The organism is Staphylococcus sp. HMSC65H10, assembly GCF_001839185.1.
Lineage (GTDB): Bacteria > Bacillota > Bacilli > Staphylococcales > Staphylococcaceae > Staphylococcus > Staphylococcus simulans.
In genome coordinates, this window is sequence record NZ_KV840420.1 from 1 (window position 1) to 51,406 (window position 51,406).

Annotated in this window: 42 protein-coding genes, 2 tRNA genes, 1 pseudogene, 1 riboswitch and 1 other annotated feature; of the genes and pseudogenes, 19 read left to right on the plus strand and 26 right to left on the minus strand. The window is 37.6% G+C overall.

The features are described 5' to 3' along the window. A pseudogene (locus HMPREF3270_RS11440) lies at positions 1–438 on the plus strand (IS6 family transposase); the annotation flags it as partial. Between the two features lie 252 nt (positions 439–690). Here HMPREF3270_RS11440 and HMPREF3270_RS11445 read toward each other — a convergent pair. The 9 genes from HMPREF3270_RS11445 to HMPREF3270_RS11485 all read right to left on the minus strand — a co-directional run bounded on the left by HMPREF3270_RS11445 (position 691) and on the right by HMPREF3270_RS11485 (position 8,534). Continuing rightward, entirely contained in the window at positions 691–1,347 is a 657-nt protein-coding gene (locus HMPREF3270_RS11445; protein WP_057504631.1) for a hypothetical protein, read from the minus strand. 43 nt (positions 1,348–1,390) lie between these two features. After that, entirely contained in the window at positions 1,391–1,870 is a 480-nt protein-coding gene (gene rlmH / locus HMPREF3270_RS11450; protein WP_070848784.1) for a 23S rRNA (pseudouridine(1915)-N(3))-methyltransferase RlmH, read from the minus strand. A 393-nt stretch (positions 1,871–2,263) separates the two neighbouring features. Then, complete coding sequence (locus tag HMPREF3270_RS11455) at positions 2,264–3,064, minus strand: MBL fold metallo-hydrolase (protein ID WP_031262349.1); 801 nt, start codon at positions 3,062–3,064, stop codon at positions 2,264–2,266. A 295-nt stretch (positions 3,065–3,359) separates the two neighbouring features. Beyond that, positions 3,360–4,148, minus strand: coding sequence for a two-component system regulatory protein YycI (locus HMPREF3270_RS11460; protein WP_070848786.1), 789 nt, complete (start codon positions 4,146–4,148; stop codon positions 3,360–3,362). Continuing rightward, on the minus strand, positions 4,145–5,479 hold the full coding sequence (locus tag HMPREF3270_RS11465; protein ID WP_023014865.1) for a YycH family regulatory protein: 1,335 nt from the start codon (positions 5,477–5,479) through the stop codon (positions 4,145–4,147). The genes HMPREF3270_RS11460 and HMPREF3270_RS11465 overlap by 4 nt, the downstream gene beginning before the upstream one ends. After that, the gene (walK, locus tag HMPREF3270_RS11470) at positions 5,469–7,298 is read right to left on the minus strand and encodes a cell wall metabolism sensor histidine kinase WalK (RefSeq protein ID WP_070848788.1); all 1,830 of its coding nucleotides are present in this window, start codon (positions 7,296–7,298) and stop codon (positions 5,469–5,471) included. The genes HMPREF3270_RS11465 and walK overlap by 11 nt, the downstream gene beginning before the upstream one ends. 11 nt (positions 7,299–7,309) lie before the next feature. Next, on the minus strand, positions 7,310–8,008 hold the full coding sequence (yycF, locus tag HMPREF3270_RS11475) for a response regulator YycF (RefSeq protein WP_002480279.1): 699 nt from the start codon (positions 8,006–8,008) through the stop codon (positions 7,310–7,312). A gap of 373 nt (positions 8,009–8,381) precedes the next feature. Beyond that, positions 8,382–8,454 (minus strand) — tRNA-Asp (locus tag HMPREF3270_RS11480). A gap of 5 nt (positions 8,455–8,459) precedes the next feature. Beyond that, positions 8,460–8,534 (minus strand) — tRNA-Glu (locus HMPREF3270_RS11485). 107 nt (positions 8,535–8,641) lie between these two features. On the opposite strand from HMPREF3270_RS11485, the gene HMPREF3270_RS11490 reads away from it, so the two are divergent. Next, the gene (locus HMPREF3270_RS11490) at positions 8,642–9,535 is read left to right on the plus strand and encodes a YitT family protein (RefSeq protein WP_070848789.1); all 894 of its coding nucleotides are present in this window, start codon (positions 8,642–8,644) and stop codon (positions 9,533–9,535) included. Positions 9,536–9,646: 111 nt separating this feature from the next. Here the strand turns inward: HMPREF3270_RS11490 and HMPREF3270_RS11495 are convergent, their stop codons facing one another. The 5 genes from HMPREF3270_RS11495 to HMPREF3270_RS11515 form a co-directional block, all read right to left on the minus strand. Next, the gene (locus HMPREF3270_RS11495; protein WP_002480281.1) at positions 9,647–10,933 is read right to left on the minus strand and encodes an adenylosuccinate synthase; all 1,287 of its coding nucleotides are present in this window, start codon (positions 10,931–10,933) and stop codon (positions 9,647–9,649) included. Between the two features lie 382 nt (positions 10,934–11,315). After that, entirely contained in the window at positions 11,316–12,713 is a 1,398-nt protein-coding gene (gene dnaB, locus HMPREF3270_RS11500) for a replicative DNA helicase (protein WP_070848792.1), read from the minus strand. A gap of 31 nt (positions 12,714–12,744) precedes the next feature. After that, a complete protein-coding gene (gene rplI, locus HMPREF3270_RS11505; RefSeq protein WP_070848794.1) occupies positions 12,745–13,194 on the minus strand; it encodes a 50S ribosomal protein L9 in 450 nt (149 codons plus the stop codon). Beyond that, positions 13,191–15,158: a DHH family phosphoesterase gene (locus HMPREF3270_RS11510; RefSeq protein ID WP_070848796.1), complete on the minus strand. Its 1,968-nt coding sequence runs from the start codon at positions 15,156–15,158 to the stop codon at positions 13,191–13,193. The genes rplI and HMPREF3270_RS11510 overlap by 4 nt, the downstream gene beginning before the upstream one ends. Positions 15,159–15,172: 14 nt before the next feature. Beyond that, the gene (locus tag HMPREF3270_RS11515; RefSeq protein ID WP_172954256.1) at positions 15,173–16,099 is read right to left on the minus strand and encodes a DUF2232 domain-containing protein; all 927 of its coding nucleotides are present in this window, start codon (positions 16,097–16,099) and stop codon (positions 15,173–15,175) included. Between the two features lie 216 nt (positions 16,100–16,315). On the opposite strand from HMPREF3270_RS11515, the gene HMPREF3270_RS11520 reads away from it, so the two are divergent. Further along, on the plus strand, positions 16,316–16,507 hold the full coding sequence (locus HMPREF3270_RS11520) for a hypothetical protein (RefSeq protein ID WP_070848798.1): 192 nt from the start codon (positions 16,316–16,318) through the stop codon (positions 16,505–16,507). Positions 16,508–16,644: 137 nt separating this feature from the next. After that, positions 16,645–16,875, plus strand: a complete 231-nt coding sequence (locus HMPREF3270_RS11525) for a hypothetical protein (RefSeq protein ID WP_002480287.1) — start codon at positions 16,645–16,647, stop codon at positions 16,873–16,875. Between the two features lie 278 nt (positions 16,876–17,153). Here HMPREF3270_RS11525 and serS read toward each other — a convergent pair whose 3' ends face one another. Both serS and hutH read right to left on the minus strand, forming a co-directional pair. Then, positions 17,154–18,440: a serine--tRNA ligase gene (serS, locus tag HMPREF3270_RS11530; RefSeq protein WP_070848800.1), complete on the minus strand. Its 1,287-nt coding sequence runs from the start codon at positions 18,438–18,440 to the stop codon at positions 17,154–17,156. A 394-nt stretch (positions 18,441–18,834) separates the two neighbouring features. Continuing rightward, positions 18,835–20,349, minus strand: coding sequence for a histidine ammonia-lyase (hutH, locus tag HMPREF3270_RS11535; protein ID WP_070848802.1), 1,515 nt, complete (start codon positions 20,347–20,349; stop codon positions 18,835–18,837). 435 nt (positions 20,350–20,784) lie between these two features. Between hutH and HMPREF3270_RS11540 the strand changes: the two genes are divergently transcribed. Continuing rightward, on the plus strand, positions 20,785–21,609 hold the full coding sequence (locus tag HMPREF3270_RS11540) for an NAD(P)H-hydrate dehydratase (protein ID WP_061054971.1): 825 nt from the start codon (positions 20,785–20,787) through the stop codon (positions 21,607–21,609). An 85-nt stretch (positions 21,610–21,694) separates the two neighbouring features. On the opposite strand, the gene gyrA is transcribed toward HMPREF3270_RS11540, so the two are convergent. From gyrA to dnaA, 6 genes are all read right to left on the minus strand, one after another. Next, complete coding sequence (gyrA, locus tag HMPREF3270_RS11545; RefSeq protein ID WP_070848804.1) at positions 21,695–24,379, minus strand: DNA gyrase subunit A; 2,685 nt, start codon at positions 24,377–24,379, stop codon at positions 21,695–21,697. Positions 24,380–24,440: 61 nt separating this feature from the next. Continuing rightward, entirely contained in the window at positions 24,441–26,369 is a 1,929-nt protein-coding gene (gene gyrB, locus HMPREF3270_RS11550; protein ID WP_031262353.1) for a DNA topoisomerase (ATP-hydrolyzing) subunit B, read from the minus strand. Positions 26,370–26,381: 12 nt separating this feature from the next. Then, complete coding sequence (gene recF, locus HMPREF3270_RS11555; protein ID WP_070848806.1) at positions 26,382–27,494, minus strand: DNA replication/repair protein RecF; 1,113 nt, start codon at positions 27,492–27,494, stop codon at positions 26,382–26,384. After that, positions 27,491–27,700, minus strand: coding sequence for a S4 domain-containing protein YaaA (gene yaaA / locus HMPREF3270_RS11560; protein WP_199790672.1), 210 nt, complete (start codon positions 27,698–27,700; stop codon positions 27,491–27,493). Before yaaA ends, recF begins: the two co-directional genes overlap by 4 nt. Before the next feature lie 368 nt (positions 27,701–28,068). After that, on the minus strand, positions 28,069–29,205 hold the full coding sequence (dnaN, locus tag HMPREF3270_RS11565) for a DNA polymerase III subunit beta (protein ID WP_070848808.1): 1,137 nt from the start codon (positions 29,203–29,205) through the stop codon (positions 28,069–28,071). Between the two features lie 257 nt (positions 29,206–29,462). After that, positions 29,463–30,827, minus strand: a complete 1,365-nt coding sequence (gene dnaA, locus HMPREF3270_RS11570; protein ID WP_002480296.1) for a chromosomal replication initiator protein DnaA — start codon at positions 30,825–30,827, stop codon at positions 29,463–29,465. Positions 30,828–31,471: 644 nt separating this feature from the next. Here dnaA and rpmH point away from each other — a divergent pair. From rpmH to HMPREF3270_RS11620, 10 genes are all read left to right on the plus strand, one after another. Further along, on the plus strand, positions 31,472–31,609 hold the full coding sequence (gene rpmH, locus HMPREF3270_RS11575; RefSeq protein ID WP_000240855.1) for a 50S ribosomal protein L34: 138 nt from the start codon (positions 31,472–31,474) through the stop codon (positions 31,607–31,609). A gap of 142 nt (positions 31,610–31,751) precedes the next feature. Then, on the plus strand, positions 31,752–32,105 hold the full coding sequence (gene rnpA, locus HMPREF3270_RS11580) for a ribonuclease P protein component (RefSeq protein ID WP_023014874.1): 354 nt from the start codon (positions 31,752–31,754) through the stop codon (positions 32,103–32,105). Between the two features lie 133 nt (positions 32,106–32,238). After that, entirely contained in the window at positions 32,239–33,618 is a 1,380-nt protein-coding gene (gene mnmE, locus HMPREF3270_RS11585; protein WP_031262356.1) for a tRNA uridine-5-carboxymethylaminomethyl(34) synthesis GTPase MnmE, read from the plus strand. 15 nt (positions 33,619–33,633) lie between these two features. Beyond that, entirely contained in the window at positions 33,634–35,508 is a 1,875-nt protein-coding gene (mnmG, locus tag HMPREF3270_RS11590; RefSeq protein WP_002480299.1) for a tRNA uridine-5-carboxymethylaminomethyl(34) synthesis enzyme MnmG, read from the plus strand. Then, positions 35,509–36,231 (plus strand): 16S rRNA (guanine(527)-N(7))-methyltransferase RsmG, encoded by a 723-nt coding sequence (gene rsmG / locus HMPREF3270_RS11595; protein WP_070848810.1) that lies wholly within the window; start codon positions 35,509–35,511, stop codon positions 36,229–36,231. Between the two features lie 46 nt (positions 36,232–36,277). Then, entirely contained in the window at positions 36,278–37,120 is an 843-nt protein-coding gene (gene noc / locus HMPREF3270_RS11600; RefSeq protein WP_023014877.1) for a nucleoid occlusion protein, read from the plus strand. A gap of 355 nt (positions 37,121–37,475) precedes the next feature. Continuing rightward, positions 37,476–38,216 carry a hypothetical protein gene (locus HMPREF3270_RS11605; RefSeq protein WP_070848814.1) on the plus strand — a complete coding sequence of 247 codons (741 nt, stop codon included), beginning with the start codon at positions 37,476–37,478 and terminating at the stop codon, positions 38,214–38,216. Between the two features lie 218 nt (positions 38,217–38,434). Continuing rightward, positions 38,435–38,656, plus strand: coding sequence for a hypothetical protein (locus HMPREF3270_RS14275; RefSeq protein WP_070848816.1), 222 nt, complete (start codon positions 38,435–38,437; stop codon positions 38,654–38,656). Positions 38,657–38,712: 56 nt separating this feature from the next. Continuing rightward, positions 38,713–39,342, plus strand: coding sequence for a hypothetical protein (locus HMPREF3270_RS11615; protein WP_070848819.1), 630 nt, complete (start codon positions 38,713–38,715; stop codon positions 39,340–39,342). A gap of 97 nt (positions 39,343–39,439) precedes the next feature. Further along, positions 39,440–39,551, plus strand: a riboswitch (SAM riboswitch). An 82-nt stretch (positions 39,552–39,633) separates the two neighbouring features. Then, positions 39,634–40,794, plus strand: a complete 1,161-nt coding sequence (locus tag HMPREF3270_RS11620; RefSeq protein WP_070848821.1) for an aminotransferase class I/II-fold pyridoxal phosphate-dependent enzyme — start codon at positions 39,634–39,636, stop codon at positions 40,792–40,794. A 595-nt stretch (positions 40,795–41,389) separates the two neighbouring features. On the opposite strand, the gene HMPREF3270_RS11625 is transcribed toward HMPREF3270_RS11620, so the two are convergent. The 4 genes from HMPREF3270_RS11625 to HMPREF3270_RS11640 all read right to left on the minus strand — a co-directional run bounded on the left by HMPREF3270_RS11625 (position 41,390) and on the right by HMPREF3270_RS11640 (position 47,449). Next, a complete protein-coding gene (locus HMPREF3270_RS11625) occupies positions 41,390–42,139 on the minus strand; it encodes a cyclase family protein (RefSeq protein WP_031262359.1) in 750 nt (249 codons plus the stop codon). A gap of 102 nt (positions 42,140–42,241) precedes the next feature. After that, positions 42,242–44,485: a 5-methyltetrahydropteroyltriglutamate--homocysteine S-methyltransferase gene (gene metE, locus HMPREF3270_RS11630; protein WP_023014882.1), complete on the minus strand. Its 2,244-nt coding sequence runs from the start codon at positions 44,483–44,485 to the stop codon at positions 42,242–42,244. After that, positions 44,482–46,323, minus strand: a complete 1,842-nt coding sequence (locus tag HMPREF3270_RS11635) for a bifunctional homocysteine S-methyltransferase/methylenetetrahydrofolate reductase (RefSeq protein ID WP_031262361.1) — start codon at positions 46,321–46,323, stop codon at positions 44,482–44,484. The genes metE and HMPREF3270_RS11635 overlap by 4 nt, the downstream gene beginning before the upstream one ends. After that, positions 46,277–47,449 (minus strand): trans-sulfuration enzyme family protein, encoded by a 1,173-nt coding sequence (locus tag HMPREF3270_RS11640; RefSeq protein WP_002480308.1) that lies wholly within the window; start codon positions 47,447–47,449, stop codon positions 46,277–46,279. Before HMPREF3270_RS11640 ends, HMPREF3270_RS11635 begins: the two co-directional genes overlap by 47 nt. 118 nt (positions 47,450–47,567) lie before the next feature. Further along, positions 47,568–47,913, minus strand: a binding site (T-box leader). Positions 47,914–48,246: 333 nt separating this feature from the next. On the opposite strand from HMPREF3270_RS11640, the gene HMPREF3270_RS11645 reads away from it, so the two are divergent. The 4 genes from HMPREF3270_RS11645 (at position 48,247) to ychF (ending at position 51,348) form a co-directional block, all read left to right on the plus strand. Then, complete coding sequence (locus HMPREF3270_RS11645; RefSeq protein ID WP_002480309.1) at positions 48,247–49,059, plus strand: ParB/RepB/Spo0J family partition protein; 813 nt, start codon at positions 48,247–48,249, stop codon at positions 49,057–49,059. 83 nt (positions 49,060–49,142) lie between these two features. After that, positions 49,143–50,009, plus strand: a complete 867-nt coding sequence (locus HMPREF3270_RS11650; protein WP_031262363.1) for a mechanosensitive ion channel family protein — start codon at positions 49,143–49,145, stop codon at positions 50,007–50,009. Positions 50,010–50,038: 29 nt separating this feature from the next. Then, positions 50,039–50,251 carry a DUF951 domain-containing protein gene (locus tag HMPREF3270_RS11655; protein WP_002480311.1) on the plus strand — a complete coding sequence of 71 codons (213 nt, stop codon included), beginning with the start codon at positions 50,039–50,041 and terminating at the stop codon, positions 50,249–50,251. After that, positions 50,251–51,348, plus strand: coding sequence for a redox-regulated ATPase YchF (ychF, locus tag HMPREF3270_RS11660; RefSeq protein ID WP_002480312.1), 1,098 nt, complete (start codon positions 50,251–50,253; stop codon positions 51,346–51,348). Before HMPREF3270_RS11655 ends, ychF begins: the two co-directional genes overlap by 1 nt. Positions 51,349–51,406 lie beyond the last annotated feature (58 nt).

Below are 51,406 nucleotides of genomic sequence, written 5' to 3' on the forward strand. Positions count from 1 at the left end.
TGATGAGACGTACATCAAAATAAAAGGAAAATGGCGCTATTTATATCGTGCCATTGATACAGAGGGACATACATGCGTAAGCAACGAGATAATCATTCAGCATATGCGTTTATCAAACGTCTCATTAAACAATTTGGTAAACCTCAAAAGATAGTTACAGATCAGGCACCTTCAACGAAGGTCGCAATGGCTAAAGTAATTAAAGCGTTTAAACTGAATCCCGACTGTCATTGTACATCGAAATATCTGAATAACCTCATTGAGCAAGATCACCGTCATATTAAAGTAAGAAAGACAAGATATCAAAGTATCAATACGGCAAAGAATACTCTAAAAGGTATTGAGTGTATTTACGGTCTATATAAAAAGAACCGCAGGTCTCTCCAGATCTACGGATTTTCGCCATGCCATGAAATTAGCATCATGCTAACAAGTTAACACAAAGTATTATTTTAAAATTGAGATTAGACATTTATTTTTCAACTTTGCAACAGAACCGGATGGATTATATTTGTCATTGTAGCAAAATTCCTTTTATGTAATATTACTATTTACCATCTAATTTACACACCAAAATATTAGTAATTTAAGGCTACCTAACTTGCATATTTAATATTATATATATTTGTCTGGACGCTAAGCTTTGGTTTCACCTTCACATACTTTTCTCAAAGAAGTTATAGTGTTTTTTCAATATCTGCCTTTTATTTTATTTAAAAAGTGTTTGCACTTTCTTTTAATAATACTTATTTTACTTTCTCTACCAAGTTTAAATTGTTTTCTAAATTGATCTTCAAATGAATCTAAATATCGTTCATAATATAGCACTTTTCTTTTATATTCATGAGTGATAATATTTTCAAAATTTAAGTTTTCTTCATTATCCACATAAAAATCAACCATATTATTCAAATAACTTAAATCGCTTTCATATTCATGGACACATTCTATAGTTTTGGCTACAAAATCATAATCAAAAAATACCTGGTTAGTGCTAAAAATATTATTAAAATCATGTTTTAACTCTTCCATCAGTCTGATATGTTGTTTTAGACTTAAAAGTTTTCTATAATTTATATTTTGCAAATAAAGATCTTGATATTCTTGATTTAAATCTTTTAATAAATCTTGATTAACTCTCTCAAAAGTTCCTTCTTGTGTAAATGGAGTTCTGTACGCTCCTATCATTTTCTTAACTGAAATAAAACATTCTGTATAAATTGGATAAAGTGTTTCTAAATTTAACTTTGTATTAGCAATTCTGGTATCAACGTATAACCTTATCCATTCTTTAGAGCCATATAAAACTACTCCAGTTATCAATGCTGTCCATATATTATTTTCCATTAATTCACCTCATATTATATTTTTTACAACCTATTTTTTAGTTTTATTTATGATACGCCTCCCCACGCATAATCTTGAATGCTCTGTATACTTGTTCAAGTAAGATGACACGCATCATTTGGTGAGGGAAAGTCATTTTGCTGAAGGATAAGGCGTAGTTGCTTCTATCTAAGACATCTTGATGCAGGCCTTTTGACCCTCCGATGATGAAAGTGAAGTCACTTTGACCTTGAACCATACGTTGTTGAAGATTTTTGGCTAATCCCTCTGATGTTAACATGTTGCCTTTGATTTCTAATGTAATGACTGTGGATTGTGGTTTTACTTTCGCTAGTAGTCGTTGTCCTTCTTTTTGTTTCACTTGTTCTATTTCTTTATCGCTCATATTTTCTGGTGCTTTTTCATCAGGAACTTCGATGATTTCTATCTTTGTATAAGCACCTAAACGTTTTTGGTATTCTGCAATGGCTTGTTTCCAGTATTTTTCTTTTAATTTGCCTACGGCAAGTACAGTTATCTTCATCACATTCTCCTTATATCTGAATAGTTATTCTAGTTATCCACAGGTTATCCACCTATTCACAGCTTACTGTCTTAATAAGTAGCTTATGTATATAAATTCACTGCTATTCTTGTGTATTTTACCCACATTTCTGTGGTTAACTTGTAGATATGTGGATAACTCTGTTAATAATGTGGGTATTTCTCTGTGGATTGTGCACAAGTGTGGGTAACTTATCCTCATTTTGTGAATAACTACCCTACGTGCACACTACCTTAGAAATTATACATTTTCTCCCTAAGTTTTATCTACACTTTTTCCGTTTTTTGTGATGACTTTTGCGTGTTTTTTTACTTTTCTTCATAAAAAAACAGCCAATGAAGTGATTCGCTCCATTGACTGTCTCAAACTTATTTATATTGTATAAATCGGTGTAGGTTCTGCTTTATCTGTATCGCATAGTAGAACTTCTTTATTTGTATCAATATCATGATGATTTAAGACTTGTCCTACACTCATACGCGCTAAGTCTTTCATATTGTTATCTTGTGATAAGTGAGAAAGATAAATACGTTTCGTGTTGCCTGTAATGACATCACACATTGCCATTGCCGCATCTTCATTTGAGACGTGTCCCATGTCTCCTAAGATACGTTGTTTGGTTTTCCAAGGGTAACGACACATGCGCAACATGTCTACATCGTGGTTACTTTCAAACATGAAGGCATCACTGCCTCTGATCATACCTTTCATACGATCTGAAACATAGCCTGTGTCTGTAATCATCGTAAATTTCTTATAGTTATTATGGAAAATATAGAATTGCGGATCAATCGCATCATGCGACACATTGAATGATTCAATATCAAATCCAGCTAATGAGTGTGTTTCATATGGATTGAAAATGAATTTTTGATCCATTGGAATCTTGCTGTCTTTCTTTTCTATCGCTTGCCAAGTTTTTTCGTTGGCATAAATCGGTAATTTATATTTACGCGCAAGAACACCTAATCCTTTAATATGGTCAATGTGTTCATGCGTGACTAAAATCCCATTTAAATCTTGAATATTTTTATCAATCTTACTGAAGAGTTCTTCCATCTTCTTGCCAGTTAATCCAGCATCAACGAGCAGGCTTCCTTTATCACTTTCTACATAAGTGGCATTGCCTGTACTACCACTCGCAAGTACGCTCATACGTATCAAGCGATTCACCCTTTCTAAGTTTCTAACTGTTTCTATTTATTTTGGACATCCGAATACATTTTAATTATTATCTCAAATTATGAGCTGTTTGTTAAAGATACGGCTTGGTCATACTGCCGTTTGAGTGGCCGAACAGTGCCGTCCCTCATCTTTTTTAATTTTTACTTATCTATTGTACACCTAATTGATACAGCTGCCCACCATATCAGATGAAATAGTTCCACACATTGAACATCCTATGTATAAGAGGAGTACCATCAGATTGATCTCATGATACTCCTCATTGCTTATTTTATATTGTTAGTTATCTCACTATAATCTTCGGATTTTTTGAAGTCGCTTCAACATAGTACGTTTTCGTTTTCGTACTGCCAGCGTGGTTAACTTTAATCTCCCAACTTGCTTGGAGAACTTGAACATTGGTTTCTCTCACTACTGAATAGTATCCTAAACGAATATTAGTGACTGCGTCATTACGTTTTAAATAACGGTTGAAGTATAAAGCTTCAATCGCATTACGCGCACTGATGACATGTTGTGCTTCGTTATTTTCACCTTTTGAAGTACTGAGCTCATGGAGCGCTGTTTGGCGATAACTGCTCGCTTCTTCGTCATCATTAATTTTAAACTTCAACATCGCTTTATCATTGTTCATAATCGGTAAACCATTAAAGGTTTGTTCGAACGTTTCTTCGTTATCATCTGTACTAAATAATTGGTAATCTTCACCTTTATAAATATTTTTCTTCATGTACATTTTAAGGCTGGTTACTTGATCATTGCTAACGCTAATCGGTGGGCTGATGTTACCTTGTACGATTTTACCATCATCTTCTGTTTTAACTTCGTCTTTTGATTTCGCGTAATTCGTGAAATCTTTAGAACGACCTGTGACTAGTTGAACTTTCAATCCTCTGACATCTGGTAATTCTTTAGGAATACTGATTTCTTCTTGTCTGAAGTTGACTTCATTATTCCCTTCAGCATCATTAATGTAAGATTTATTGATTTTATTCACATACATCACAGCTAACATAATATTGATGATGAGGAACACGAAAATGAAGAGTGTCTTTGCGTACTTCCAATTCATGACTTAAGCCCTCCATTCTCGTAAGCATACCATTCACCATCATACTGCACATACCACTGTGGTACATACTCACTATTACGCTGAACTTCCATGTCATCTTCTTCTCGATCTTTCATCGTATAACCAATCGTGATATTCGTTATTTTCTTAAAGTCGATGGATGGATTATTCGCTAAGTTAGAACGTACTGTTTCTGCGCCAGGGAGTTTTTCCTTTTCTTCACCGCTATCAATGGTGATATTGCTTTTTAATAAAGAGCGTCCATAACTGAAAATACCTTTCTCACCCCAAGCCACTTGGATGGTACTTAAGTTATTTTCGTTAAATACAGGTACACCATTTAAAAACATTTGATAAGTTAACTCACCAGACTCATCATCCGTATCAAAGAGGCGGAAATCATCTGTAAAACCACCATGTGCGTTAATAAAGTCGAATGTACTAGGAATCGTTTCTAACATATTCTTAGATTTTGATTCATCTTCAGATAAGTTCATATAACGATAGAGTTCATTTTTAGAATCATATGTTGCGACACCTGTATTATTGTTGTAAGTCGTATTACCGCTTTTCGTACTACGCACCACTACAGAATCATTAAAGAGTATAGAATTCATCGTTTCCACACTAATGTGATTAAAAATCGTACGGTACGTTTTTAAATGTTGCGGCTTTTCAGGCGCAAAGATATGCGTTGCCGCATCAATTGTATTTCTATTCGTAATAATATCTGCGAATGGTATTAAATTCGGTTTGATTTTACCTACTAAGTCATTAACCTTGTTGCTTGGAATAGATGTTGTCATACGCATCACACGGTGATGGTCACTGCTGATGGCGTAAATGACTGCTGTATCCTTTTGTTCTGCATCAATCAACAAACGATTGAACTCATACTTATTTGAGACCTTCGCATCCATATTCAAGACTTGACCCAAATACATAGATAAAGGCATATCATACGCAAAGTCTAACACCAAGAAGTTATCGCTGAGTTCCGGAATAAATAGGTTATGCGCATGATAGACTTCATGAGCATCTTCAACCTCTTGATTCTTTAATACCTTCACAATATTACGGTTAATCGTACGGGTTTCTAAAGCACCTGTGAACTTATCATCATTCGAATATACCACTTGATACGGCGAAATAACACTCGCCATAGGTTCTGAATTCGCTTTGCCGATGGTATTCTGATTTGTTTTCTTATTATCTTGGCTTTCAAGATTCGCAAGGTCTGGTGAGAAATTCCACATTAAATACGTGAGCACAATACTCATCAACACTAAGAGTGTGAGGATAACGGATTTCGCTGCTTCTTTATGCCTCATCCCAATCACCATCTTCTATAACTTCACACGATAATGTGATGAAGATTGAGGTACCTTGTCCCTCGACACTATTTGCCCAAATACGTCCGTTATGTGCTTCCACAATTTCTTTCGAAATCGCAAGACCTAAACCTGTACCGCCCATCTTACGTGTACGTGCTTTATCGACACGGAAGAAACGATCAAAGATTTTATCCACTTTATTAATCGGAATACCAATACCATTATCTTTAATACGAATCGTCATGCGGTTATACAATGGATTCGGTTTCACGTGAAACTCAACACGCTTGCTGCCGCGTGAGTATTTCATCGCATTCGTAATGACGTTATCAAACACTTGCGTCATCTTATCTGGATCAATTTCCGCAAAGATTGTTTCATCAGGAATGTCACGCACAAACGTTACATCTTTTGAAGCCATCTCATGACGGTTGATGATTTTATTAATGAACATATTAAAGTCCACAATTTCTTTAGTGATTTGTTCTGTATCATTATCCATACGTGATAAATTCAATAAGTCATTAACCAAGCGAATCATACGTACCGTTTCTTCTCTTGTTACAGATAAGAACTGCGGCGCAATTTCAGGATCTTGCCAAGCGCCTTCTTCTAGAGCTTCTAAATAACTGTTCATCGAAGTTAATGGCGTACGCAACTCATGTGAAACATTCGCAACGAATTCACGACGTTCTTGTTCTACTTGTTGTTGTTCTGTTACATCATGTAACACCGCAATGTAACCTGTCACAAAGCCTGTGTCTTGTACAATTGTACTGAAGCTGACACGCGCAATAATACCTTCCGCTTCATTAATATCTAACAAGAAGCTATTATTATTTTCCTGCATCTCATCTAACGCGAATTCATCTTCTAAATCTAAGACACCCAGCATGTTGTAACCCATAACATCTTCTTTAGACATACCTAACATCTTCAACGCCATATCGTTCACAATACGCACACGTCCACGTCTGTCCGTCGCAATGACCCCATCACTCATATGTGTGATAACTGAGTCCAAACGACGTTTCTCACTTTCCGTATTCGCTTGTGCTTCTTGGACACGTTTTGACAAGTTGTTGAAGGCTAATGCCAGTTCACCGATTTCATCATTACCATAGATTTTTACACGTTGCGTATAATTACCTTTTGACATTTCAACCGTTTGGTTACGCATATCCGTAATCGGTTTAGTAATCGTACGCGCAATGAAGAATCCGAGTAATCCTGTGATAAATAAAGAAATTGCAGTACCTACAATGAAGATTTGGTTAAAGTTGTTTAATTGATCATAAACACTGTCGATATCCGCTTCAATATAAATATCACCGATGACACCTTTAGACGACTTCACAGGCAAGTTATAAATCCATACACGCTGTTTACCTTTACCATAGTCTTTCAACATCGTATGGTCATTCGCTTGTCCTAATGAAAGTGCCTTTTGAATAGAGGTATCATTGGCTTTTTGATTAATGATACTGTTAGAAGATTGTTTCGTCGACGCGACTATAATTTGATCTTTATCAATATAGTTGATTTGTTCAATTTCTTGGCGGTTCGCATATTCATTAAGTAATTCTTGAATCTCTTTTTGCGTATTGACTGATTTGTCTTCTTCATTGACCTTCTCCACGTTGATCTCTATTTGTTTCGCGTACTGCGAAATATTATTTTTAAATGTCTGTGTTAATTCACGTTCTAAGTTATTGGTAAAATATAAACCAATAATCTGCATCCCAATAATAATTAACAAGACATAAACAATCACGAGCTTCGTGTGAAGGGACTGAAATTGTTTAAGCCATTTCATATCCTATGGCCTCAGTCGTGCTGCTGCAAGAAGTATCCGACACCGCGGCGTGTCACGATATATTCTGGATGTGACGGATCATCTTCGATTTTTTCTCTTAAACGACGAATTGTAACATCGACCGTACGTACGTCACCGAAATAATCATAGCCCCATACCGTTTGCAGTAAGTGTTCACGTGTCATAACTTGTCCCATATGGTTCGCTAAATAATGGAACAATTCAAATTCACGATGTGTCAATTCAATATCTTTGCCGCGTTTCTTAATAGAATACGCATCTGGGTAGATGACAATATCTTTAATTTTAATTTCGTTCGGTGCATTATTTGCTTCTTGCGGTTGTGTATATTGACGACGTAAGTTCGCTTTCACACGTGCAATCAATTCACGTGTGCTGAAAGGTTTCGTCACATAGTCATCCGCACCTAGTTCTAAACCAAGCACCTTATCAATTTCTGAGTCTTTTGCCGTCAACATAATAATCGGCATTTCATATTTCTTACGTACTTCACGGCAGACTTCCATACCATCTCTGCCTGGAAGCATAATATCTAAGAGTACGATGTCTGGTTCTTCTTCATAAATTAAGTCAATCGCATCATTTCCGTCATATGCACAAAAGACTTCATAACCCTCTTTTTTCAAGTTAAATTCTAGAATATCAGCAATAGGTTTTTCATCGTCTACTACAACTACTTTTCTCGCCATAATCCTAAACCTCATTTCTAATCATAATCGTACATGAATAATTTTATTTAGACATAAGTATCTACTATATAATTTACCATTTCTAGCACGCCAATTCTATTTTTCATACCAAATTAATTCTATTATTGACTATCTATTTTTTCGGGTAAAAGACATTATGTGAAGGTATTGTAAATTTTATGTGGATTGCAGAAATGGGGATGTCTAAAAGAGAGGATTCATGCATGTTTATGCTATTGTAACATTTCATTACATTTTATACCTTGATTTTGTTTTTTAATAGCACGTTATCTAATTTTAAAACTAACTATCTTAAACATAAAACAAGAAAAAGACAAAATAAAAATGCCCACCCTATTGGATGAGCATTGTACGGTCTCGACGGGAATCGAACCCGCGATCTCCTGCGTGACAGGCAGGCGTGTTAACCGCTACACTACGAGACCTAAAATGGTGACTCCTACGGGACTCGAACCCGTGTTACCGCCGTGAAAGGGCGGTGTCTTAACCGCTTGACCAAGGAGCCGTTTTTCAAGCACAAGATAGATTATAGCACAGCTCTTTAAAAAAACACAAGCAATTTTTAAAGTTTTTTTGTATAATTTTTACATAACCCATTTTAGGAGGCAAATTATGAATCAATCCACGCACTCTGGGGGTCATACAAAGAAAGAGAAAAAACTGTCTCTCACACAAATTATTATACGTATCCTTTTCTTAACGATAGGTTCAATGCTTACGGCAGTAGGACTTGAACTCTTCTTAGTTCCAAATAAATTGTTAGATGGCGGGATCGTCGGTGTTTCGATTATCTTATCTCATCTAACAGGTTTATCACTCGGTGTGTTTATCTTTATTCTTAACTTACCGTTTTTCTTCTTAGGTTATAAACAGATCGGTAAAACATTTGCGGTATCTACGCTTTATGCGATTACTGTCTTATCTATCGGAACTATGTTGCTCCATGATATCCCTGCAGTCGTTAGAGAACCTTTACTTATCACCATATTCGGAGGTGCCATTGTCGGTATCGGTGTCAGTTTAGTCATCCGTGCCGGCGGTAGTATGGATGGAACAGAAATTATGTCCATTCTCGTGCATAACCGTTTGCCATTTTCAGTCGGTGAAATCGTGATGATCTTCAACTTCTTTATTTTCGCAGTCGCTGGTTTTGTATTCACATGGGAAAGTGCCATGTATAGTGTTGTCGCTTATTTCATCGCTTTTAAAATGATTGATTTAATTTTAATCGGTTTAGATGAATCAAAAGCGGTCTGGATTATCAGTGATGAGTATAAAGAAATTGGAGAAGCGATTAACGACCGTTTAGGGCGTGGTGTGACGTACTTACACGCAGAGGGTGCCTATACAGGCGATCCGCGTAAAGTCGTCTTCACAGTCATCACACGTGTTGAGGAAGCGAAATTAAAAGAAGTCGTTATTCAAATCGATCCGAACGCCTTCTTATCCTTCGGTAATGTTTCTGAAGTACGTGGCGGACACCATCGTAAGAAAAAAATTCATTAAACTTCATCATAAGCTTTATGAATACAAAAAATGCAATGCAGGTTCATACCCGCATTGCATTTTTCTATATCATTGATTTGAAGTTGCTGTAATTACACTTGTTATTTTAAATTATGACCATAAAGGTTTTAACATATTTGTTTGTGTACGGTCTGGACCTACAGAGAAGATTGAGATACCTACGTTACATAACTCAGAAATACGTTCTAAGTAACGACGTGCGTTATCTGGTAATTCTTCTAATGATTGTACGCCTGTAATATCTTCAGACCAACCTGGTAATTCTTCGTAAATTGGTTTACAACGGTTCAACGCGTTTAAGTTTGCTGGGTATTCAGTGATTTCTTCACCATCTAACTCATACGCAACACAGATTTTAACTGTATCTAAACCAGTTAAAACGTCGATTGAGTTGATAGATAAGTCAGTAATACCACTTACACGACGTGAATGACGTAATACCACTGAGTCGAACCAGCCGACACGACGTGGACGTCCTGTAGTTGTACCATATTCACGACCTACTTCACGGATATGATGACCATCTTCATCGAATAATTCAGTAGGGAATGGACCATCACCTACACGTGACGTATACGCTTTACATACACCGATAACTTTAGATACTGATGTTGGTCCGATACCGCCGCCGACAGTAACGTTACCAGCAATCGGGTTACTTGATGTAACGAATGGGTATGTACCATGGTCGATGTCTAACATAACCCCTTGTGCACCTTCGAATAATACACGTTCATTAGCTACAAGTGCATCATCTAATAATTTAGGTGTGTCTGTAACATATTCTTTTAAGCGTTGACCAGCTGCATAGTATTCTTCGAAGATATCTTCGAAAGCTGGTGCTTCTTCATTAAACATACCTTTAAAGTATGCTGCTTTGTGTTCAAGATTTGCTTTTAATAAGCGTTCGAATGTTTCTTTGTCTAATAAATCTGCCATACGGATACCGATTCTTTGTGCTTTATCAACGTATGCTGGGCCGATACCTTTCTTAGTCGTACCGATTTTGTTATCACCACGAAGACGTTCTTCATACTCATCTTGTAATAAGTGGTAAGGCAAAATAACCTGTGCACGATTTGAAATACGCAAATTATTTGTTGGAATGCCGCGTTCATTTAATGCGTCCAACTCTTTTAATAATGCAACCGGATCAACTACAACACCGTTACCGATAACAGATAGTTTATCTTGATAGAAAATGCCTGATGGCACTAAGTGTAATTTATAAGTTTCTCCGCCGAATTTGATTGTATGTCCTGCGTTATTTCCGCCTGAAAAACGTGCAATAACGTCCGCTTGTTCTGCTAAAAAGTCTGTGATTTTACCTTTACCTTCGTCTCCCCATTGTGTCCCAACAACTACGATTGATGACATAAGAGCACCTCCAAGTTATTCTCAATTAACTATTCAATATTCTATCAATTGTAAGCGTGTAATGCAAATAGAAAACGAACATTAAATATTACAGATTTTTGGCAGTTCAGTGAACACTCAAACTTCTGAAAAAGTAATACAAACCCTTTAATACCAATGTTTTATACCGTTTATTACACTTTATATTACACATACTTATTGACAAAATAACCCTTTTAAACCGACTTAAAACCGTACATTCAAACCTAATACTAGTTTATTGTACGTAAAAATATTTTTAAATTCGTTTCTATCTCGCCTTATTTTTTCTAATTTCCCATTAAAAAAAGACCAAAACGCGCGTTTGGTCTTTTAAATTCATCTATGCTTTCATTTTTAATTTTTACATCATATCTGCATGTGCATAATCAATGTCCGTGAATTTGTTGTATTGCTTCATGAAGTGCAATTTAACAGTTCCTGTCGGGCCGTTACGCTGCTTCGCAATAATGACTTCAATTTCACCATTATCATCATTTGTGACAGGTTCCATGCCGCCATCGTCATCTTCTTCACCGTCTTCACGATTATAGTAATCATCACGATATAAGAAAGCAACGATATCCGCATCTTGCTCGATAGAACCTGATTCACGGATGTCACTCATCATTGGGCGTTTATCTTGTCGTTGTTCAACACCACGAGATAACTGACTCAGTGCAATAACCGGACATTCTAATTCACGTGCAATCGCTTTTAACGTTCTTGAGATTTCAGATACTTCTTGTTGACGGTTATCAGACATACGAGAACCGCTTCCCATAATCAACTGCAAGTAGTCGATCACAATCATATCTAAACCATGCTCTTGCTTGAGTCGACGACACTTAGAACGTAAATCTGTAATTCTGATACCCGGTGTATCATCAATAAAGATTTTCGTTTTAGATAACTTACCGACTGCCACTGTGAAACGATTCCAGTCTTCATCTGTCATCGTCCCAGTACGTAAACGGTTCGAGTCTACATTTCCTGAACTACAAATCATACGTGTTGCTAATTGGTCTGCACCCATCTCTAGCGAGAAGATACCGACCGTATAATTACTTTCATGGGTCGCAACTTTTTGCGCAATATTCAATGCGAAGGCAGTCTTACCTACCGAAGGACGTGCAGCTAAAATAATTAAATCATTTCGGTTAAAGCCTGCAGTCATCTGGTCTAAATCACGATAGCCTGTCGGGATACCTGGCGTTTGACCACTATTTTGGTCTAACTCTTCAGCATTCTCATAGACTTGTCCTAAGACGTCTCTGATATCTTTAAACCCTTCAGATTCTCTCGTAGATGCGAGTTCTAAAATCTTACGCTCTGCATCACTTAAAATATCATCTAAATCAAGTTCTGAATCATAACCGTCTTTCGCGATTCTATCTGCGACACGAATCAAATTACGTTTCGCAGCTAATTTATAAACAATCTCGCGATAGTACTCAATATTTCTTGTCGTCGGCACATTGCTTGCGAGCTCCGCAAGATATTGCGGGCCGCCCGCTTCACTCAATGTCCCTTCAGATGTCAGCTGGTCCATTAAGGTTACGACATCTATTTCACTATTTTCCTCAAAGAGGTGCATCATCGCACGGAAGATGTGTTGGTGAGCGCCTCTATAAAAGGACTCAGGAAGTAAGACTCCCTGAGTTTCCCCCATGAGCTGTGGATCAATAATAATGGCACCTAAGACAGATTGCTCAGCTTCGTTGTTATGCGGCATCTGGTTTTGTTCATACATTCCATCCATTTTTTGATTACACCTCTAATTATTTCATTGCTTATTTTTGTTCAACAGTGTGAACACGGATTGTACCATCGACTTTTTTGTCTAATTTTACTGGCACATTTGTATAACCTAAGGCATGGATACCGTTAGGTAAGTCCATTTTACGTTTATCAATTTTGATATTATGTTGTTTTTGTAAGGCTTGTGCAATTTGTTTTGTGCTGACAGAACCGAATAATTTGCCGCCTTCACCTGATTTAGCTGTGACTTCTACTTCGATGTCTTCAAGACGTTTTGCTAATGCTTTCGCATCTTCGATTTCTTGTTCTCTTTCTTCTTCAGCACGTTTGTTTTTAAGTTCTAATTGTTTCAAGTTACCTGGTGTTGCTTCTACTGCAACATTTTTCTTGAATAAGAAGTTTTGTGCGTAGCCTACAGGTACGTCTTTAACTTCGCCTTTCTTACCTTTACCTTTAACATCTTGTGTGAAAATTACTTTCATTGTCCTTCACTCCTACTAATTTGTTCATCTATTGCTTGTTGTAATTGTTCTACTGCTTCATCTACTGTTACACCTTTAATTTGCGTGGCAGCATTTGTTAAATGTCCACCGCCGCCTAAAGCTTCCATTGTCAGTTGGACGTTGATAGAGCCGAGTGAACGGGCTGAAATACCCACTAAGTCATCTTCTCGTCTAGCCACTACATAAGAGGCCTCTACACCATCTAAACTTAACAATTCGTCTGCAGCTTGTGCAACTGTAACAGGGTGATAGATTTTATCATTAGATCCGTGTGCCACCGCAATACCATTGCTTTGTAGTTTCACAGTACGGATAAGTTCTGAACGATTAATGTACGTATCAATATCATCTTTTAAGAAATGCTGCGTCAAGATCGTATCTGCACCATGTGCTCTTAAGTAACTTGCCGCATCAAAGGTTCTTGAACCTGTACGTAATGTGAAGTTACGCGTATCGACAATAATACCTGCATACATAATCGTTGATTCTAATCTTGTCAGACGTTGTTCTGTCGGTTGGTATTCAAGGAGTTCCGTCACAAGCTCAGCTGTAGAGCTGGCATAAGGTTCCATATATACCAATAATGGATGAGAGATAAAGCTTTCACCACGACGGTGATGGTCGATCACGACTTTACGGTTTGCTTTATTTAAAATGTTCTCATCTAATACCATTTCTGGTTTATGTGTATCAACAACAACTAATGTCGTTTTCGATGTCATAATATCCCACGCATCATCTGATGTGATGAAACGTTCTTTTAATTCTGGTTTCTTATCAATTTCATCCATCACACGACGTAATGTCGGATCGATATCTTCTTCATTTAATACAACATAAGCATCTAAGTTATTCATCATGGCAAAGCGTGAAACACCGATAGCTGCACCGATTGCGTCTAAGTCAGGACGTTTATGTCCCATAATGATAACTTTGTCGCCTTCCATCAATATATCTTTTAAAGCATGTGAGATAACACGCGCACGCACACGTGTACGTTTTTCCATTGGGTCAGTCTTACCGCCATAAAATCTTACATTACCATTGATATGTTTGATTGCGACTTGGTCACCACCACGGCCAAGGGCTAAGTCTAAACCTGATTGTGATAATTCCCCTAAGTCAATCAAGTTCTCTGAACCTTCACCGACACCAATACTTAATGTCAATTGTGCGCGGTAACCTACACTCTTTTCACGTAGGTTTCGTAACAAGTCGAAATTTGATTCTTCTAATTGGTCAAGAATACGACGGTTTAAATACGCTACGAATTGGTCTGAACTATAACGCTTGAAATAGATATCATACTCAGAAGCCCAACGACTGATGATACGTGTGACCATAGAGTTGATTTCAGAACGTTGTGTATCGTTCATATTTTGTGTGATTTCATCGTAGTTATCAAGGAATAAGGTTGCGATAACCGGCTTCGATTCTTCATATAATTCATACGTGTGTACTTCTTCGGTAATATCAAAGAAATATAAGACGTGTTCATCTTCTGAATAACGCACACGATAATGATAATTGCCATCTGTAATTTCAATCTCTTGCGTCTTCTCTAATTGTTTCAGAATGTTCGGGTACACTTCATTTATCGGATCTGAGATAACATTACGATCCAATCGTTCAGACATGAAATGGTTCATCCATTCTACATCTTCATTCTCATCAAGAACAATGATGCCAATTGGCAAACTTTTAATCGCGATACTATTGCCAGCTGATATCTGTCCGCTTAAATCATCTACATATTGATCTAATCGTATGAATGCATTACGAAACGCAAATGCACTGATAATAATCATCACAAGTAAGACTGCAGTTGCGATACCAGCAATCAATTGGTTAAAGATAAACCAAACAACAACTAATGCGATTGCAGTTAATACCATAAGCAAGAAAGGAATAAACAGTGCTTTCTTCGTAGATTGACGATTCATTCTGTCACCTCAAATCATTTTTTAATAAATCGTTTTAAATTGAATGTAATATCTACAACACCCAGTAAGCCTATAATCGGTATCACAGGTGTCAGTAAAAATCCTATAACCATTAATAAAATGCCCACACCTACCGGCATACGTTTCGCTTTCGCAAAGTAAGCAATGAAACTTAAACCTTGGATGAACATAATGAATGATAAGATAACTTGCATATTTAAAACGATACTTTGGAACGTGCCAGGTTGCGTTGCGAACATGACACAAAGCAATACTATAAAGTAAATGTATGCGAGTACACGTTTAAACTGCCATGCATATAACGGTTTAAACACTGGGGTTGCTATTTTAAACTTACGTAAAATCGGAAACGATACAATCAAGTTAATGAGTATCATAATAAAAATAACGATAATCGTATAACTAGGTAATTGAACTGCTAATTGTCTAAAACCTTCTTCTAACACACTACGTGAAGAAGCATCTAGTCCACTCATTGCCATTGCTTGATACATTTGATCTTTAAATGGTTTCACAAGCACTTGTGAAAGCGGAAGTTTATCGAAGACTTGAAGCAGCATAAAGCCTGCCAAACTGATGATACTCATATATGTAGTTGCGATATAGAGTATACGTTCTTTCGATGTACGTTCTTTTAATAATTGTCCTACTATCAAACTCAAAATCAAAATGAAGATGATATAACTCAGTACACCCTCACTTCCGAACAGGACAGTTAAAATAACTGTAATCAGTGCGGCAATACCGAAAGACATAATAGACTTATGCCATAGAATAATACCAGGCACCGTTGCAATAAAAAATAAGATGAGTCCGGCAACCGGTATAACATAGGTGACTGCCACAATAATCAGCAATGCCAATGTTGCAAGTAGCGTCGCCTTCAGGTCTATTTTTGCAAACAAATTCGCCACTCCTATACTTTAGTAACTATAAGAATTATTTTAACATAGTTGGCAAGAATCACCTACTTGATATCACTAGCTTGCTACATGTTTTTAACAGCATAGATAAAGTTCAATTTCTTCAGTTGTATCTTATCAACTATACCCAATATTTTATAATGTTTCCCTTCAGAAAAGTGAGGTATATAATAAATAAAGTATTTATATTATAACAACTATGGAGGAAATTTTATGACAGCTGGAAGTATCGTTACATATTCTATTGTAGGTTTGTTATTAATTGCAGCGATGATCATTTTATTTATTGAAACGAAAAAACCTAAGCAAGTAAGAAATCAAAAAATGACGACCATCGCTTTATTACTCACTACCGCATCAACTCTAATCATCTTCATTTTTAGTTTGGTTCAATCACTCTCTTAACTAAACAAGAAAGACTTGGACTCTATCCATTTGTTAAATTTTTATTAATTCCCGAAAACGCTATCGTAATATATTGCAAACCACGTTATAATGAGAGTGATAAAAAAAGATTTAAACGAAGAAGGAGTACCAGAAGTATGCAGAAAGTTTTCTTAGCTGGAAGCAGTCTTGCGCTGTTCTTCACAAGCATTTTATGTTTCGTATTGCATGCCTTAATTAAAATGAGCATTACAGGTCTCATCTTTTTAAACGCAGGAAATTTTCTGATTCCATTAGGTTGTGCATTTGTGACACTAAGTATTATGAGTGTCATCGCATTTCTATATGTTGATACCGCTGAGCAATCAGAAACACAAAACCAAGAGTGATAAAGTTATACTGACGCTTGTCTGAAGTAAGACATCTATTCGTCTACAAACTCTTTAACAGCAACACTTTCAAACTATTCTATTTCAACCGATTATCCTTAGAGGGTAGTCGGTTTTTCTTTGTGTTTCAGGAAATAACAAGACGGGAAATATTAATTTTCCATATAAAAAGAGGACGCTATGTTGGTAAGGCATAGCGTCCATGTGGTAGGTAAATATATATATTGGAACGAGGTTGGATCATCTTAATTCGTTTTCCAACTACTCGATGATCCCATTTATTTTGTTGCAGGGCCGATTTTTTCTTTTCCGCCCATGAACGGTACCAATGCTTTAGGAATCGTAATTGATCCATCAGCGTTTTGGTAATTTTCAACAATTGCTGCAAACGTACGACCTACTGCTAAGCCGCTTCCGTTCAATGTATGAACTAATTCTGGTTTAGCATCTTTGTCGCGTTTGAAACGAATGTTAGCACGACGTGCTTGGAAATCTGTCATGTTAGAGCATGAGCTGATTTCTTTGTAATCTTGATAACTTGGAAGCCAAACTTCTAAGTCATATGTTTTACTTGAACTGAAACCTAAGTCGCCAGTACAAAGAATGACACGACGATATGGTAATTCAAGTTCTTCTAAGATTGCTTCTGCGTCGCTTGTTAACTGTTCTAATGCATCCCAAGAATCTTCAGGTTTTTCAAAACGTACCAACTCAACTTTATCGAATTGGTGTAAACGGATTAAGCCACGTGTGTCACGTCCGGCAGAACCCGCTTCACTTCTGAAGCAAGCTGACTGTCCAGTGAACTTGCCTGGCAATTTATCTGCAGACAAGACTTCTTCGCGGTAGAAGTTAGTTAACGGTACTTCCGCAGTAGGAATCATGTAAAGTCCTTCTTTTTCAATCTTGAATAAGTCTTCTTCGAATTTTGGAAGTTGACCTGTACCATACATAGAATTTGCATTCACAAGTTGTGGTACCATCATTTCAGTATAGCCGTGCTGTGTTGTATGTTTTGTTAACATGTAGTTCATTAATGCACGTTCTAACTGTGCACCTTCATTTGTTAAGAAGACGAAACGCGCACCAGATACACGTGCAGCACGTTCGAAATCTGCCATACCTAATTCTTCAACTAAATCCCAATGTGCTTTCGCTTCGAAGTCGAATTCACGAGGCGTACCCCATTTTTTCACTTCGATGTTTTCTTCATCAGTTTCGCCTTCTGGCACATCATCATGCATGATATTAGGGATTGTAGATAATTTATAATGTAAGTCATCATCCACTTCGTTTAACTCAGTATCGATATCTTTGATTTTATCGCCAAGTTCTCTCATTTGTTTAATGACATCATCCGCATTTTCTTGATTGCGTTTTTTCTCAGCGATTTCACCGCTTACTCGGTTACGTTCAGCTTTCATTTCTTCTGCTTTACCGATTAACTCACGGCGTTTACCATCAAGTTCTAATACTTTGTCCACGATTTGTGGGTCCATTTCGCGTAATCTTACTTTCTCTTTCAAGCGATCCGTTTCGTTTCTAAACAATTTAATATCTAACATGTGTCAGTCATCCTTTCAAAATAAGTGTCGGGGTATTTAAATTCAAATTAATAATATAATTAGGGCAGCTGAAAAAAGAATAAAAAAATACCACGCCCCTACAAGGGACGTGGTATTACGTGTTGCCACCCTATTTAACAGTATGTATCAAATTAATTGATGCACACTGCACTCTCTCTAAAATAACGGTTAAACCGGTTGTTCTCTAAAATGCAGGTAGATTCGTCACGTAGTCTTAATTGCTTATTCACACCAACCATAAGCTCTCTGGAATTAATAACTAGGATTACTTATCCTGCGAACAATGTCTTATGAACTTAACTTCACTATAGCAAATAGTTATTTAAATTGCAACTCAAATATAAAATTTTTCTGAATTCAAGAAAAATTCATGTTATTTGCATTCTGCATCAGTATACGCTGCTTGCTGTAAATAACGCGATACTTGCGTGATATCATGATGGAATTGACGGTCTTCTGTAATGGATGGCGTAATATTTCTTAACGTCTCATATTTCTCAAGTGAGCGTGGCGATAATTGATCAATACCTTTTAATTCTACCGCTTGCAGCGCAATAATTAATTCAATCGATAACACTCTACGCGCATTATCCACAATTTGATAGCCATGTCTTGAACCAATTGTACCCATAGAGACATGATCTTCTTGGTTCGCAGATGAAGGAATAGAATCCACACTCGCAGGATGCGCCAATGTTTTATTTTCTGATACTAAACTCGCTGCCGCATACTGCATAATCATCGCACCACTTTGTAAGCCTGGTTCAGGACTTAAGAAAGCAGGTAAACCACCATTCAATTGTGGATTTACTAAACGTTCTAAACGACGTTCTGCGATATTCGCAAGTTCACTTACCGCAATTTTCAAGAAGTCTAACGCATATGCAACAGGTTGACCATGGAAGTTGCCGCCTGAAATAACTAATGTTTCATCACCTTCATGGAAGATTAACGGATTATCATTCGCCGCATTCATTTCACGTTCTAATTGTTGTTTCACAAATTTCAATGTTTCAAAGCTTGCGCCATGAACTTGTGGAATACAACGTAACGTATACGCATCTTGAACTCTGATTTCACCTTGTGTCGTCGTTAACTGAGAATCTTCTAACCAATACAACATACGATCTGCGACTGCACTTTGTTCAGGGAAATTACGCGCATCATGTACTTCAGGACGATACGCATCCGTAATACCGTTTAACGCTTGATGTGTTAACGATGCAATCCATTCTGATTGATAAGCTAACGCTTCCGCTTCAATCCAGCTGATGACACCTTGTGCTGTCATAGCTTGTGTCCCGTTAATCAACGCCAAACCTTCTTTGGCAGATAACGCTAACGGTTCACGACCTAATTCATGTAAGACCTCAATACTCTCTTTTTCTTCTTGTTGATAAAAGACTTTGCCTTCTCCAATTAAAGCTAACGCAAGATGAGATAGAGGTGCTAAGTCACCTGAAGCGCCTAATGAACCTTGTTGTGGAATAATCGGAATAATACGTTCATTAATAAAATAAACTAATTGATCAACTAAATCAGTTGTGACACCTGAATGACCTTTCAACATTGTATTCAAACGTAAAATCATCATCACAAGTGCAACATCATGAGAAAACGGATCACCTGTACCGCAAGCATGTGAACGAATCAAGTTCACTTGAAGTTGATTGTATTGCTGCGGATCGATTAAGACATCACTAAATAAGCCGAAGCCTGTTGTAATTCCGTAAATCGTTTCTTTATTTTTAATAATATCTTCTACAATAGCACGACTTTGTTTAACGCGTTCCATCGCATCAGATGAGATTGTTACCTTATCTTGCTGGTGTAAAAATTTTTTTATATCTTCAATTGTGAGCGATGCTCCGTTTAATTCTAGTGTCAATTGAATTACCCCCTCAGAAAATAAATGTATACAATTATCCCAAGTATACGCTTACATTTTTAGAAGGACAATAGATTCTGCCAAAGCCGTAGCGTGTTAATACATCACTAGTTTAGCACGCTAAATTTAAATAACAGTTTTCTATCCAGCCAGACAATATGAGTTAAACAAAGGTAATCTTCACCCGTTCATCCTTACGCGCACAAGACTTTACAAAACGTTCAATAAGTCTTCGCAAGGAAAGTGTTGACTTACCTAAACGATAGGTATAAGATGTTGTAATGCATTGAGAAACAATCAACATTACAGGTATGAAAGGCTCACTCCAATGACAGGGGTGTGCTTAAATTTTATAAATAATCAAATACATCGAAAACCTAAAGCTCCATTGTATGAAGCTTAAGTGTAAAATGAATGGGTTATGGAGGGATTATGGTGGAAATTTTAACAGATGTTACGATTCCAAAACGAAAAGATGAGACGCACAAAGGAGATTACGGCAGAATCTTATTAATTGGCGGAAACGCAAATTTAGGCGGCGCAATTATTATGGCTGCACGTGCATGTGTGTATAGCGGAAGCGGTTTGATTACAGTTGCAACACACCCGACAAATCATGCAGCTTTACATTCACGCTGTCCTGAAGCGATGGTCGTGGACATTAATGATACGAAGATGTTAACAAAACTTATTGAAACATCAGACAGTATTTTAATCGGCCCTGGACTTGGTTTAGACTTTAAAGGCAATAATGCGATGACATTCTTGCTTCAAAATATCCAACCGCATCAGAACCTGATTATTGATGGTGATGCGATTACAATTATGAGTAAATTAAAAGTGGAAGTACCTAAGTGTCAAAATGTTGTGTTCACACCACACCAAATGGAATGGGAAAGATTAAGCGGCATTCCATTTGAGGAACAAACTTATGAACGTAACCGTGAAGCTGTAGATCAAATACACTCTGCAGTTGTCTTAAAACAACATGGTACAGAAATCTATTTAAAAGATAACACGTACAAATTAGAGATTGGTACACCAGCTATGGCTACTGGCGGTATGGGTGATACATTATCAGGTATTATCACAAGTTTTATCGGTCAGTTTGACGACTTTGATTATGCGGTTAAAACTGCGACTTATGTGCATAGTTATATTGGTGAACACTTATCTAAAGAAATGTACGTTGTTCCGCCATCAAACTTAATCGCGGAAATCCCATATGCGATGAAGCGTTTAGAAGAAAAAGAAAATTAAACTTAATCTATTAAGAGTAATAAAAAAGCTTTCTGCTTAACCTAGTGGTTTTGCAGAAAGCTTTTATTTTATCTATTCACTTAAATTATTCTTCTTCGTTATCTTCATCTTCTGAATCTGCGTTTTCAATATCTTCGTTCACGCGATCCATGAAGTCTTGTCTTAATTCAGTGCGTTCACCGTCTTCTTCTACAGTTTCATCTAATTCTTCTGTATGAATTGTACGGTCATCATCTTCTGATTCGACGACTTGTTCATTGATTGTTGGTGTTGGACCATTTTCACCTGGTTCTGTTTCATCTTCAGAAGTACCTTCTAATTCATCTTCTGGTTCTTCTTGAACTTTCGCAACCGTAGAAACAAATTGTTCATCACTCAAGCGGATTAATCTTACCCCTTGTGCTGAACGTCCGTTTTGTGAAATGTCGCCGACATCGATACGTATAATGACACCATGGTTTGTGACAATCATTAAGTCCTCTTCGCCTGTTACTGTTGTGATGCAGACGATATCACCGTTTTTCTCAGTAATCGTAGCTGTTTTGATACCTTTACCGCCACGGTTAGACACACGGTATTCTTCAAGTGGTGTACGTTTACCGTAACCATTTTCAGTGACTACTAATACTTCATCTTCACTATCGCCATTTGCGACTGCGAGTCCGATGACTTCATCACCTTCACGTAAAGTGATACCTTTTACGCCGGCAGCTGTTCGGCCAAGTGGGCGTAAGAGTGATTCTTTGAAGCGGATAAGTGATGCACGTGATGTACCAAGTAAGACATCTTTTGAGCCATCTGTAAGACGTACTGCTACGAGTTCATCTTCATCTCTGAAGTTGATCGCAATCTTACCGTTTCTATTGATGTGTGAGAAGTTGCTTAGAGATGAACGTTTCACGATACCGTGCTTCGTTGCGAAGATTAAGAAGGCATCTTCTTTCTCTAAATCTTTCACCGCAATCATCGTACTGATGACTTCATCATTTTCAAGCTCAATTGCGTTGATAACTGGAATACCTTTAGACTGACGTGAGAGTTCCGGCACCTCGTACCCTTTAAGTTTGTAGACACGTCCTTGGTTCGTAAAGAACAATACATGGTCGTGGGTACTCAATGTGACAATTTGACTCACGAAGTCTTCTTCTAATGTATTCATACCTTGCACACCGCGACCGCCACGATTTTGTGCACGGTACGTAGAAACAGGTAAACGTTTAATGTAGTTATTATGACTTAATGTGATTACAATTTGTTCTTCTGGAATTAAGTCTTCATCTTCAATATGGTCTAAACCGCCAAGTTGAATTTCAGTACGACGTTCATCACCATATCGTTCTCTGACTTCGATTAATTCGTCACGAACAAGTTGTAATAATTTTTCTTCATCAGCAAGAATCGCTCTTAATTCTTCAATGTACGCAATTAAGTCGTTATATTCAGATTCAATTTTATCTCTTTCTAAACCTGTTAAACGTCTTAAACGCATATCTAAGATAGCTTGTGCTTGACGCTCAGATAATTTGAAGCGTTCTTGTAAACGTTCCATTGCTACTTTATCTGTATCAGATTCACGGATTGTTGTGATGATTTCATCAATATGGTCTAACGCAATACGTAAACCTTCTAAGATATGTGCACGGTCTTCAGCTTTTTTCAAGTTGTATTCCGTACGTCTACGCACGACTACTTTTTGATGTTCTAAGTATTCGACCAATGCTTCTTTTAAATTAATTAATTTCGGTCTGCCATTGATTAAGGCAATCATGTTTACACCGAATGAAGTTTGAAGTGGTGTTTGTTTGTATAAATTATTTAGAATAACACTCGCATTCGCATCTTTACGGACATCGATTACGACACGTACGCCAGTACGTAAACTTGTTTCATCACGTAAGTCTGTAATACCATCAATTTTCTTGTCACGTACTAATTCTGCGATTTTCTCAATCATACGCGCTTTGTTGACTTGGAACGGAATTTCAGTCACAACGATACGTTGACGACCGCCGCCGCGTTCTTCAATTTCAGCACGTGCACGCATTTGAATAGATCCACGTCCTGTTTCATAAGCACGACGGATACCGCTCTTACCTAAAATTAAACCAGCAGTCGGGAAGTCCGGTCCAGTAATGTCTTCCATCAATTCTACAATTGTGATATCAGGATTATGACTTAAACTTAATACACCATTGATGACTTCTGTCATGTTGTGAGGTGGAATATTCGTCGCCATACCTACTGCAATCCCTGCAGCACCGTTCACTAAGAGGTTAGGGAAACGTGCCGGTAAGACTTCCGGCTCTCTTTCCGTACCATCATAGTTATCGATAAAGTTGATTGTGTCTTTATTGATATCTCTTAATAATTCAGTCGCAAGTTTTGTCATACGTGCTTCTGTATAACGCATTGCAGCTGCACCATCGCCATCCATGGAACCGAAGTTACCTTGACCGTCTACAAGAGGATAACGATAGCTGAAATCCTGAGCCATACGTACCATGGCTTCATAGATAGATAAGTCACCGTGAGGGTGATATTTACCCATTACGTCACCTACGATACGTGCGGATTTCTTATACGGTTTATCAGGCATCATCCCTTGTTCGTTCAACCCATACAAAATACGACGATGTACCGGTTTCAAACCATCTCTGACGTCTGGCAAAGCACGAGATACGATAACACTCATCGCATAGTCTAAGAACGATTCACGCATCTCGTTACTAATATTTCGTTCAATTATTCTTGATTCAGGATATTCAGCCATCAAGATTGCCTCCTTAAGTTATTAATTCCGTAGCTGTTTCGCTGATTCATAGCTTCCAAAATTAGAAATCCAAGTTCGCGTAAACCGCATTTTCTTCGATGAATTGACGACGGTTTTCTACAACATCGCCCATTAACATTTCGAAAGTTAAATCCGCTTCAATCGCATCTTCTAATGTCACTTGTAACATTGAACGATGCTCTGGATTCATTGTTGTTTCCCATAATTGATCTGCATCCATTTCACCTAAACCTTTATAACGGGCAATAGACCATTTCGGTGTCGGTTTCAATTCAGATTTCAATTTCTCTAATTCACGTTCGTTAAAGACATAGTATTTCTGTTTACCTTGTGTCAATTTGAATAAAGGCGGTTGTGCAATGTATACATAACCCGCTTCAATCAACGGACGCATGAAGCGATAGAAGAATGTCAATAACAGTGTTCTGATATGCGCACCATCCACATCGGCATCTGTCATGATAACGATTTTGTGATAACGTGCTTTCGAAATATCGAATTCTTCTCCGATACCGGTACCGAATGCAGTAATCATAGAACGGATTTCATTATTATTTAAGATTCTGTCTAAACGTGATTTTTCAACGTTCAAGATCTTACCACGTAGCGGTAAAATCGCTTGTGTTCTTGAATCACGACCAAGTTTTGTAGACCCCCCGGCAGAGTCACCTTCGACGATGAAGATTTCACTCTCTTCAGGGTTTTTACTTGAACAGTCAGCTAATTTACCTGGTAAGCTTGAAACTTCTAATGCTGATTTTCTACGAGTTACTTCACGTGCTTTTTTAGCTGCGATACGTGCACGAGAAGCCATCATACCTTTTTCGACAATAATACGAGCAACTTGTGGATGTTCTAACAAGAAACGCTCCATATCCTCTGTGAAGAGTCTGTCTACGATTTGACGAACTTCAGAGTTGCCGAGTTTTGTTTTTGTTTGTCCTTCGAATTGAGGGTTGCTGTGCTTAATTGAGACAACCGCTGTTAAACCTTCACGTGTATCTTCACCAGATAAACGCTCTTTATCATCTTTCATAATGCCTTGTTGAATACCATAACTGTTCAATACACGTGTTAACGCACGTTTAAAGCCGTCTTCATGTGTACCGCCTTCGTAAGTATGGATATTGTTCGCATAAGATAATAAGTTTGTTGAGAAACCGCTGTTGTATTGCAATGCAATTTCTACTTCCACGTCATCTTTACGGTCATGTAAGTAAACTGGCTCATCAAATAAAGGCTCTTTATTCTCATTGATTAACTCAACATAAGATTTAATACCGCCTTCATAGTGATATGAGTCTTCTTTTACTTCTTCACCGCGTTCATCACGTAAAGTAAGCTGAATACCTTTGTTTAAGAAAGCCAACTCACGAATACGTTTTTGAAGCAATTCATACTGATACGTTGTTGTTTCAGTAAAGATTTCAGGGTCAGCTTTAAAGCGGATTTCAGTTCCTGTATGTTCTGTTTCGCCAACCACTTTTAAATCATATTGAGGAACCCCGCGTTTATACGCTTGGTTATAAATTTTATTATTACGGTGTACAAACACTTCTAATGTTTCAGAAAGTGCGTTAACAACTGAAGATCCTACACCATGCAGACCGCCTGATACTTTGTATCCGCCACCGCCGAATTTACCGCCGGCATGCAATACAGTTAAGATAACCTCAACTGCTGGACGGCCCATTTTTTCTTGAATATCAACTGGAATACCACGGCCGTTATCTGTTACACGAATCCAGTTATCTTTCTCGATAATGACTTCGATTGTATCAGCATAGCCAGCCAATGCTTCGTCAATACTATTATCTACAATTTCCCATACAAGATGGTGCAGACCTCTTTCTGAAGTCGATCCGATATACATACCTGGACGTTTACGAACGGCTTCAAGTCCTTCTAATACCTGTATTTGTCCAGCACCATAATCTTCCGTGTTGTTCACATCTGACAATGCTTCCACCTTCACTTTCTATCACTTGATAATTTCACCTTGATTGATTCGGTAAAGTTTTGCATGTTTCATAATTTCATGATCAATACCTTCTACAGACGTTGTAGTCACAAATGTCTGCACCTTATCTTGAATTGTACTCAGCAGGTGAGTCTGACGAGAGTCATCTAATTCACTCAGCACATCATCAAGCAATAAGATAGGGTATTCGCCGACTTCTTTGTTAATCACTTCAATCTCAGCCAGCTTAATTGATAATGCAGATGTCCGCTGTTGACCTTGTGAGCCATAGGTCTGAGCATCCATCCCATTAACGTTAAAACCTAAATCATCACGGTGCGGACCATAAAGGGCCACGCCGCGTTCTATTTCTCTGTCCATATTGTCAGCCATCAATTGCTGCACTTCTTCAAACAAAGCCGCTTCATCCTCAGTATCAGACAACTTCAAGCTCGGACGATATTTAACCTCTAAGCTTTCTCTGTTGTCTGTAATGCTGGCATGAATCGGTTGTGCAAGCACTTCTAATTCCTCGATAAAGTGCGCACGCTTCAAAGTGACTTTAAGCGCATACTCCGCAAACTGCTGATTTAATACCTCAAGCATTGTGCGGTCTGTTTTCTGCTTAATCTGAAGCTGTTTTAAGTAATTGTTCTTTTGTTTCAAAATCCGTTGATATTGAGACAAATCATTCAGGTAAACCGCAGACATCTGACCTAGCTCCATATCAATAAAGCGACGTCTGACTTGCGGTGATCCTTTGACAATATTCAGGTCCTCTGGGGCAAAAAGAACAACATTCAAGTGTCCGATATATTGTGTCAGACGATGTTGTTCTAAATGATTTACTTTAACCTTTTTGCCTTTTTTAGTTATAAACATGGTCAATGGCATCTTCCCATGTCGATAACTCAGCTCACCTTCTATTTTAGCATACTCAGCCCCAAAGCGTATGAGCTCTTTATCATTTGAAGTTCGATGGCTTTTCGCTAATGCAAGTGTGTAAATGGATTCTAATAAATTAGTTTTGCCTTGCGCATTTTCACCAATCAAAATATTCACATCTGGATGGCAATCCAATGCGACTTCTTCATAATTGCGATAATTTTCAAGTTGGAGTGCATTTAATTTCATTGGTCACCTTGATGAGCAATTACAAAAGAACCCACTTCAGGTATTTCAATTTGATCGCCATCTTCGAGTTTTTTACCACGACGTGTTTCACGCTCACCGTTTAAGAAAACTTCAAAATCTTTTAAAAACCATTTTGCCTGTCCACCTGATTCAATAATGCCTTCAGTTTTCAGGAATTGTCCTAAAGTAATGTCACCTTCAACCATGATTTTTTCAGTCAACACACTCACTCCATTTCTTTATAAGGTCATTAATATATTATACCTTTTTTCGTAATAAATTTCATGTTTGAGCGGTTGAAATCTAGCGTTTTCTCATCATTTTTTCACGTTAATCTCATATTTTGAATTTTTCAGCGTCTTTAACACTCATTTTTCGCATTTTAAAAGGTGACATTGAACATTTTAAGCGCATCGATATTTTTATCCTAAATAATTTTAAAATGCATTCAGCGACATCTGAGACACTTTAAAATGAATTTCACGTTGTTATTTTGAATCTGCCATAAAAAAACGGAAATCCTCTTTGTAGGGTTTCCGTTTTTTAAAGTGAATGTCACCTTTTGTTTTTGAGATTAGTATGTTCTGATTGGCAAGATTAATTGCACAACTGAATCATCATCTTTTGGTTTTAAAGTGAATGGTTTCATCGTACCGAAGAATTCAACTTCTACTTCGTCATTATCGATTGCTTTTAAAGCATCCATCATGTACTTAGAGTTGAATGAGATTTTCAAGCTGCTGCCTTCCACACTGTTTGCATCAACATCTTCTTTTACCGTACCGATTTCTGGTGATGTAGAAGAAAGTTCGACTTCTTGATTGCCAGTGCTTAATTTGATTACGTTATTACCGCCTTCACGCGCAAGTAATGACGCACGATCAATTGCGTGATAGAAATCACTGTTGCTCATTTCAATTTTTGTTTCGTAGTTCTCTGGGAACAAACGAGATGTATCTGGATAATGTCCTTCAAGCAATCTTGAAATGAAATTGATGTTGCCGACTTTAAATAACACTTGGTTAGATGCGAAGAAGATATTAATGTCATCTTCTGAATCAGTGACAATTTTATTAAGTTCAGCTAAAGCTTTACCTGGAATGATGACATTTTTATTATCAATGTCTTCGTCTTCTAGTTTAAGTTTACGAACTGCTAAACGGTGTGAGTCTGTTGCAGTGCATATTAATTCATTATCTTGAATCAACCAGTTCACACCAGTTAAAACTGGCCGTGTTTCTGAGGTGGACACTGCGAAGTTTGTTTGTGCAATCACGTTTTTAAGTACTTTAATTGGTAATTGAATTGCGTCATCTTGAGAAACTTGAGGTAATAATGGATATTGATCTGGGTCTAAGCCGCTCAAGTTGAACTCTGAATGACCTGAAGTAATCAATGTTTGGAATTGCTCATTTGTTGATAACTTCACATCTTTGCCTGGTAATTTTTTAATAATATCTACAAAGAAACGACCAGGAAGTACAACGGATCCTGTTTCATTAATCGTTACAATCTCTTCTCCGTCAACTTCTTTAGGGATTGAAATTTCAATTGAAATCTCAGAATCTGAACCTGTTAAAATAATGCCTTCTTCTTTTGCATCGATTTTGATACCCGTTAAGATCGGCAATGTTGTTCTTGGTGAAATGGCTTTTAATGTGTCATTTAATTGATTTATGAAATAGTCTCTTTTAATCGTGAATTCCATCATAAATTTTAAACTCCTTCCAGTCGTTTATAACTTAATTATATAGGTTTTAAAACCGTAGTAATAGTAGTAGGGACTGTGGATAAGTGGATAACCGAGTTAAAACCTTGTCACACAAAGTTATACACATGTGGATAAACTGTGTATGGTGTGTACAACTTTTACATATTGTCCACAATGACGATTTAGTCCGCTGTATTATAACAGTTCCGATTTCTCACTTATTTTTACCCGAATTGCTAGTAAAATTATTTAAATGTTTACTGATTTCGAATTTCTTTCTCCAAATTTTCAACTTCTTGTTTGAAAATCGGATCTTTTTCCATATCTACCCGAATTGTTCTATGAGCATGAATCACAGTTGTATGATCACGTCCCCCGAACTCTTCTCCGATTTTAGGAAGGGAGAAATCTGTAAGTTCGCGTGATAGATACATCGCGATTTGACGCGGATAGGCAATGGATTTCGTACGTTTTTTCGCAATGAAATCTTCTTGGCGCACATTGTAATATTGACCGACTACTTTTTGAATATCTTGAATTGTGATTTTCTTAGATTTCGGTGTTTGAATAATATCTTTTAGTGCTTCAGCAGTCAGTTCAGTCGTAATCGGTTCACCTTGTAATCTTGAATAGGCGATGACACGTGTTAATGCACCTTCTAATTCACGAATGTTCGACTGAATTTGATTTGCGATATAGGTTAAAGATTCTAATGGAATATCCACATCTTCTTCCTCTAATTTTTTCTGCAGAATAGCCATTCTTGTTTCATAATCAGGCGGTGTGATATCAACGATCAAGCCCCATTCGAAGCGTGAACGCAGGCGATCTTCTAATTTCGAAATTTCCTTTGGTGGTCGGTCACTTGAAATCACAATTTGTTTTTCTGCTTGGTGTAAGTCATTGAAAGTATGGAAGAATTCTTCTTGTGTTTGTTCTTTGTTTTGAATGAATTGAATATCATCAATCAATAGAACATCAATGTTTCTGTATTTTTCACGGAATTGTTCCGTTTCGTTATCACGAATAGATTTAATAAATTCATTCGTGAATTTTTCACTTGATGTGTAGATAACTTTCGCATCTTTATTATTTTGTAGAACATAATGACCGATAGCATGCATCAAGTGAGTTTTGCCTAAACCTACGCCTCCGTAGATGAAGAGTGGGTTGTAAGCTTTTGCGGGTGCTTCCGCGACTGCAAGACTTGCAGCATGAGGGAAGCGGTTCCCAGGTCCGATAACAAAAGTTTCGAATGTGTTGTGTGCGTTAAATTGATCTTCGCTGCTGCTTAGGAAACCAGGAGTTTCCGTTTCTTTTTCTGGTTGCTTGTCTTTTTGATCGTCTTTAAGTTTTTTATCAGCTGTTAAATCGCTTTGAATGACAAATCGAGGTTTAAGCGGCGTTCCAATCGCTTTTTCGAATAAATTTTCTACAATATCCATGTATTGCTTCTTTAGAAAATTTTGAATGAAGTTATCTTCGACTAAAATAATCGCTTCAGAATCTTCGATGTCGATCAGCTTTGTTTTTGGAGGCTCAAACCAAGTTGAGTAACTGACTTCTGCCAATTCGCTTTTAGCTAATTCAAGAACTTTTTCCCAAATTTCTTCTTTTGACATATAAACTCCATCTTTCTTTAAAATTTTTTTGACTTATCCACAAAATCACACCCCGTGGATAACTTTCCACACAGGCTGTTAATAATTACCCACAAGTTAATCACACCCCGTGGATAACTTTATTTAATTTTGCGTTATACACAGAAAAAATGTTGATAATTGTAAGTTGTAAACCGTTTATTTATCAAACCTTACAAGACTTATCCACACAATTATACTTATTAACAAATCTACCTGTCAAACTCTTGTGGATATGTGGTTTTTATGTGCAAACGTCTGTGTATAGTAACATAATTATCCACAAAATGTCACTGTTCATCTGTGAATAAGTGGATAACTTTTTGAATATATCTCACTTAAAATGTACTTGCTTTATAAGGTTGAATTTGTTATATTTTAGTAGTTGCTTGAATTATGACTAAGATATTGATAATTGAACTAAGTAAGGTAAGCCTTTTGATATAGATGCTTAACCTTTCGCAGACACCGTAGAAATACTTCGGTGATACTTGGTAGAAGGCTGTAATATCTCGGTTATATTAGATGAGGCTGTAGATGCAGATCTTTTCCAAGACTCTCATCACATTGTTAAGATGAGAAAGCGACTATAAATGAAGATAGATTCGATATGGAGGTGTTTTTACATGGTAAAACGTACTTATCAACCAAATAAACGTAAACACAGTAAAGTTCATGGTTTCAGAAAACGCATGAGCACTAAAAATGGCCGTAAAGTATTAGCGCGTCGTCGTCGCAAAGGCCGTAAAGTTTTATCAGCATAAGATCACTGACCTATCAGTGGTCTTTTTTTTGCTTTCATGCAGGTAAAAAAGATACACGGGTTGGAAAATACAGTTCTGATTCTTTACACTAGAACTTAATGATAGGGTAGGGGAGCAGCAAGAATAGAAAAATAAGTGAGTGATGGAAGTGGAAAAAGCATATCGCATTAAAAGAAATAGCGATTTTCAAACGATTTATAGAAGAGGAAAGTCATTCGCAAATCGCCAATTTGTCGTTTATGTCATGCCAGATAAAAATTTGACTCATTTTCAATTAGGAATCAGTGTTTCTAAAAAACTCGGCAATGCAGTGACACGCAATCGTATTAAAAGGGCAATCAGAGAAAACTTTAAAGTACATAAAGAAGATATGATTGCGAAAAAGATTATTGTTATTGCAAGACAACCTGCAAAAGATATGACTGTACTGGAAATTCAAAAAAGTTTAGAGCATGTACTTAAAATTGCAAAACTATTCAATAAGAGAATAAAGTAGACTAACCGAAGTCTTATATCAGACAAACGCCAGTCTAACCTCCATAGAATTCGAACACATATGTGGCAATTTACAATAAAAGTCATTACAATTATAGAGTTAGAAATTTAAGTAGAGGAGGCGAAGCAGCATGTTGGATTTAGATACAATTACCAGTATTTCTACTCCGATGGGAGAGGGTGCGATTGGTATTGTCCGTTTATCAGGAAGTCGTGCAATCGAAATCACTGATAAACTTTATAAAGGAAAAAAACCATTAGCTGAAGTAGATTCGCATACAATTAATTATGGACATATTGTCGATCCTGATACGAACGAAGTAGTAGAAGAAGTAATGGTATCCGTGCTGCGTGCACCAAAAACATTTACAAGAGAAGATATCGTAGAAATTAACTGTCACGGCGGAATCTTAACGATTAATCGTGTATTAGAACTTACAATGACGGCTGGTGCTAGAATGGCTGAACCTGGGGAGTATACAAAACGCGCATTCTTAAATGGCCGTATTGACTTATCTCAAGCTGAAGCAGTCATGGATTTCATTCGTTCTAAGACAGACCGAGCGTCTAAAGTTGCGATGAATCAGATTGAAGGACGTTTAAGTGATATGATCAAGCGTCAACGTCAATCTATTTTAGAAATCCTAGCACAGGTTGAAGTGAATATTGATTACCCAGAATATGACGATGTAGAAGATGCGACAACTGAATTCTTATTAAAGAAATCAGAAGAAATCAAATCAGAAATCGATCGTCTTTTAGCAACAGGTACACAGGGTAAAATCATGAGAGAAGGACTTTCGACAGTTATAGTCGGTAAGCCTAACGTCGGTAAGTCTTCTATGTTGAATAACTTAATTCAAGATAATAAAGCGATTGTGACAGAAGTTGCGGGTACTACGCGGGATGTCTTGGAAGAATACGTCAATGTGCGTGGTGTACCACTTCGTCTCGTCGACACAGCAGGCATCCGTGAGACTGAGGACATTGTAGAAAAAATCGGTGTGGAACGTTCACGCAAAGCTTTAAGTGAAGCAGATTTAATCTTATTTGTCTTAAACTACAATGAAGCATTAACAGAAGAAGATGTTAAATTATATGAAGTCATCAAGAATGAAGATGCGATTGTGATTGTGAATAAAACAGATTTAGAACAACATCTTGATTTAGATGAAGTTCGTGATATGGTCGGAGATATGCCAGTCATTGAAACATCTATGTTAAAACAAGAAGGCATTGATCAATTAGAAGAACAAATTCGTGACTTGTTCTTCGGCGGTGAAGTTCAAAACCAAGATATGACTTACGTTTCAAACTCAAGACATATTTCATTGCTGAAACAAGCACGTCACTCGATACAAGATGCAATAGATGCAGCAGAAGCTGGTATTCCTATGGATATGGTTCAAATTGATTTAACTAGAACTTGGGAGATTTTAGGAGAGATTATCGGTGCTTCTGCAAGCGACGAATTGATTGACCAGTTATTCAGTCAGTTCTGTCTCGGAAAATAAAAAGGAGGACAAAGTATGGCTTTGGATTATGATGTAATTGTCATCGGTGCTGGGCATGCCGGTATTGAAGCAGGACTTGCTTCTGCACGACGCGGCGCCAACACATTGATGCTGACAATTAATTTAGATAACGTTGGTTTTATGCCATGTAACCCATCAGTAGGGGGACCAGCTAAAGGGATTGTTGTTCGTGAAATCGACGCACTCGGCGGTCAAATGGCTAAAACAATCGATAGAACGCATATTCAAATGCGTATGTTGAATACAGGTAAAGGACCTGCAGTACGTGCATTACGTGCACAAGCAGATAAAGCTTTATACCAACGTGAAATGAAACGTGTATTAGAAGATGAAGAAAACTTGCATATCATGCAAGGAATGGTAGACGAATTAATTATTGAAGATGACGAAATTAAAGGTGTGCGTACGAATATTGGTACAGAATACCGTTCAAAAGCCGTTATCGTCACAACAGGTACATTCTTACGCGGTGAAATTATTTTAGGTAACTTGAAATATTCAAGCGGCCCTAACCACCAATTACCATCTATTACACTAGCGGATAACTTACGTGAACTTGGTTTTGAAGTCGTACGTTTCAAAACAGGTACACCGCCACGTGTAAACTCAAAAACGATTGATTATGATAAAACAGAAATTCAACCAGGTGACGATGTAGGACGTGCATTCAGTTTCGATACAACTGAATATATCTTAGATCAATTACCATGCTGGTTAACTTATACAAATGATAAGACACACCAAGTGATCGATGACAACTTACATCTGTCAGCGATGTACTCAGGTATGATTAAAGGTAAAGGGCCACGTTACTGTCCATCTATTGAAGATAAATACGTGCGTTTCCATGATAAACCACGTCACCAATTATTCTTAGAACCAGAAGGTCGTGACACGAACGAAGTATATGTTCAAGGTCTTTCAACAAGCTTGCCAGAACATGTACAACGTGAAATGCTTCAAACGATTCCTGGCTTAGAAAAAGCAGATATGATGCGTGCGGGTTATGCGATTGAATATGATGCGTTAGTACCGACACAATTATGGCCGACACTTGAAACTAAGAAAATCAAAAACTTATACACTGCAGGTCAAATTAACGGAACTTCAGGTTATGAAGAAGCGGCTGGCCAAGGTTTAATGGCGGGTATCAATGCGGCAGGACGTGTATTAGGCACAGGCGAAAAAGTATTAAGTCGTTCTGATGCTTATATCGGTGTCTTAATTGATGACTTGATTACAAAAGGTACGAATGAACCATACCGTCTATTAACATCACGTGCAGAATATCGTTTATTATTACGTCACGATAATGCAGACCTACGTTTGACTGACCTAGGTCATGAATTAGGCTTGATTTCAGAAGAACGTTACGCGCGTTTCAATGAAAAACGTGATCAAATCCAAGCTGAAATTGATCGTTTATCTAACATTCGTATTAAACCGAATGAACACACACAATCTGTGATTAAATCACGTAACGGTTCTCCATTAAAAGACGGTATCTTAGCGATTGAATTACTACGTCGTCCAGAAATGGATTACCAAGCAATCCTTGATATCTTAGAAGAAGAACATCAAATTCCAGCTGACGTTGAAGAACAAGTTGAAATTCAAACGAAATATGAAGGTTATATCAATAAATCATTACAACAAGTAGAAAAAGTAAAACGTATGGAACAGAAGAAAATTCCACACGACTTGGACTATAGTAAAATTGACAGCTTAGCAAGTGAAGCACGTGAAAAATTAGCAGAAGTTAAACCATTAAACATTGCACAAGCGTCACGTATTTCAGGCGTTAACCCTGCTGATATTTCAATTTTACTGATTTATCTAGAACAAGGTAAGCTTGAAAGGGTGAAATAAATGAGTGTTGAATGGTTGGCTAACAAGCTAGAAACACATGGCATTACATTGAACGACCAACAAAAACAACAGTTTCAAACTTATTATGAAATGCTTGTAGAGTGGAATGAAAAAATGAACTTAACAAGCATTACAGATGAATCAGAAGTATATTTGAAACACTTCTATGATTCAATTACAGCCGCATTTTATGTGGATATGACAAAAGAACTCAGCATCTGTGATGTAGGTGCTGGTGCTGGGTTCCCAAGTATCCCGTTAAAAATTGTCTTTCCACAGCTGAAAGTGACAATTGTTGATTCGTTGAATAAACGTATCCAATTCCTAAATCATCTTGCCGATGCTTTAGGGTTACAAGGTGTCAGCTTTGTACATGAGCGTGCAGAGAACTTTGGGAATACCCGTGGAGACAACCGGGAGTCTTATGACATTGTGACAGCACGTGCAGTTGCACGTCTGACAGTGTTAAGTGAGTTATGCTTGCCGTTAGTGAAAACAGGCGGTCATTTCGTAGCGATGAAATCTTCTAAAGGTGAAGAAGAGTTAGAAGAAGCACGCTTTGCGATTGGGGTCTTCGGCGGCAGAGTTGAAGCGATCGAAATTTTTGAATTGCCTGAAGATGCAGGTGAGCGTCAAATTATTATCATTGAAAAGCGTAGTAAAACGCCTAAAAAGTATCCGAGAAAAGCCGGAACGCCTAACAAATCTCCTTTACTAAAATAAAAATAAATATTAGTATATAATTATATTTAGAGGGAGAGATTGCGGAATGAAAAAGCCTTTTTCTAAACTATTCGGTTTAACAAATAAAGATGAAGAAATGACAGGCGCTACTGAAGATGAACGCAATAATCATGTTGAATCAATTCAAATTGAAAAGATTGTGCCGAACCGCTATCAACCAAGACAAGTCTTTGATCAAAGCAAGATTAATGAACTTGCGGAATCCATCCAAGAACATGGATTGCTACAACCGATTGTGGTACGACCGATTGAAGAAGGAATGTATGAAATCATAGCTGGGGAACGTCGCTTCAGAGCTATGAGCAGTATTCATATGGCTTATGCAGATGTGATTATTCGTGATATGACGGATGAAGAAACAGCAGTCGTCGCTTTAATAGAAAATATCCAACGTGAGAATCTATCAGCAGTTGAAGAAGCGGAAGCCTATCAGAAACTGTTAGAGCTTGGAGACACAACACAAAGTGAATTAGCACAAAGTGTTGGTAAAAGCCAAAGCTTTATCGCAAACAAATTGCGTTTACTGAAACTTGCTCCTAAAGTGCTTGCGAAACTTTCAGAAGGTAAGATTACAGAACGTCACGCACGTGCTTTGTTAAGTTTATCTCACGAAGAACAAGAAGAAATGGTCCAAATTATTATTGATCAACACTTGAACGTGAAACAAACAGAAGCGAGAGTCAAAGCCAAAGTAGGACCTGAAAAAGTTAAAGCAGTGCCGCTTCAATTCGCCAAAGATTTGACGAAAGCACGCGAAACACTACAAAACAGCTTTGAAACTATCGAACAAAGCGGTATCCGTGTCGAACAAAAAGAACGCGACCACGATGATTATTTAGAAATTAAAATCAGAGTATATAAACGTTAACAACCATTCGCCTCGTTGCGAGTGGTTTTTTATTTTCTTAAATAAAAAGCGAACAACTAATAGCTTTTTGTATATAATAGAAAAGGATGAGATATTGAAAGTGAAGGAGAATTAAGACATCTATGAAATTACAGCATTTATTTACTTCAGCAACAGTTTTACCCTTTTATTAGCTGGATGTAGTCACAATGAAAAACAAAATGATTCTGCAAAGCAAGAAGCAAAAAGTAAAACGGATAATAAAAAAAGTGAACACAAATCAACTTCCAAAAAGGAAAATGAAGCAAACAAAGATGAGCAACAAATAGAAAAGGCAGTCAGCCAATTAACAATCAATGAGAAAATAGCTTTAGCAATGTTTTTACCACAAGAAAAAACAAATTATATGATATCAGCTGATGAGTTATTGAATCATTCATATATAAGATATACGCACGGTGTAGCTCTTGGTAAGATGTTAGGCGATGAGGCAACAAAACAATCTATTCAAGAGTATCATTTAAATAAAATGTTACCTGAAAGAATTACAAATGTGCCACAAAACGTAAAATTTTATGAACCTGAAGAAACTAAGCAAAACTTTGCTGAGCTATTTGGTTTTACAGGAAACCAGATTATTATTGCAGGTAGTCAAAGTCCTAAGACTTATGATGAAATTTTAAAAGATCGAGGGACTCATATCTATAACTTAGAAGATTTATACAAACAATATGGTCATAATCCAAACTTTAAAAAGGTCGTAAGTTTGGTTAAAGTAAGCGATTCTGTGAGATATCCAGAGAGTGATAATGCATCATCTCCTAAAGAAGCGGATAGTGCTTCTTCAAGTACAGAACAAAAACATAAAATAGTAAATATTAGTAAGTACACATCATTTGAAAAGCTTAATGCTGAAGATACTAGAACTGTTCTTAAATTAATAGAAGAGTATGATGGCCATCCAATTGATACAAATAAATATGATGTAACTGTAAATAAAGCTAATCATAATGACGTTGCTCAAGTCATTTTAAAAAGAAAAAATAGTACGAGGCTGGATTATGAATATACAGTGTATCAAGATGGACAAGTATTTAAATTAGAATACAGTGAATAATTGAAGCTATCATAAAAAGAAGTATCCGTGTCGAATAAAAAGAACGCGACCACGATGATTATTTAGAAATTAAAATCAGAGTATATAAACGTTAACAACCATTCGCCTCGTTGCGAGTGGTTTTTTCATGCTTTCTTTTAATTCAGGACAATATGTGTCCCGTACCTTCTATATAATGAAATTATATATTCAAATATACAAAGAGGAGCAAGCTATCTATGAAATTTAAACATGTATTGACTACCGCTGCAGCACTTTCAATTTTACTAGCAGGTTGCGGCTCAAATGAAAAACAAGAAGATACGCAAAAACACGAAGAAAAAGACAAAGCAAACCATCAAAAAACAGAGAAAAAGAAAACACACAACATGAACAAACATCAAAACATGAAAAATCACATACTCATAAACAAACGACAGAACAAGCTATCAGCCAACTGACACCACAAGAAAAGGTCGCTTTAGCGTTATATGCACCTAAAACAGCTGAATTTACAGTGACAGCGAATGAATTATTAAACCATAGCTATGTTCAAAATGGAAATGGAGGTTCGCGACAACGAGAAATTCAGCAATTAACACTTTATACAGGTAGTTCTGAAATCGTAACAAATAAACCTCAAAATATGGTAATTTATGGCACAACTAACTCTAAAGGTCCATTTGCGGCAGTTATTGGTGTGAGTGATACACAAGTGTTGGTATCAGGAACACAAGGTATCAATCCATATCAACAATTAGCAAACATGGGAGCAGTTTATAATATTAAAGATCTATATAAACAATACAAAGATGAACCGAACTTTAAACAAGTGGCAAATTTAATCCGAATCACAAATCAAGATGCACAATCAGCAGCACAAGAAAGTAACAGTAATTCAAGCTCTGAAAGTCATTCATCATCTTCTGAAGGTAAAGTCACACGTGCGAATGTGATTGATAAAGTAGAAGAATATGAAGGTCACAAACTAGATACAAGCACGTATACGTATAAAGAACCTGAACAAAAGAGTGATGGAAGCTGGGGCTTCTCATTTGTAGATAAATCAGGTGATTTAGCAGGATCATACATTGTGAATGCGGATGGTTCAGTGGAGAAATTTGATTCAAAAGGCCAACCTGAATAAAGAATATTGACTCTACGGCTTTTAGTGAGCTGTAGAGTTTTTCATTTTAACTTAAATTGATAAATGTCAGAATTTTTAGTACAATAGAAGTCATTAAAACTTATCTAGAGAAGTAGAGGGAATTGGCCCGATGACGCTTCAGCAACAGAAGATCCAGGCATTGAATCTGACTGTGCTACATCCAACAAGTATAACTTGAAAGATAGGTGCCATATACATAGAAAGCTATATGTCGCTGATAGGTGATATATAGCTTTTTTAATAGGCGCATCAAACAAAGGGGGAACTTAAATGGTGATTTCAAGAAGATTAGCGAAGATACCAGATAGTTATTTCGGAAAAACAATGGGGAGAAAGATAGAACATGGTCCGCTTCCTCTCATCAATATGGCAGTAGGCATCCCAGATGGGGAAACACCTAAAGGCATTGTCGATGAATTTGCGAACGCATTACGTGTGCCTGAAAACCAAAAGTACGGTGCGTTTCATGGAAAAGAAAGCTTTAAGCAAGCGATTGTTGATTTCTATAAACGACAATATAATGTTGAATTGGATAAAGATGATGAAGTCTGTATTTTATATGGCACAAAGAATGGATTAGTAGGTTTGCCGAATTGTATTGTTAACCCTGAAGATTACGTCTTATTGCCAGATCCAGGTTATACAGATTACCTAGCAGGGGTGTTGTTCGCAGATGCGAAACCTTATGCGTTAGAGTTAGAACCGCCATATTATCAACCTGACTTTGATAAAGTGCCAGGGGAAGTCTTAAGTCAGACTAAATTGATTTATCTAACGTATCCTAATAACCCGACTGGATCAACTGTTACACAAGATGTCTTTGATGATGTAGTTCAAAAGTTCAGAGGTACACAAACGAAAATTGTACATGATTTTGCCTATGCAGCGTTTGGTTTTGATCATAAAAATCCAAGTATTTTACAGACAGCTGGAGGCAAAGAAGTCGCAATCGAGGTGTATTCACTTTCTAAAGGCTATAATATGTCTGGCTATCGTGTCGGTTTCGCAGTCGGCAACAAAGATGTGATTCAAGCTTTGAAGAAATATCATACACATCACCATGCGGGTATGTTTGGTGCGCTTCAAGATGCGGCGACATTTGCGCTTAACAACTATGATTATTTCTTAGATAAACAAAGTGAAGTCTTTAAAGCACGTCGCGATCGTTTCACTGCGATTTTAGATGAAGGAAACATCCCTTATGAACCGATGACAGGTGGCATCTTCTTATGGTTGGAAGCACCAAAAGGATATGACGGAGAACAATTTGTGGAATTCTTACTTCAAGATCAATCTATTTTAGTGGCGCCAGGTATTCCATTTGGTGAAAATGGTCGTCATTATGTTCGTGTATCACTTGCGTTAGAGGATGAGCAATTAGATGAAGCAGCGAAGCGGTTGAAATCACTTAGTGCGATGTACAAAGAATAATCTTTTATTTAAGTAGTAAATAAAATCCCTCATAACGTTATCATAGAGATGTTTATACGTATATTATTGATTATAAAATTTTTCAAAAGGTGTTAAATATTAGTGTAGAAAAAACACTCAGAAGTCTATGCGAAGAAGACTGAGTGTAAAAATGTTAGGCGTATGGTCTAAGCCATATTCTACCTAGGCTTATGAGATAGTCGATTGTGCTCTAACGCAATCGGCTATTATTTATTATCTTTTTAAACAAAAATGAAGCACTGAATATAAAGTTTTTTGTTCACGGGGTGGTGGGACATGTACTTTATATTCAGTGCTTTTTTATAAGTAGTAAAAAGGAGTATAGTGATTACCCATTATCGGGAGAGTGGGTAATCGGAATTTACTTACTATTTTGTATCGGGTTCAAAATAGTAACGTTTATGAAAAGAATTGTTCTTATCGGGTTAAGAACAGTGGCGATTCATTGCCCCAATTCCTGTGGACCCAGGGCAATGTAGCCAACTTTTATTGTATTTATTCATAACTTTTAAAGGAGTTTCGTTTTTTAAGATTTAATAATGGCTGCATGTCATGGATGATCGCGGGTCCATGATTATGCGTTTGGCTTAATCGCAAATGCGCGGACCGGGAATCCTGGCGCATCTGCTGGTTTTGGACATATTGTATAAATCACTGCGCCTCGTTCTGGGAGGCGGTCTAAATTCGTTAGGAGCTCAATTTGGTACGTGTCTTGTCCGAGTACATAACGTTCACCGATTAAGTCGCCGTGTTTTGCGACATCGACTGAAGCGTCTGTATCGAATGTTTCATGACCGACTGAACGTACACCGCGTTCTTCAAGTAAGAATTGTAATGCATCGAGTGACCATCCGGGTGCGTGAGGGTTACCTTCGGCATCTTTATTCTCAAATTGCTCCACATTCGGCCAACGGTGTGACCAATCACTGCGGAATGCGACGAACGTATCAGGTTCGATTCGGCCATGTTGTGCTTCCCACTCAAGTAAATGATCGCGAGTTAAACGGAAATCGGGGTTTTCCGCAACTTCTTTAGAGTAATCAAGTACGATAAGCGGTAACACTAATTCTTTCAAATCTAATTCATGTAAATATCTTCTGTTTTCGACAAAGTGGATGGGGGCATCGATATGTGTGCCATATTGTGTGGCAACACTCCATCTTTGTACAAAATAACCATCTTCTGCAACGGTACTGATTGTATCAATATATGCAGCTTCTAATGCGCTGAAATGTGGGCTGTCTGTGTCAAAGGTATGGGTTAAATCGACCCATTCACTTTCTTTTAGACTTTTCAGCTGATCCCATAAAGGATAACTCATTATAAACACCTCATGACTGCTTAAAATTGTAGGGCTGATATAAGTGTATTCACGAGTGAGTTTTAAGACTGCGGGCTCACTCGTAAACCACTCATGACAAGTGAATTAAGCTGTTTCTTGTCCTTCTTTGTTTCTTAATTTTTTAACTGCTGAAACTAATACTGTTAATGCTTCTTTTACTTGATCTTCGTTACGTGTTTTCAAACCGCAGTCTGGGTTAACCCAGAATAATGAACGGTCGATTTCTTGTAAACCACGGTTGATTGCGACTGTGATTTCTTCTTCAGTCGGGATACGTGGACTGTGGATATCATATACACCTAATCCGATACCTAAATCATACGTTACATCCTCGAAGTCTTTGATTAAAGCACCATGGCTGCGTGATGTTTCGATTGAGATAACATCTGCATCCAAGTCGTGGATAGTATGGATGATTTCGCCGAATTGAGAATAGCACATATGCGTATGGATTTGCGTCGCATCTGACACTGAAGATGTTGCTAAGCGGAATGAACGTAACGCTTGTTTCAAGTATTCTTCATGGTATTCAGAGCGTAATGGTAAACCTTCACGTAATGCTGGTTCATCTACTTGGATAATTTTAATGCCTGCATCTTCTAATGCTAAAACTTCTTCATTGATAGCTAAAGCGATTTGGTCTTGTACTTCATGGCGTGGGATGTCTACACGTTCGAATGACCAGTTTAAGATAGTTACAGGACCAGTCAACATACCTTTTACAGGGTGGTCAGTTAAGCTTTGTGCATAAGCTGTTTCTTCCACTGTGATTGGTTTAGTCCATTTAACATCTCCATAGATAACTGGTGGTTTAACAGCACGAGATCCGTATGATTGAACCCAACCGTATTTTGTAACTAAGAAGCCTTGTAAACGTTCACCGAAGAACTCAACCATGTCATTACGTTCGAACTCACCATGTACAAATACATCTAAGCCGATATCTTCTTGGATTTGAATCCAGCGTGCGATTTCATCGCGTAAGAATTGGTTATATTCTTCATCACTGATACGTTGGTTTTTCCAGTCAGCACGTTTTTTACGAACTTCTTTCGTTTGTGGGAATGAACCAATTGTAGTTGTTGGTAATTCTGGTAATTTTAAGCGTGCATCTTGAACTTTTTTACGTTCAGGGAATGCTGACTCACGTTGTGTACGTACGCTGTCAAAGTCGTATTCAAGGTTTTTGAATGCTTGGTTTTGGAAACGTTCGTAAGCTGCTTTTAATTTATCGTATTTTTCACTGTCGCCGTTGTTGATAACACGTTTTAAAGCGTCTAATTCGTCTAATTTTTCAGTTGCGAAGCTTAAACCTTCTTCAATTGATTCATCTAATTCTTCATCGTCTAATGAAACAGGAACATGAAGTAATGAAGATGATGGTTGGATAACTAACTCATCAGTATAATTTTCTAAAGTTTCAATCAATTCTTTTTTCGCTTCGATATCTGCAGCCCATACATTACGGCCATCAATAATACCTGCGTATAATGCTTTGTCTTTAGATAATTTGCCTGCTTTAATTTGTTCAAGGTTTTTACCACCGTCATGTACGAAGTCTAAACCGAAACCTTTAACAGGTAAGCTATTCACAAAGTCTAAATCTACATGTTCGAAATAAGTTTGGATGACTAATTTATCAGCTAACCCAGCTTTATCGAAGTATTCATAGACGTGACGTGTAACGTCTTGTAATTGTTCTGCATCATCAGTTACTAATACAGGTTCGTCGATTTGAATGTATTCAGCACCTGCATCAACAAGTGATTGTAATACTTCTTTGTATAATGGAAGCAATGCTTCAACTTTCTCTTCAAATGTTTGATCGCCGCCGCGTGATAATTGAACGAATGTTACAGGACCTAAAATCACTGGGTGTGCATTTACGTTTAATTGTTTAGCGAATTCGAAACGTTCTAATAAAACGTTGCGGTTTAATTTAGGTTCTACGTTGTCCCATTCAGGTACGATGTAGTGATAGTTTGTGTTGAACCATTTAATTAAGGCACTTGCGACATTTTCTTTTGTACCACGTGCGATATTGAATAATAAATCATCGTTGACTTCTTGACCTTGGAAACGTTCTGGGATGATGTTGAATAATAATGATACGTCTAATACGTGGTCATATAATGAGAAGTCTCCAACAGGTACGCTGTCAATGCTGTAGTGTTTTTGTAATAATAAGTTTTCTTTATGCAGGTCGTTTAATGTTGTTGTTAATTCATCATAGTTTGTTTTACCTGCCCAGTAACTTTCGATTGCTTTCTTCCATTCTCTCTTGCGTCCTAAACGTGGGAATCCGATATTAGCTGTTGTAATTGTCATATTATTGCCTCCTGATTTTTTGCAGTTTGTTTTTTAAAGTAATGTGTAAGTTCGAGTGAAAAGTCTACTTGTTCAAATGGTGTAATGATATAGAGTCCATTAAAATGTTTGATAACTTCATCTATCAATTTGCGACAGATGCGCAAGCTCAGTTCTTTGGTTTTTTGTTTATCATCTTTAACCGCTTCGAACTGATCTAATATTTCATCTGGCAATGAAATGCCAGGGACTTCATTGTGTAAGAATGTTGCATTTCTATAACTTGTTATTGGCATGATACCGATAAAGAATGGGGTATCAAGATGTGCTGTCTTTTCAGCAATTTCTTGAATACGCTCGACAGTGTAGACAGGCTGTGTAATGAAGTAACTCATACCGCAGTCTACTTTTTTGTCTAAGCGTTTCACCGCTGCTTCCATCTTGCGGACGTTCGGGTTGAACGCACCGGCAATATTGAAGTTCGTTTTCGTTTTCAATGCGCCGCCGTCAATATTAAGTCCTTGGTTGAAACGAACAGCGAGTTCAGTTAAACCTCTTGAATTTACATCATAAACATTCGTCGCACCTGGCAGATGCCCCACCTTAGATGGGTCACCTGTAATCGCGAGTATCTCGTTAATACCAAGCAGTGATAAGCCGAGTAAGTGAGATTGTAAACCGATTAAGTTCCTGTCTCTGCAGGTAATGTGGACCAGCGGTTCAATGTTGTAATTCTGCTTAATAATACTAGCTGCTGCGATGTTGCTAACGCGTACCGTTGCGAGTGAGTTATCTGCAAGTGTGATAGCGTCGACTTTCGCTTTGTCTAGTTTTGTGACATTCGCAAAGAATTTCGTTGTATCTAAGTGCTTTGGTGTATCTAGTTCAACGATGACTGTCGGACCAGCTTTGACTTTAGTCGTTAAGTTATTCTTTTTGACCGGAATAGAAGGGTAATTACTTTTTCTTCTGATCGGAATAACTTTCTTTTCTAAAGTTGGTTTTAATCCTTCAACCGCTTGCTTGATGAAGCGGATATGTTCAGGTGTAGTACCGCAACAACCGCCGATTAAGTGTACGCCTTCTTTCACTAGCGTTTCAGCTATCTTACCGAAGTAAGAAGCGTTGTCGCTGTAGTGAATCGTAGAATCTTCAAAGTCTAAAAGACTAGCGTTCGGGTAACATGAGAGAATCGCATGTTGCGGAATCTCAATATGTGTGAAAGATTGTTGCATATGGTGCGGACCGTGATGGCAATTCAAGCCGATAACGTCTGCACCTTCTGCTTCAACTTGTTTAAGTGCTTCGTTAATTTCTGTTCCATCTTGCAAGTAGTTGGTGCTTGAAGCAGTTAACTGTGCGATAACTGGAATATTGTACTTTTTCTTCGTCGCTCTGATCACCTGCAAGAGTTCGTTTAAATCGTAATAAGTTTCAAAGAGGAGTGCATCAACACCCTCGTCAATCAGTGTTTCAATTTGAATATCTGTGTGATACAAAATCGTCGATAGCGACAAGTCATTTTGTTTCACGCCTTTAAAACCTCCGACAGTTCCTAAAATAAACGTGTCTTCATTGGCTGCTTGTTTCGCTATTCTGACACCGGCACGTGTGATGTCTCTTACTTGGTGTTCTAATCCGAAAGCTTGAAGCTTTTCGAAGTTGGCACCGTAAGTATTGGTTTGAATGACATCCGCACCAGCTTCAATGTAAGATCGATGAATTTGTTCGATTTTCTTTGGATGTGTAAGATTATATGCTTCAGGGCAAGTATCGATCCCTTCAGAGTAGAGAATCGTTCCTATTGCACCGTCAGCTACTAATACGTTCTTGCTCAAAGTTTGTAGAAACCGGCTCATAGTATGCTTCCTCCAATGCTGCTTCAAAATCTGCAATCAACTCGTCTGGGTCTTCTAAGCCCACACTCAGTCTCAAGAGATCGAACGTAATTCCGCGTTCGTTACGCACATCTTCTGGAACAGAAGCATGTGACATTGTGGCTGGATGAGAGACGATAGTTTGAATACCGCCTAGGCTGACTGCGATTTGCGGTATTTTTAATGCTTTCGCAAATGTCGGTACCTTTTCTGCTTCGCTTAATCTGAAGCCAAGTACTGCACCGCCATTTTCAGCTTGGCGTTGATTGATTTCATCATTTCCTGGGTAATATACATCAGTAATTTCAGGACGTGATTTTAAGAATTCAACAATCTTTTCAGTGTTTTTCACTGATTGATTCCATCGTACATAAAGCGTTTTAAGATGCTTTGTCAGTGTCCAGCTGTCTTGAGCTGATAATCCGCTTCCTAAAGTGTTTTGTAAGAATTGTAATGATTCTGCAACTTCCGCGTTGTTTGTTACAACTGCCCCTGCAATTAAGTCACTGTGGCCGCTTAAGAATTTAGTGGCACTATGAATCACAATGTCAGCACCTAAATGCAATGGCTTTTGTGATAGGGGTGTTAAGAATGTATTGTCGACTGAAACAAGGATATTATGTTTCTTTGCGACATCCGCAATGGCTTGAATATCTGTCACTTTAAATAATGGATTTGACGGTGTTTCCAGATGAATTAGTTTCGTATTTTCCTGAATCGCTTGTTCAACTGCTAATGGGTTTGTCGTATCTACTGCTGTGACTTCAATATTGAATCCTGGTAAAACATGTTCGCATAAGCGGTATGTCCCACCGTAAACATCATTCGGAATAATTAAGTGATCTCCTGATTTCAGTAAGAAGAAAACTGCTGAAATTGCTCCGATTCCTGAGTTATAAGCGATACCGTACTCGGCATCTTCAAGTGCTGCAAGCTTTTCTTCTAACAATGCTCGGTTTGGGTGGCCTGATCTTGCGTAATCGTAAGGGACCTCTGAACCAATCAATGCTGTCGGGAAAGTCGATGAGTCATAAAGTGGCGGGTTGGCTGCTAAAATGTGCGGGAATTGATGATACTTAATTAAATTTGTTTCTGATGATAGTGACATACATATACACTCCTTTAGTTATTGAGATTGCTTTTGGCTGCGGAAGTTCTGGAACTAAGGAGGGAAGCTGACCACGAAAAAAAGCTTCCGTCCTTTAAACCCGAAAAAAGATTCGGATGTAAAGGACGAAAGCTTGAGCTTCGCGGTACCACCTTAATTCGCTGCTTTATTGCTAAAGCAACCTCTTCCAGTACGCTAAATCTGTTCATGGCAGCTACTGAAGGTCGGTTCCGTTATATGTATCAGCTGTTGCTGTAAATAACAATAACGTATGCGTCATTCCAGTACGCCATTATGCAAAAATGTTAATACTGTAGCGCTATAACGGGCGCCCCCGTTGATGCCTCATATCGACACCACCACTCCAAGGCCATTTTCAAACTTTCTTTCTGTGCTTCCTTTCAGCGGACAGAAGCTCTCTGTGTCAGCAGTGTAAGTTCTACTTTCCTTATTATCGTGTTTTAAGACGATATTCAATTGTTTCTCTTTCGTGTTGAAAGGTTTGTTTTTTGTTGATGACCACATTGTATATTGGTTCTGTTTTGTTTGTCAACAGAATTTTCAGAATAGTAGGTTTTTACTGACAATTAAAAACGAGAGAAACATAAGCGTATCAAGGGTTGGACGTTGCTAAAAATTTTTTAAAATTTTTTTGAATCAAGCCATTTTTCAGCCGTTATTTTTCAATTTGAGAATGAAAATTCCTTTATTGCATTCATGATTTTCCTTACAATAAGAGAGGAGCAAAAATTAAAAATGTAACACTATTTTAGTGACGAAAGTGAGGTGACTGGAACGTGCGTGACATAACAAATGAGAACGATGGACATGTAGAATATATCGATTTAGATGCAATTCGGCCAAACCCTTATCAGCCTAGAAAACATTTTGATCAAGAAAAATTAGCAGATCTCGCAGCTTCTATTCGTGAACATGGCGTCTTACAACCGATTATCTTACGCAAAACGGTGCAAGGTTACCATATTGTCGTAGGTGAACGCCGTTTCAGAGCCTCTCATTTAGCAGGCTTGAACTCAGTACCAGCGATAGTCAAAGAGATGTCTGATGCTGAGATGATGGAACTCGCCATTATAGAGAACCTGCAGCGGGAAGATTTGAATGCGATTGAAGAAGCGGAAAGTTATCGCAAGCTGATGGATGATTTACATATCACACAAAAAGAGGTGGCTGAACGTTTAGGTAAATCCCGTCCTTATATCGCGAATATGCTGCGATTGTTGAATTTACCGTCTGCTGTCGCCGAGTGGGTAAAAGACGGCAAATTATCAGGTGCGCATGGTCGCACATTATTAATACTAAAAGACGAAACCAAAATGAAACAAATCGCTAAACAAGTCATGAAAGAAGCGTGGAGTGTGCGTTATTTAGAACAATACATTGCAGAGCTGACTTCACCTACTTCAGAAGATGATGCTAAGAAAAAGACAAAGAAACCGCGCATGATTGAACGGCAGGAACGCTTGCTTAAAGAGCGCTTTGGTACCAATGTAGCCATCACAACCAAGCGAAATAAAGGACAAATCACTTTTGAATTCAAATCAGAAGAAGAATTTAAGCGTTTGATTCAACAATTACACAGTGAAACATAAGAAATTATGTTGTATTCATGGTAAAATATATAATTGTTGTGAAATGACAGGAGGACGATCTTTTGAATACGTTTTGGAATACAATGCAAGGTGTTTTCAACTCACTCGTTGAGCCGTTTACAAAGCCTGAAACGTACGCAATGATACTCAACAAGCTCATCATGATTGTCATCTACGTAGTCGTTGCGATGATTATTATCAACTTAGTCAATAAGTCGATTGATCAGTTCTTTAAACTACAAAACCGCAATGCACATGGTAGAAAACGATCTCATACATTAAGTGCGATGTTGAAGAATATTGTGCGTTATGTCGTATGGTTTATTGTATTAACAACGATATTAGGTAAATTCGGAATTAGTGTCACAGGATTATTAGCCGGAGCTGGTGTAGTCGGTTTAGCAATCGGCTTTGGTGCACAAACCATTGTTAAAGACATCATCACAGGGTTCTTTATTATATTTGAGAATCAATTTGATGTGGGAGATTATGTTAAAATCAACTTGAACGGTGCACCTATCACAGAAGGTACAGTTCAATCTATCGGTATCCGCTCAACACGTATACATGCGTATACAGGAGAGTTGACCGTGTTACCGAACAGTGTAATGTCAGAGATTACCAACTTCTCAATCAGTAACGGTAAAGCATTAATAGAAGTACCGATTGCGATGGAAGAGAATGTCGATAAGGTAGAAAGTAAGCTGAAAGACTTCTTAGAATCCTTACATTCCAATTACTTTATCTTTGTCTCAAAACCTGAAATTCTCGGTATCGAGGATTTAACAGGTAATGCTTATATCATGAAAATAGCGGCAGAAACAACACCGAATAATACTGTGCCAGGCGCTCGTATCTTACGTAAAGAGGTTGCGAACTTCTTGAACCAAGAAGGAATTAAATCACCAACCCCTATTATGATGCAGTTTAATGGACAAAAATCTCAGTAATAAGAATTCATAATGATGGAGGATTGTAAATGGCAGCTCAGTATGGTCTGAATGACATTGTAGAGATGAAAAAGGCGCATGCTTGCGGCGCAAACCGATTTAAAATAATTCGTATGGGTGCAGATATCAGAATTAAATGCGAACATTGCAATCGAAGCATTATGATGCCTCGTACAGAGTTTAATAAAAAATTAAAGAAAATACTTGTATCACATGATACACAAGAGAAGGAGAATGACTAATGGCTTTAACAGCTGGTATCGTAGGCTTACCAAACGTCGGAAAGTCTACATTATTTAACGCAATTACAAAAGCGGGTGCACTTGCGGCGAACTACCCGTTCGCTACAATCGACCCGAACGTCGGGATTGTAGAAGTTCCGGATTCACGTTTAGATGCTTTAGCAGATATCGTTAATCCTAAAAAAGTACTTCCTACAACATTCGAATTCACTGATATTGCAGGGATTGTTAAAGGTGCTTCAAAAGGTGAAGGTCTAGGAAACAAATTCTTATCTCATATCCGTGAAGTAGATGCAATCTGCCAAGTAGTTCGTGCATTCGATGATGATAACGTGACACACGTATCTGGTCGTGTAGATCCACTAGATGATATTGAAGTTATCAATATGGAATTAGTACTTGCAGATTTAGAATCTGTAGATAAACGCTTACCACGTCTTGAAAAAATGGCACGTCAAAAAGATAAAGATGCGTTGAATGAAGTACGCATTTTAGAACGTATTAAAGAAGCATTAGAAAACGGCGAACCGATTCGCAGCTTAGAGTTCAATGAAGAAGATGCGAAATATGTGAAACAAGCACAATTATTAACATCAAAACCAATGATTTATATCGCAAACGTTGGTGAAGATGAAGTGAATGAAGCGGACAACGAAAAAGTTCAAACAATTAAAGAATACGCTGACAAAGAAGGTTCAGAAGTTATTGTCATCAGTGCGAAAATTGAAGAAGAAATTGCGACATTAGATGACGAAGATAAAGACATGTTCTTAGAAGACTTAGGAATCGAAGAACCTGGCTTGAACCGTTTAATCCGCAGCACATACAACTTGTTAGGTCTTGCGACATACTTCACAGCAGGTGTACAAGAAGTACGTGCTTGGACATTCAAAAAAGGTATGACTGCCCCACAATGTGCGGGTATCATCCACACTGACTTTGAACGCGGCTTCATCCGTGCAGAAGTAACAAGTTATGACGACTATGTTGAAAATAACGGTGAACAAGGTGCGAAAGAAGCAGGTAAAATGCGTTTAGAAGGTAAAGAATACATCATGCAAGACGGCGATGTTGTTCACTTCAGATTCAACGTATAATTAAGTAAATAAACAACTAACTAAAAAACACGCGCTTAACAAAGCATATGATCATGCT

What these genes read in the sequence shown, in the direction of transcription:
- HMPREF3270_RS11465 (WP_023014865.1), bottom strand. Translation starts at nt 5,479, where the DNA reads ATGAGGCATAAAGAAGCAGCGAAATCCGTTATCCTCACACTCTTAGTG.
- rlmH (WP_070848784.1), bottom strand. Translation starts at nt 1,870, where the DNA reads ATGAAGATAACTGTACTTGCCGTAGGCAAATTAAAAGAAAAATACTGG.
- HMPREF3270_RS11620 (WP_070848821.1), top strand. Translation starts at nt 39,634, where the DNA reads ATGGTGATTTCAAGAAGATTAGCGAAGATACCAGATAGTTATTTCGGA.
- dnaB (WP_070848792.1), bottom strand. Translation starts at nt 12,713, where the DNA reads ATGGATGGAATGTATGAACAAAACCAGATGCCGCATAACAACGAAGCT.
- serS (WP_070848800.1), bottom strand. Translation starts at nt 18,440, where the DNA reads ATGTTAGATATTAAATTGTTTAGAAACGAAACGGATCGCTTGAAAGAG.
- gyrA (WP_070848804.1), bottom strand. Translation starts at nt 24,379, where the DNA reads ATGGCTGAATATCCTGAATCAAGAATAATTGAACGAAATATTAGTAAC.
- noc (WP_023014877.1), top strand. Translation starts at nt 36,278, where the DNA reads ATGAAAAAGCCTTTTTCTAAACTATTCGGTTTAACAAATAAAGATGAA.
- HMPREF3270_RS11650 (WP_031262363.1), top strand. Translation starts at nt 49,143, where the DNA reads ATGCAAGGTGTTTTCAACTCACTCGTTGAGCCGTTTACAAAGCCTGAA.
- HMPREF3270_RS11490 (WP_070848789.1), top strand. Translation starts at nt 8,642, where the DNA reads ATGAATCAATCCACGCACTCTGGGGGTCATACAAAGAAAGAGAAAAAA.
- rnpA (WP_023014874.1), top strand. Translation starts at nt 31,752, where the DNA reads ATGGAAGTGGAAAAAGCATATCGCATTAAAAGAAATAGCGATTTTCAA.
- HMPREF3270_RS11655 (WP_002480311.1), top strand. Translation starts at nt 50,039, where the DNA reads ATGGCAGCTCAGTATGGTCTGAATGACATTGTAGAGATGAAAAAGGCG.
- dnaN (WP_070848808.1), bottom strand. Translation starts at nt 29,205, where the DNA reads ATGATGGAATTCACGATTAAAAGAGACTATTTCATAAATCAATTAAAT.
- yaaA (WP_199790672.1), bottom strand. Translation starts at nt 27,700, where the DNA reads ATGGTTGAAGGTGACATTACTTTAGGACAATTCCTGAAAACTGAAGGC.
- HMPREF3270_RS11525 (WP_002480287.1), top strand. Translation starts at nt 16,645, where the DNA reads ATGCAGAAAGTTTTCTTAGCTGGAAGCAGTCTTGCGCTGTTCTTCACA.
- rplI (WP_070848794.1), bottom strand. Translation starts at nt 13,194, where the DNA reads ATGAAAGTAATTTTCACACAAGATGTTAAAGGTAAAGGTAAGAAAGGC.
- dnaA (WP_002480296.1), bottom strand. Translation starts at nt 30,827, where the DNA reads ATGTCAAAAGAAGAAATTTGGGAAAAAGTTCTTGAATTAGCTAAAAGC.
- HMPREF3270_RS11605 (WP_070848814.1), top strand. Translation starts at nt 37,476, where the DNA reads ATGTTTTTACCACAAGAAAAAACAAATTATATGATATCAGCTGATGAG.
- mnmG (WP_002480299.1), top strand. Translation starts at nt 33,634, where the DNA reads ATGGCTTTGGATTATGATGTAATTGTCATCGGTGCTGGGCATGCCGGT.
- HMPREF3270_RS11635 (WP_031262361.1), bottom strand. Translation starts at nt 46,323, where the DNA reads ATGAGCCGGTTTCTACAAACTTTGAGCAAGAACGTATTAGTAGCTGAC.
- rpmH (WP_000240855.1), top strand. Translation starts at nt 31,472, where the DNA reads ATGGTAAAACGTACTTATCAACCAAATAAACGTAAACACAGTAAAGTT.
- HMPREF3270_RS11640 (WP_002480308.1), bottom strand. Translation starts at nt 47,449, where the DNA reads ATGTCACTATCATCAGAAACAAATTTAATTAAGTATCATCAATTCCCG.
- yycF (WP_002480279.1), bottom strand. Translation starts at nt 8,008, where the DNA reads ATGGCGAGAAAAGTAGTTGTAGTAGACGATGAAAAACCTATTGCTGAT.
- HMPREF3270_RS11445 (WP_057504631.1), bottom strand. Translation starts at nt 1,347, where the DNA reads ATGGAAAATAATATATGGACAGCATTGATAACTGGAGTAGTTTTATAT.
- HMPREF3270_RS11520 (WP_070848798.1), top strand. Translation starts at nt 16,316, where the DNA reads ATGACAGCTGGAAGTATCGTTACATATTCTATTGTAGGTTTGTTATTA.
- HMPREF3270_RS11495 (WP_002480281.1), bottom strand. Translation starts at nt 10,933, where the DNA reads ATGTCATCAATCGTAGTTGTTGGGACACAATGGGGAGACGAAGGTAAA.
- metE (WP_023014882.1), bottom strand. Translation starts at nt 44,485, where the DNA reads ATGACAATTACAACAGCTAATATCGGATTCCCACGTTTAGGACGCAAG.
- recF (WP_070848806.1), bottom strand. Translation starts at nt 27,494, where the DNA reads ATGAAATTAAATGCACTCCAACTTGAAAATTATCGCAATTATGAAGAA.
- rsmG (WP_070848810.1), top strand. Translation starts at nt 35,509, where the DNA reads ATGAGTGTTGAATGGTTGGCTAACAAGCTAGAAACACATGGCATTACA.
- HMPREF3270_RS11510 (WP_070848796.1), bottom strand. Translation starts at nt 15,158, where the DNA reads ATGAATCGTCAATCTACGAAGAAAGCACTGTTTATTCCTTTCTTGCTT.
- walK (WP_070848788.1), bottom strand. Translation starts at nt 7,298, where the DNA reads ATGAAATGGCTTAAACAATTTCAGTCCCTTCACACGAAGCTCGTGATT.
- ychF (WP_002480312.1), top strand. Translation starts at nt 50,251, where the DNA reads ATGGCTTTAACAGCTGGTATCGTAGGCTTACCAAACGTCGGAAAGTCT.
- HMPREF3270_RS11460 (WP_070848786.1), bottom strand. Translation starts at nt 4,148, where the DNA reads ATGAATTGGAAGTACGCAAAGACACTCTTCATTTTCGTGTTCCTCATC.
- HMPREF3270_RS14275 (WP_070848816.1), top strand. Translation starts at nt 38,435, where the DNA reads ATGAAATTTAAACATGTATTGACTACCGCTGCAGCACTTTCAATTTTA.